Genomic DNA, 51,627 nt, shown 5'->3' with positions numbered 1-51,627 from the left:
AGCTGCACAGACCAGCAATATGCAGAGGTCACTGCCATGATTTGTGGCTTGCAAATCCGGATGAATATCGCCATGTTCTGATTATCCAAATATTCTTGTAGTATCGAATTATGAGAGACGAAGACGCAATCGGCAGGCTGGCAGCCCTTGCCCATCAGGATCGCCTGGCGACGTTCCGGCTCTTGGTCAAGGCCGGGCCGGAAGGGTTGCCGTCGGGGCGGATTGCGGAGAAGTTGACAATCCCGCCAACCCGCATGTCGTTTCACCTTGCCGCGCTGGAGCGGGCAGGTCTTTTGACGACGCGGCGCGACGGGCGGCGCATTGTCTATGCCGTGGCCTACGGCGAAATGCGGAACTTGCTGGAGTTTCTGACGGAGGACTGTTGCGGCGGTCACCCGGAGATTTGCTCCACACCGGGCCGGATGGTGCCCAGAAACAGGACGGAGCGAACATGAGCATCACAATCTATCACAATCCCAACTGCGGGACTTCCCGCAATACGCTGGCGATGATCCGGCAATCCGGCGAGGAGCCGGAGGTGATCGAATATCTGAAAACGCCTCCGAGCCGCGAAAGGCTGGTTGAACTGATCGGACACATGCAGATCCCGGTGCGCGATCTGCTACGCCGCAAGGGGACGCCCTATGACGATCTCGGTCTGGACGATCCGAAATGGAGTGATGACGAGCTGATCGATTTCATGATGTCCTATCCGATCCTGATCAACCGGCCGATCGTGGTGAGTGCAAAGGGCGTTCGCCTGTGCCGCCCGTCCGAACAGGTGCTCGATCTCCTCGATACCGGCATCGGCGCGTTCACCAAGGAAGATGGGGAAGTGGTCAATACCGGAGGCGGTCATGCCTGACATGATTACCCTCCCCGGCGACCTGCCGAACATCGATCCTGAAGCGTTGAAACCGATTGATCCGGAGAGGCTTGTCTTGTCGGGCGCGCCCACGCATGCGCCGAGGGTGCTCCTGCTGTACGGATCCTTGCGCGAGCGGTCCTACAGCCGGTTTTTGGCAGAAGAGGCGGAACGGCTGTTGCGCTGGTTCGGGGCGGAAACCCGGATCTTCAACCCGTCCGGCCTGCCCTTGCCCGACGATGCCGATCCGGATCATCCGAAGGTGCGTGAACTGAGGGAGCTGGCCGAGTGGTCCGAGGCACAGGTCTGGTCGTCTCCGGAACGCCATGGCGCCATGACTGGCGTCATGAAGGCGCAAATCGACTGGATCCCGCTCAGCATGGGGGCGGTGCGGCCGACGCAAGGCAAGACGCTTGCGCTGCTGCAGGTCTCCGGCGGTTCACAATCGTTCAACGCGCTGAACCAGATGCGGGTCCTCGGGCGCTGGATGCGGATGTTAACGATCCCGAATCAGTCATCGGTGCCCAAAGCGTTTCTGGAATTCGACGACAATGGCCGCATGAAACCGTCGGCACTCTATAACCGGGTTGTCGACGTGATGGAGGAGTTGTTGAAGATCACCTACCTTGTCCGTGGCCGCGAGGACTATCTGGTCGAACGCTATTCGGAGCGGGTGGAAACCGCCGAGCAGCTGTCGAAGCGCGTGAACCAGCACAAGATTGAAGAACCGGTGCTGCCTCAAGCCGGTAGTGGCTGCTGCGGTGGCCGCACCTCCTGACGGGTAGCTTGCTCCCGGCTGGCCGCTTGAACGTTTTTGGCGGCCTGGGCGTCATTTCCGGAAATACGCTTGGAAAGGCACGCACAATATTTTCAACACCCTGCCTTCATCTGCGGCCGGTTATCATTGCGGAGGGCGCATAGGTAGCGTAGTCCGCAAGGACACGGTAGACAGGGTGTCGTGCTTGCGGCGGGAAAAAGGTGGTCGGGGTAGGAAGTTGAGCGTTTGGAACAATCTTGGCGCGATTGTGAGTGCCATCGGGTCCAGTGGTGCGCAGGTTGTCGACCGGCTTGTCCAGCTGGTTCTGGCACGGCCGGAAGGTACCCGCAGTGTCGGTTTTACGGTTGCCATGATTGCCCTGTCCGCGAAAATGGCGAAGGCGGACGGGATCGTCACCAATGATGAGATCATCGCCTTCCGCGACCTGTTCGATGTCCCGCCCGGTGAGGAGCGCAATGTCGCGCGGCTGTTCAATCTGGCACAACAGGATGTCGCCGGCTTTGATGTCTATGCCAAGAAACTCGCCGACCTGTTTCCCTATGATCGGAAGACACTTCTCGACATTCTCGATGGCCTGTTCCACATCGCCAAGGCCGATGGCGTCGTGCATGAAAGCGAAGTGGCCTACCTGGCCAAGGTGGCCGAGGTGTTCGGCCTCGATCACCGCGAGTTCAATCGTGTCCTTGCCAGCCACACGCGTGAGCATGGTGATCCCTACATCGTTCTGGGGATCGGTGCGGATGCGAGCGATAGCGAACTGAAGGCCCAGTACCGGAAGGAAGTTCAGGAAACGCACCCGGACCGGATGATTGCCCGCGGTGTACCGGAAGAGTTTGTCCGCATTGCCAATGACCGCCTTGCGGCGTTGAACGCGGCCTGGGCGCAGATCGCTGCGGAGCGTGGCCTATGAGTGTCCGGACCGATACGGGTGTTGCCGCAAGGGTTCATCCATCACCGAACCACGGTGCGCGCGCGGCCGGTGTGCCAATCGATACGCTTGTGTTGCACTACACCGGCATGAAGAGTGCCGAAGACGCGCTCCGGCGCATGTGTGACCCTGCTTCGGAGGTCTCCGCCCATTATCTGGTCTACGAGGATGGCCGGATCGATCAGCTGGTCCCCGAAAGCCGAAGGGCCTGGCATGCCGGAAAGAGCTGCTGGAAGGGCGAACGGGACATAAACTCCCGCTCCATCGGCGTGGAGATCGTGAACCCCGGCCATGACGGGGGATGCCCCGATTATCCGGGGGCTCAGATCGAAGCGGTGATCGGCCTCTGCCTTGATATCTGCGCCCGCCATGCGATCTCGCCCTGGCGCGTGCTCGCCCATTCCGACATCGCGCCGGATCGTAAAGCGGATCCCGGTGAAAAATTTCCGTGGGACCGATTGGCTCAGGCCGGGGTCGGGCTCCACGTGACACCGGGAGATGCCGGCGGTGGCATACTCATGCAGGAAGGCGAGGCCGGGCAGCCCGTCGAAGCCGTTCAGTCGATGCTGGCGCTTTATGGTTATGACGTCGGCGTAACCGGGCAGTTCGATCGCCGCACCGTTTTGGCCGTAACCGCTTTCCAGCGTCATTTCCGGCCGGCCCGGGTCGATGGCATTGTCGATCAGCCGACCGTCGAAACGCTTTATGCGCTGTTGTCGAAGCTGCCGTCTCTCGAAACATAGACCAATGCTGCCACATGCCTGTCGGAGAAGCTATGGCGACGGGCGGTGGCTCTCTGCGGCAGCGTTGCCCGTTGCCCAAAACGTGGTGGTTGAAGCTCGTGCTTGAAGTGTTCGGAATCTATTCCCAGCCTTTTGACCATACATAATTCTTACAATATTAAATATGACGTAGCGTAGGGGTGTTGGAGCGTCCATTTCGGCGACACGGTTACGCCGCGTATCTGTCCAACTCTCTTTGCCTTGATCCAGAGACTATCAAGCTGCAGCCGCAATTTGTCATGACCCCGTCATGGTTTTGTCTATTTCTGCCGATTCCGTAGGGTTTGTGTGCCAATTCGAAGCATTTATTGACTCCAAATGAAATATTTCGTGACCGGGGCGGGCCGGAATTTTGTCTCAGTGTGCCGTCATTCCTCCCGCCGATTTTGAGTATACCAACAACAACAAACAAGGCTCACTGAATGCTTCAGTCCAGGAAGACCGTCAGCGGTGCAGTTTTTGCGCTGGCTTTCGCAATGACGTTTTCAGCGCAAGCGAGCGCAGCGACCGATGGATCGGATCGCGTGATGCCGGACCCGATCAAGATCAACCGGTCCGGGACGGAAACCTCTTCAGACAAGAACGCCAAGCAGGGTGGCTTGAAGATCCTGAATGCCCATCGCGGCCAAGGTGCGCCGCTGGTGATGGTCAACAGCGGGAAAACAAGCGACGAGAAGGCAACCGCCGAAAAGACCAAGAAGACACCAGCCAAAGCTGCAAGCAAGACTGCATCAAAAACAACCAAATCGTCTTCCTCGCCGAAGGCCAAGAAGGTCGCAAAGTCGTCCAAGAATTCCAAGAGTTCACGGGCTGCAGCCGGGGACAAACAGGGCCTCGAAGCCTTTGAGAAGATGATCAAGAAGGCTGCTGGCAAGCATGGCGTTCCGCTTCACATCGCCAAGGCCGTGGTTGAGGTGGAAAGCAACTTCAATCCGCGTGCACGCGGCAGTGCCGGTGAAGTCGGGCTTATGCAAATCAAGCCAGCCACCGCACGTGGTCTTGGATATAGCGGGTCTGTCAGCGCTCTTTATGATCCGGAAACCAATCTCGAATGGGGCATGAAGTATCTGGCCGGCGCACACGAACGGGCCGACGGAGATCTCTGCGGCACAATCCTGCGCTACAATGCGGGTCACTATGCCAAACGCATGAACCCGGTCAGCAGGCGGTACTGCCAAAAGGTCCAGCAGATTCTGGCAGCGCTTTAATCGGCACAAAACGAGATCGAGTACGGGGTACCGGGTTTCCTACCAACACCGCCCGTATTGATAAAAAGGCCTGAGCCGGTCTGGTGCAGGCCTTTTTCGTTGTTCGCGCGGTTGGTATTAGTTCAGGCGCATTTGCGGGACATCGCCATGGACAATCAGATTTGTCCCTGTCGCCGCAATCACGTCATCAACGGTGCAACCAGGACCATGCTCTTTCAGAACGAGGCCGTTTTCGGTCGGTTCGATAACCGCCATTTCGGTGACGATCAGGCTGACTCTGCGGGCAGCTGTGAGTGGCAGTGTGCATTCCGGGACGATCTTGTGCGCCCCCTTGGCGGTGTGCACCATGGAAACGATGACCTTCTTGGCACCCGATACCAGATCCATGGCGCCGCCCATGCCCGGGACCATCTTGCCCGGGATCATCCAGTTGGCCAGATAACCGCGCGCATCGACTTGCAAACCGCCCAAAACGGTCATGTCCAGATGCCCGCCACGGATCAGCCCGAAACTCATGGCGCTGTCGATTGAGGCAGCACCCGGCACTGCGGTCACGAAGCCGCCGCCTGCATCCGTCAGGTCCGGGTCTTCCATTCCCTCCGGCGGACGCGCGCCCAGACCAATGACGCCGTTTTCGGCCTGAAAGAAGACGTGGACTTTCTCGGGAAGATAGTTGGCCACCATGCTCGGCAAGCCGATGCCGAGATTGACCAGCATGCCTTCGCGGATTTCCTGCGCCACGCGCCGGGCGATGATTTCCTTGGCATCCATCACGCAGCCCTTTCCAAAAGATGGTCGACCAGAACACCGGGGGTCTTGACGGCATCGGGCGAGATCACGCCAACCGGCACGATTGTCTGGGGTTCGGCAATCACGGTTTCCGCCGCCAGCGCCATGATCGGATTGAAGTTGTGTGCGGTCAGCGAATATTCGAGGTTCCCGACATAGTCGGCCTGACGCGCGGCGATCAGGGCGAAGTCGCCGTGGACCGGTTTTTCGAGGAGATAGGCCTTGCCGTCGATCTCGATCTTGTCCTTGCCGTCTTCTACCGGTGTTCCGATCCCGGTGGCGGTCAAAATACCGCCGAGGCCGACGCCTGCCGCCCTGATCCGCTCGACAAGGGTGCCTTGAGGCACCAGTTCGACCTCGATCTCTCCGGCAATCATCTTTTTCTGGGTCTCGGGGTTAAGGCCGATATGTGACGCGATGACCCGGCTGACGGCATCTGCCGTAATCAGCTTGCCAATTCCCTTTCCGGGCAAGGCGGTATCATTGGCAACGACAGTCAAGTCTCTTGTGCCGCGCGCGACAATCGCATCGATTAGCCGGTGGGGCGTGCCAACGCCCATGAAGCCGCCAATCAGCAGAACCGATCCGTCCGGAATGAGTTCAGCAGCCTCTTCCGGCTTTACCGCGTGTTTCATCAATCATTTCTCCCGTGTGCGGGCCAAAAAGATGACCAAACATTAACGGGCGTCCGCTTGCGAAATAAAGTGAAGATTGTGCAACGCAGTAGTTCAACGGATGGGGAAGGGGGATTTCAAATCAAGCAACAGCTTTGCAACGAGACCGGAATAAGCTCCATTGAAAGGACACTGAATCGGTTGGTGAGGAGGGTGCTAGAATGAATGTAGCTGTGTGGCTGGAGCGTGCGGCGCGCCTGTTTCCGGAACGCCCGGCCCTGTTTCACGGTACAAGGCAAATTGCGAGCTACCGGACCTTTCACGAAAGGGTGTGCCGGCTGGCGGGAGGATTGAATGCCCTTCACGGGATCGGTCCGGGAGACCGGGTGGCCGTGTTCATGGCCAATGATACGGAATATCTCCCTCTTCTGTTTGCCATTTGGCAGCTTGGGGCCGTTGTTGTGCCAACAAATTACAAGCTGCATTCGCGCGAGGCCGGGTTCATTCTTGAGAATTCCGGCGCAAGGGTGGTGTTTTGCGATCAAGCACGCGCTGCGGACTTGAGGGGCGGGCCTCATTTGCCGGAGGCGTGCACGTGCATCGTTTCCTCTGATGGCGAGTTGGAGCAACTCCTTGCCCAGGGCGCAACGGAACATGTGTCGAGCCGTCTGCGGGACGACATTGCCTGGCTGTTCTATACGTCCGGTACAACAGGCCGTCCCAAAGGTGTCCAGATCACCCACGGGAATCTTCAGGCCATGACGCTGACCTATTTTGCCGATGTGGACGAAGTGTATGCCGAAGATGTTGCGCTTTATGCCGCGCCGATGTCGCACGGCGCAGGGATTTACAACTTCATGCATATTCTGCGCGGTGCCGGGCATTGCATACCGGAAAGCGGCAGCTTCGAACCGTCGGAAATTTTGAACTTGGCCAAGTCTTTCGGGAGTGTTCACCTGTTCGCGGCTCCGACCATGGTCCACCGTCTGGTTGCTCATGCAAAGGCGGCAGGTTCCACGGGCGAGGGGTTGCGCACCATCGTATATGCCGGGGGGCCGATGTATCTGGCTGACATTATCGAGGCTGTCGAGGTCATGGGACCACGCTTTGTCCAGGTCTACGGGCAGGGGGAGTGCCCGATGTCGATCACCGCGCTGCCACGATCAATGGTCGCAGACCGGTCACATCCCAGGTGGCGGGACAGGCTGGCATCGGTGGGTACAGCCGTTTCCTGTAGCGAGGTGATGGTGCTGGACACAGACCTCCAGCCCTGTGCGCCCGGAGAGACAGGCGAGATTGCCGTGCGGGGAGCAGCTGTCATGCGGGGCTACTGGGACAACCCGGAGGCCACCGCCAGGACCATTCGCGGCGGCTGGCTTCTGACCGGTGATGTCGGCCACATGGACACGGACGGTTTTGTGACGCTTACCGATCGTTCCCGGGATGTGATCATTTCCGGCGGCACCAACATTTATCCGCGCGAAGTCGAGGAGGTCCTGCTGGAGCTCGATGAAGTGGACGAGGTGTCAGTGATCGGGCGTGGCCATCCCGAATGGGGCGAGGAAGTGGTCGCTTGTATCGTTTTTCAGGCGGAGGCGTCGGTGAGCATTGAGGCGCTGGACAGCCATTGCCTGAATTCCATGGCACGCTTCAAGCGGCCGAAAGCCTATCATGTGTTGGAGGCCTTGCCGAAAAATGCCTATGGCAAGGTACTCAAAACGGAACTGCGGAAACGTTTCGGGGGCCGGAATGAAAAGGGGGCGTGAAGGCGTTGCAGCCGTGATCATCGCAGGCGTTCCCGGGACCCTTCATATTCTTGCGGGACGGTGGCGGCCGGACAGCGTATGGAGCTCGGTATCGGGTGCATCGAGCGCTCTTCCGTTCAGGGGGCGGAGCGCATGTTCCGAAATCCGGCCGGTGCTTGACCGGACACGCAAAGCCTCGTAAGTGACGCGCACCAGTCGGCCGGACAGCCGCTGCCGCAAGTGCCGAAAGGCCGCGGGGGAGGAAAGTCCGGGCTCCATGGAAACACGGTGCCGGGTAACGCCCGGCGAGGGTGACCTTAGGGAAAGTGCCACAGAAAGCAAACCGCCCCGGATCAGTCCGGGGTAAGGGTGAAAGGGTGGGGTAAGAGCCCACCGCGCGGACGGCAACGGACGCGGCATGGTAAACCCCACCGGGAGCAAGACCGAATAGGGACAGCGCGGGTCCGCATGCAAGTGCGGCTCAGGCCAGTTTCCGGGCCAGCTGTCCGGGTGGGTTGCGCGAGGCGTCTGGCAACAGGCGTCCCAGATGAATGGCTGTCACGTCTGTGGTTTCGGCCACAGGCCATACCGAACCCGGCTTACAGGCCGACTGGTTTTCAATCCTCACAATCCATCGCAACGCGGGGTGGACACCTCTCGGCCGGGAACAGCCGTTCGATTGTAGCAGCGGACACACTCCTTGGAGGGTCCGAGCCTTGGCCAGCCTCATGGGTTTGGGTGGGCCGAAATACGGTACGCCACATCGTGCAGCGGCCTTATTTTGGGTCGGGCGGAGACGAACCGCTCAGGTTCGGCAAAATGCGTGACCTCCGGCGGTATTTTTTGACCTTCCGGTTCAATTTTTCACAAGTTTAAGCATTTTGTTAACCATGGTCTTCCGCGCGCGGCCAATAGCCGGTTTGGGCAGCGGGCAGGGCGGATCCGGTCTCGAATTTCCGCATTTTCGAAACATCAAACGCTTGGTTTTGCGGCAATTGCCAGTGGTGATGTTGCCGAGCCCGTTTCTGTCTGCCTGTCAAGGAAAGATTAACGCTGGCCGGATCATCTTGCATGGGGGGCTGAAACGGGCCTCTAGTGGGGCGTGAAACCATGAATCTCCATGAGATTCCATTGACGCCCATGAAATTACCATGAATAATCCAGGCGAACCCAGAACGGGGATCGGTGGTCCATGTTTGTCCGGACCATGTGGGCTTGGGGAAGTCAGTTTTTTGTTTTTGGCCCGGTACGTGGCCGCTTTCTCGTTCTTTTAGTTATGGGCTGGGGTGGGCTAAGGCCTGCTTTGTGAGGATTGATGGCGGGCTTTGTTTCGCATTTTACCAACCGGCTGGATGCCAAGGGACGCGTGTCTGTCCCGGCGTCTTTCCGTTCGGTATTGGCGAAGGACGGCTACGAAGGGCTCTACTGCAGTCCGTCCGCTCACTGCCCGGCCATTGATGCAGGTGGAAACGCGTTGCTTGAAGAGCACGAAAAGCAGCTGGAAGCCTTTCGCCGCCTGTCGCCGGATCACGATGCCTTGGCCATGTCACTTTTCGGTGTCAGCGAGCACCTCAAGATCGACGGCGATGGCCGGATCAATCTGTCCGACATGATCCGCGAACACGCCGGATTGAGCGATCAGGTTACCTTTGCGGGCCTGGGCTACAAGTTCCAGATCTGGGAACCGGAAAAGTTTCGCGAGCATCGCGCAGAGGCCCAAAAGCGCGCGCTCGCAATGTTGTCGGGGCAGATCGCCCCGGCTTCCCTGCCAGGAGGCTCGGCATGATGGCGGTCGGCGACAACGGGGATCTCCCCGGCGCTGGCGGACCAGTCCGCCACGTGCCGGTCCTCCTCCGGCAGGTTCTTCAGCATCTCGCCCCTCAGCCCGGTGAAGTGTTTGTTGACGGCACCTTCGGAGCAGGCGGCTATTCACGCGCACTTCTGGAGCGCGGTGCCAAGGTGGTTGGTGTCGACCGGGATCCGGATGCGATTGCGGGCGGACAGGAGCTGGTGTGCGAGAGTGCCGGGAACCTGATCCTTGTGCCGGGACAGTTTGCAGATCTAGAAGCCCATGCCCGCCAGTCAGGTTTTGATGGCGTGGATGGTGTGGTGCTCGATCTGGGCGTGTCCTCCATGCAGCTCGACGAGGCCGAACGGGGGTTTTCCTTCCTGCGGGACGGTCCTCTGGACATGCGCATGGAGCAGGCGGGGCCGAGCGCGGCAGATGTCGTCAACCAGATGAAGGTGAACGACCTGATCCGGGTCATCGCGCTTCTGGGGGAAGAAAAACGGGCCACCACCGTTGCTCATGCGATCGACCGGGCGCGCCAGGAAAAGCCGTTTGCCCGGACGGCGGAACTGGCAGGCCTGATCGAAAAGGTGCTTGGCCGCTCGCCCAAAAAGGCGCAGATCCACCCGGCCACCCGGACGTTCCAGGCCCTGCGGATCTATGTGAACGGCGAACTGCATCAGGCGGCGCGGGCATTGGCAGGGGCCGAGCGGATCTTGAAGCCGGGCGGTCGTCTCGTGCTGGTCAGCTTTCACTCTCTGGAAGACCGGATCGTCAAGCGGTTTCTGGCAGACCGGACAAAAACCCGCGGTGGCGGGTCCCGCCACATGCCGGAAGAGGATGTTCCGCCGCCCACGTTCGAATCTCTTACCCGCAAGGCCGTAGAGGCGGATGAAGACGAGACCGGCCTCAATCCGCGCGCACGTTCCGCGCGCCTGCGCGCAGGCCGCAGGACAGACGCACCTGCGCGCGAACTCGACATTCATGCCGCAGGCGTTCCGCGTCTGGCGGAATTCCATGGGTTGGGAGGCTGACCATGGTGCGCTATCTCAACATCCTTTTCGTTGCAGCGGTCGTCATCGGAGCGGCAACGGTCTACGACATGAAGCTTGCAGCGAAAAAATCCGCTGCGCGGGTGGCCGAGCTTCAGCGCGAGATCAAGGCTGAAGAGGAATCGATCCAGCATCTGAAAGCCGAATGGAGCCTGCTGAACCAGCCGGACCGGCTGCAGCAGCTCGTCGGCCGCTACAACGACTATCTCCAGCTTCAACCGGTTGACGTTCGGCAGATCGTCACCGCGGAGGAATTGCCTGCCCGGCCGGTCATGCTTGAGCCGATCGGCAAGCCCGACACGATGGGCGGTTATGCAGGTTCCAACCAGGTGATCAGGTGAGGGCGGCATCATGGCACTGGCACACGAACCCACATCCTTCCTGCAGGTCCGAAAAGTGAGGCCGCGGCCGGTCCACAGTTCGGTATCTGCAAGCGCGGTCAAATCACGGGTTTATGTCGCGATGGCGGCCTTCGCCATGGTCTATATAGCGATTGCCGGACGTCTCGTTGTTCTGGCGGAAATGGAGGAGGCTCCTTCTTCTGCGCTGATGTCGGCGCAGGATTCGGTCAGCGCGGCCCGGCCTGATCTGATCGACCGCAATGGCGAAATCCTTGCAACCGACATCAAGACCGCCTCCATTTATGCCGAGCCGCGCCGGGTTCTGGACGTGGATGAGGCCGTGGACGGACTGATGCGGGTTCTGCCCGATCTTGATGAGGCCAAGGTCAGGCGGCGTCTGGAGAGCCGGGCGGGTTTCATCTGGCTAAAGCGGGAGGCATCACCTTTCGAGGCGGACCAGGTCCATAATCTCGGCCTTCCGGGCATCAGCTACCTTTATGAAACCCAGCGGTTTTATCCCGGCGGCCCGACCGCCGGGCACATCGTCGGATCGGTCAATGTCGACAACCAGGGCCTGACAGGGATTGAAAAATACATCGACAGGGCATGGCTGTCGGATCTGCAGCAACTCGGGTTCACCGCAGGCCGGACCATGGAGCCGGTCAGGCTGGCCATGGATCTGCGCGTGCAGCATGTTGTGCGGGACGAACTGGTCAAGGCGCTTGAGCGGTATCAGGCAATTGCTGCGGTCGGAATCGTGCTGGATGTGAGGACCGGCGAGGTTGTCGCCATGTCGTCCTTGCCGGACTACGATCCGAACGACCGAGCGCAGGCGCTTGAAAAGGACCGCATGAACCGGGCAACCGGCGGTGTTTATGAAATGGGCTCGGTCTTCAAGGCTTTCACCACGGCAATGGCGCTTGATTCGGGCAAAGTCTCCGTGCAGGACAGTTTCGATGCGACCCGTCCAATTCGTGCGGGCGGGCGGACTATTTCCGATTTCCACGGGAAAAACCGGATCCTTTCGGTCCCTGAAATTTTTATCTATTCCTCGAATATCGGTACCGCAAAAATGATGCTGTCGGCAGGGATCGACAAGCAGCAGGAGTTCCTCGGGCGTCTTGGCCTGACGTCGCGTCTTCAAACGGAACTGCCGGAAAATGCATCTCCGCTGTTGCCACCGAAATGGAATGAACTTGCGGCCATGACCATCTCCTTTGGGCACGGCCTTTCGGTGACGCCGATGCAGACTGCGGTTGCCGCTGCCGCTCTTGTGAACGGTGGGAGGCTGTTGCCGCCGACCTTCCTCCCGCGGACAGAGGATGAGGCTAACGCGCTCGGCAAACAGGTCATTTCGCCGGATGTCAGCAAGGTGATGCGGTATCTGTTCCGCTTGAATGTGCTGTCGGGGTCCGGGCGCCGTTCCAAGGTTTCTGGCTATACGGTCGGCGGTAAGACGGGCACGGCCGAGAAGATTGAAAACGGAAAATATGTTCGTAACAAGCGGCGCAATTCGTTCCTGTCTGCCTTCCCGATGGACGATCCGCGTTATGTGGTTCTGACCGTGATTGACGAACCGAAGCCGGTTCCGCCATCGCGCTCTGCAACTGCCGGACTTAACGCCGGGCCAGTGGCGGCATCCATTATCCGGCGCATTGCGCCGATGCTGGGCGTTATGCCGCGCTACGGAGAGGGCTCGGAACCGATCGAAATATCATATTAGACTGGCACAACGGGCCGGGCGGGGTCGCAGCCGTTTTCCCCGGTCCGAAGATGCCGAACGCAAGACGACGCACGAACCGGATGACCATATGACATGTTGCTTCACCATGTTGCTGGTGGGTTAAACCTGCCTGAGGGCGCAGACGCCCTTGATATTACCGGCATGACCGCTGATAGCCGCGCGGTGAAGCCGGGTTTTTTGTTTGCAGCCCTCAAGGGTGCCAAAGCGGATGGCGCGGCTTTTGCCGGCAAGGCGGTGGCTGCCGGAGCTGCGGCCGTGCTTGCCTCGGGCGAAACTGCGGCGCGGCTTCGCGCCGAGTTGCCCGGCGGAACGGTTGTTCTGGAGGCCGATGATCCGCGCCGGGCGCTGGCCTTGATGGCGGCCCGGTTTTACGGACGCCAGCCAAAGGTGATGGTCGCTGTGACCGGAACCAGCGGCAAGACCTCCGTTGCCGACTTTGTCCGTCAGATTTTCCAGGCAGCGGGCCATTCTTCCGCCAGCATCGGTACGCTTGGAACCGTTACTGCAGACGGGCAGAGCTATGGCGGTCTGACAACTCCGGACCCTGTCGCGCTACAGGCCGAGCTGGCACGTCTGGAAGAAGTCGGCATCACCCATGCCGCCATGGAAGCCTCCAGCCACGGTCTGGACCAGCATCGCCTGGACGGCGTGCGGCTGGTGGCTGCGGGATTTACCAATCTGGGCCGCGACCACATGGACTACCATCCGACCGTCGAGGATTACCTCGAGGCCAAGATGAAGCTGTTTCGCGGTCTTTTGCCCGAGGGGGGCGTTGCGGTCTACGACCCGGGTGAAAAATACACCGGCCGGATCGCAGATATCGCGAAAGAGCGCGGGTTGAGGACATTCACCGTTGGCGAAACCGGGCAGGACCTGCGGCTGGTCGGGTTGAAAACCGATGGGGCGAGCCAGATCCTCACGATTGCCGCGGCGCGCGGGGAATACACCGTTTCCTTGCCGCTTTTGGGCCGGTTTCAGGTGTCGAATGCGCTCGTTGCAGCCGGTCTGGCAATTGCGGCCGGTGTCAACACCGGAACGGCCTTGCGCGCATTGGAAAGCCTGAAAGGTGCGCCCGGGCGGCTGGAATTCGTTGGCCGGAAGGCAAACGGCGGACTGGCCGTGGTCGACTATGCCCACAAACCCGACGCGCTCGACAATGTCCTTGCAGCATTGCGTCCCTTTGCCAAGGGCAAATTGAGCGTCATCGTCGGTGCTGGCGGCGACCGGGACCCGGGCAAGCGGCTGCTGATGGGCGAGATTGCGGCAAAGCGGGCTGATCTGGTTATCGTGACCGATGACAACCCGCGTTCGGAAGACCCGGCCACAATCCGCAAGGCGGTTCTGGCCGGGGCGCCGGAGGCACTTGAGATAGGAGACCGCGCCGAGGCCATCCGGGAAGGGGTCCGGCGTCTCGGGCCTGATGATATTCTTTGTGTGGCAGGCAAGGGTCATGAAACCGGCCAGATTGTGAAAGACACGGTCCTTCCATTTTCCGATCATGAAGCGGTCGCACAGGCCCTGGCAGGGGAGGGACAAGAATGAGCGCGCCACTATGGACGCTAGAGGATCTGGCAAAGGCCGCCGAAGGCGAGATTTCCGGTGCGGCCAGCGCCAGGGTCACAGGAATTTCGATCGACAGCCGCACACTCGAACCCGGTGACGCCTTTGTCGCCATCCGGGGAGACCGGTTTGATGGCCACGACTTCGTCGAGGCCGCACTTGCACGGGACGCGGCGGTTTGCATCATTGCGCGCCACCGCCAGCCGGATTTGCCGGAAGACGGACGCTATCTGCTGGTGGACGATCCGCTCGAGGCGCTTCGGCGCATCGGGATTGCTGCCCGGGCCCGGACCAGCGCCCGGATCGTTGCCGTCACGGGCTCGGTCGGCAAGACAGGAACCAAGGAAGCGCTGAGGCTTTGCCTTGAGCGCTCGGGCAAGACCCATGCGTCGGTCGCGTCTTTCAACAATCACTGGGGTGTGCCGCTGACGCTTGCCCGGATGCCTGCCGATACCGAGTATGGTGTCTTTGAAATCGGCATGAACCACGCAGGCGAAATCACGCCGCTGGTCAAAATGGTGCGTCCGCATGTGGCGATCATCACGACCGTTCAGGCCGTGCATCTTGAGTTCTTCGAATCGGTTGAAAAGATCGCGCGGGCGAAGGCTGAAATCTTTGACGGGCTGGAGCCGGACGGCGTTGCAATTCTCAACCGGGACAACGAGCAATACGATCTCTTGATGTTCCTGGCGACCGCTGCCGGTGTCCGCAATGTCAAGATGTTCGGCGAAAGCAGTGCGGCGAATTCTTTTGTCGAGAAGGTGACCCGCCAGCCGGGCAATTCCAGTGTTCAGGCATCGATTTTGGGGCAGGAGATCACCTACAAGATTGGGGCGGCGGGGCAGCATCATGTGCGCAACAGTCTGGCGGTTCTGACGGCCGTGGTCGAACTTGGCGCCGATCTGGCTCTGGCCGGACTGGCACTGGCCGACATGCACCCGCCGAAGGGACGCGGCGAAGTCAGCCGGTTGCGGGTCCAAAGCGGCACGTTTTCGCTGATCGACGAGAGCTACAACGCCAATCCGGCCAGTATGCGCGCAGCCCTGGCGGTTCTCGGTGAAACACCTGTCACACGCCCGGGGCGCCGGGTAGCGGTGCTCGGCGACATGCGTGAGTTGGGCATCGAGTCCGATGACCTGCATGGCGGGTTGCTGGAACCGACCGAAGCGGCCGGTCTTGATGCGGTCTATTGCGTCGGCCAGCACATGCACCGCCTGTGGGAGCGGCTGCCGGGACATCTCCGGGGTGCTTATGCGGAAAGCTCGGACAAGCTCAAAGACAGATTGCTTGAAGACGTCCGCCCGGGCGACGTGATCATGATAAAGGGCTCGCTGGGCACGCGCATGGGGCCGCTCGTTGAGGCCCTGAAGAAGGAATATCCGCCGGTAGACGAAACCGAAGCGGCGTGAGGATTGTTGAATGTTTTATTTTCTAGGCGAATTTGCCGATCAAGTCTCTGCCCTGAACGTGTTTCGTTACATCACGTTCCGGACCGGCGGAGCGATCATGACGGCGCTGATATTCGTCTTCCTGTTCGGACCGAAGATCATTGCGAGCCTGAGGTTGCGGCAGGGGCATGGCCAGCCGATCCGGGCCGATGGCCCGGAAGGTCACCTGCTGACAAAAAAGGGCACGCCCACAATGGGGGGGCTGATGATCCTTTCCGGGGCGCTGGTCGCCGCGCTGCTTTGGGCGGATTTGTCGAACCCTTATGTCTGGATCGTGATCGGCGTGACGCTGGGCTTTGGCCTGATCGGCTTCTACGACGACTATCTCAAGGTCACAAAGTCCACGCACAAGGGATTTAGCGGCAAGGCGCGGCTTGCGCTGGAATTCCTGATCGCAGCTCTTGCTGCCTATGCGGTGACCGTGCTCGACAATCCGCCGTTTTCGACTTCGATCGCATTTCCGTTCCTGAAGGACCTGACCTTCAATCTCGGTATTTTCTTCATTCCCTTTGCGGCCTTTGTGATGGTTGGTGCCGGCAATGCGGTCAATCTGACCGACGGACTGGACGGTTTGGCCATTGTGCCCGTGATGATCGCTTGCGCATCCTTCGGCCTGATCGCCTATCTGTCCGGCAATGCGGTTTTCTCCGAATATCTCCAGATCCATCATGTCCGCGGCACCGGCGAACTGGCGGTCATTGCGGGCGCCGTGATCGGGGCAGGGCTCGGGTTCTTGTGGTTCAACGCGCCGCCGGCGGCGATCTTCATGGGGGACACCGGCTCGCTTGCCCTTGGCGGCATGATCGGCGCGATTGCCGTTGCGACCAAGCACGAGATCGTGCTGGCGATCATCGGCGGCCTGTTCGTGCTGGAAGCGGTCTCCGTGATCGTTCAGGTGCTCTCGTTCAAGCTGACCGGAAAGCGGGTTTTCCGCATGGCGCCTATCCATCATCATTTCGAGTATCAGGGCTGGACGGAATCCCAGGTCGTGATCCGCTTCTGGATCATTGCCGTGGTGCTTGCCCTGATCGGACTGGCAACCCTGAAGCTGAGGTAAGGCGCGATGATCCCGATTACCTCCTTCAAGGACCGGCATGTGGCGCTCTTCGGGCTCGGAGGCTCCGGGTTGTCGACCGCGCGTGCCCTCGTTGCCGGGGGCTGCCGTGTCACGTGCTGGGATGACAGCGCGGAGCGGGTTAAGGCGGCGGCTGCCGAGGGTCTGCAAACGGCTGACCTGGAGAGCGCGGATTGGAGCGCGTTTTCATCTCTTGTCCTCGCCCCTGGTGTGCCGTTGACGCATCCCGTACCACACTGGACGGTCGACAAGGCCCGTGAAGCGGCGATCGAGGTGATTGGTGATGTGGAGCTGTTTTGCCGGGAACGCCGCCATGTCTGCCCGGATGCTCCGCTGATTGCGATTACCGGCACAAACGGCAAGTCGACGACAACAGCCCTGATTGCCCATCTTCTGAAGGTGCTCGGATACGACACCCAGATGGGTGGCAATATAGGGGTGCCGGTTCTGGATCTGGAGCCGCCGGTCCTGTCGCGCTACTACGTGGTTGAATGTTCCTCCTATCAGATCGATCTCGCCCCGACACTGGATGCGACGGTCGGCATTCACATGAACCTGTCTCCGGATCATCTCGACCGGCACGGTTCGCTGGAAAACTACGCCTCCATCAAGGAACGCCTGGTGGCTGGTGCCAAGCTCGCGGTTGTCGGTGTCGATGACCGCCTGTCGGCGGTCATGGCCGACCGGCTGGAACTGTCGCGCAAACCGGTGGTGCGGATCGCTGGTGAACGGGAATTGCCCGAGGGTGTGTATGCCCGGCAAGGGGAGCTGTTCGAAGCCGCCGACGGAGCCCAGACGCCGGTCGTGTCTCTGGCCGGAATCAACAGCCTTCGCGGTGATCACAATGGCCAGAATGCAGCGGCTGCCTATTCGGCGCTGCGAGCCCTGAACATTCCCGCGGACCACATCGCGGAAGCATTCAAGAGCTTTCCGGGATTGCATCACCGGATGGAAGTGGTCGCCCGGCATGGCCGGGTCCTGTACATCAACGACTCGAAGGCGACCAACGCGGATGCGACCGCCCGGGCGCTGTCCAGTTTCGACCGGATTTACTGGATTGCCGGAGGCCGCGCCAAGGATGGCGGGATCCGGGATCTGGAACAGTATTTCCCGCAAGTTGCCCGGGCCTATCTGATCGGCGAGGCAGCAGAAGACTTTTCCAGGGTCGTGTCCAACCACCGAGTCCCCTTCACAATGTGCGGCACGATCGACAAGGCGGTCGAGGCCGCAAGCCGCGATGTTGCAACGGACGGGGCTGCGGAAATCGCGGTGTTGTTGTCACCGGCCTGCGCATCGTTTGACCAGTTTCCGAATTTTGAAGAGCGCGGCGACGCCTTTGTCAGGGCAGTCCGGGCGCTTGAGGACATCGAGCGAGCAAACGAGGAGGTTGCCTGATGGTCAGCCGCGCCGATCGAAGCCGATTTGCCGAATGGCTCTGGACAGTGGATCACTATCTGCTGGCCGCTTTTGTGCTTCTGATGGTTGGCGGCGTGGTCTTGTCCTTCGCAGCGAGCCCGCCGGTGGCGGAACGTATCGGCGTTGACACCTTTTTCTTCGTCAAGCGGCAGGCGGTTTTCCTGATCCCGGCAATTGCAATCATGCTGGCCGGATCCTTGATGACACCGCGGCTCGTGCGCCGGGTTGCACTGGTCATATTCGTTGTCTCCGTCCTGTTGATGATGGCGACACTGTTCGTGGGGTTCGAGGCCAAGGGCGCCCGGCGCTGGATCTACATTGCCGGATTTTCCCTGCAGCCCTCGGAGTTTCTCAAACCGGCATTCGTGGTTCTTATTGCCTTTCTTCTGTCGGAAAGCGGCCGCCGCAGGGAAGTGCCAGGCGCCATTCTGGCAGTGCTTCTGTTTGCGATCTGTGCGGCACTGTTGATCGCCCAGCCTGATTTCGGGCAGACGCTTTTGCTCGGTGCCGTTTGGGCAGGCCTGTTTTTCCTGAATGGTCTGTCCTGGTTCCTGATTGCCGGGCTGGGGGTTGTCGGGGTTGCCGGGTTGTTCTCGGCCTATCTGTTCCTTCCCCACGTGACCAATCGCGTGAACAGGTTTCTGGATCCGGGTTCCGGCGACACCTATCAGGTTGATACCGCGATGGAGTCGTTTCTGTCCGGCGGCTGGTTTGGCCGCGGACCGGGCGAGGGAACCGTCAAGCGCATCCTGCCTGACAGCCATACGGATTTTATCTTCGCGGTTGTCGGGGAGGAGTTCGGTGTCGTTGTCTGCCTGATTGTTGTGGCGGTGTTTGCGTTCATCGTCATTCGAGGGCTGAACCATGCCAGCAAGGATCAGGATGCCTTCAGCCGGTTGGCGACCGCCGGCCTCGTGGTGGTCTTCGGGCTTCAGGCAACCATCAATTTGAGCGTCAATCTCAATCTCATTCCGCCCAAGGGCATGACGCTGCCCTTCATTTCCTATGGCGGGTCCTCTCTTTTGTCCTCAGCCATGACCGCAGGCGCGCTTCTGGCGTTGACCCGTAAACGCCCCCGCCCGAAACGCGCCGATACGGTCACCGTCAGCCGGTTGTCGCCATCCAGCCTCATGTGAGGAGCAAACGGATTACTATGAAAAAGAAAGTTCTTCTGACCGCCGGTGGAACAGGTGGTCATCTGTTTCCGGCACAGGCGCTGGCCGGTGAACTGGTCAGGCGCGGCTGGGTCGTGGAGCTGGCAACGGACGAGCGGGCTGACAAATACGGGGCCAGCTTTCCCGCAAGCGCGACACATATCATTTCGTCGGCCACCATCCGGGGCAAAAACCCGGTTGCCCTTGCCCGGACAGCCCTGAAGCTCGCACGCGGTTATTTTCAGGCGCGCAAGGTCCTGAATGGGTTCCATCCCGATGTGGTCGTCGGCTTTGGCGGGTATCCGACCTTTCCGCCGATGTATGCCGCCAAGGCCGCCCGTATTCCGACTGTGTTGCATGAAGCCAATGGTGTCATGGGCCGGGCCAACAAGCTGCTTGCCAAGGGCGCGACTGCCATTGCGACCTCGATGTCCATGGAAAATATCGACAGAGACCTTCTGGACAAGATGGTTGAAACCGGCAATCCGGTGCGCGAGGCAGTGATTGCCGCCTCCGGTCGACCCTATGCGCCATCTGAGGATGGCGGGCCGTTGCACCTGCTTGTTTTCGGCGGCTCGCAAGGCGCGCGGGTGTTTTCCAACATCCTGCCGGATGCCCTTAAGATTTTGCCGGAGCCGGACCGGAAGCGCATCAGGCTTGTCCAGCAATGCCGGCCGGAAGATCTCGAGCGGGTCGAGCGCGCCTGCAAGGAGCTCGGGATCGCTGCCGAACTCGGCAGTTTTTTCGCCGACATGCCCGAACGGATTGCCGCGTCTCATCTGGTGATCTGCCGGTCCGGTGCGTCCTCGGTCTGTGAGCTGGCCGTGCTCGGCCGCCCGTCGATCCTGGTCCCCCTGCCGGGTGCAATCGACCAGGACCAGGCTGCCAATGCCCGTCTTCTGGAAAAGGCGGGAGGTGCCTGGCCGATCCGGGAGGTTGACCTGACACCGGAGCGTCTGGCGAAGGAACTGCAAAGGTTTTTGAATGCGCCGGAGATGCTCGCCACAGCCGCCGCGCGTGCCCTTGAAGCGGGCAAGCCGGATGCCGTTGTGCAGCTGGCAGATCTGGTTGAACGAATTGCCGGGAAAACGGCAAAAGATGAAGGAGATGGCGCATGAAGATGCCAGGGGATATCGGCCCGGTTCATTTTGTGGGGATCGGCGGCATAGGCATGAGCGGCATTGCCGAGGTGCTGAAAACCCTTGGCTATCAGGTGCAAGGGTCGGACATGGCGGAGAACGCCAATGTGAAGCGCCTGCGTGACAACGGCATTGCGGTATCGATCGGTCATGCTGCTGAAAATCTCGGCGATGCCGAAGTACTGGTGGTGTCTTCGGCAATCCGGAAGGACAATCCGGAACTCGTCGCGGCCCGTGAAAAGCTGATCCCGGTGGTACGCCGGGCGGAAATGCTGGCCGAGTTGATGCGCTTCAAGCAGGCGATTGCGATTGGCGGCACCCATGGCAAGACCACCACGACCTCGATGGTTGCAGCCCTGCTTGATGCCGGGCGGCAGGATCCGACCGTGATCAATGGCGGTATCATCAATGCCTATGGCACCAATGCCCGCATGGGCGGGGGCGACTGGATGGTGGTCGAGGCGGACGAGAGCGACGGTACCTTCGTCAAGCTGCCGGCCGATATTGCGGTGGTGACGAACATCGATCCCGAGCATCTGGATCACTATGGCGATTTTGCCGGGGTGCGCGCGGCCTTCCGCCAGTTTGTCGAGAATGTGCCATTCTACGGCTTTGCGGTCATGTGCCTCGATCATCCGGAAGTGCAGACCATGATCGGCAACATAGAGGACCGGCGCATCGTGACCTACGGCAGCAATCCGCAGTCGGATGTGCGTTTCATGAATGTATCGATGGATGCGGGCCGGTCGACATTCTCCGTTTCGATCCGTGACCGGCGCAGCGGATCGGCGATCGAGTTGCCGGATCTGGTCCTGCCGATGCCGGGCATCCACAACGTGTCCAACATGACGGCGGCAATTGCGGTCGCGCATGAATTGGGCGTGACCCCTGAGGACATCCGAAAGGGCGTCGAAAGTTTCGGCGGTGTGAAACGGCGCTTTACCCATACCGGGAGCGCCGGTGGCATCAACATCTTCGACGATTACGGCCACCACCCGGTCGAGATCAAGGCGGTGCTGAATGCCGCGCGCGAATCGACCAGAGGCAAGGTCATTGCCGTGGTGCAGCCCCATCGCTACAGCCGCCTCGCCAGCCTGTTCGATGATTTCTCGAACTGCTTCAACGATGCCGATCAGGTGATTGTCGTGCCGGTCTTTGCGGCCGGAGAACAGCCGATTGAAGGTGCCAGCCACGCGGATCTCGTGTCCGGCCTGAAACAGCGCGGACACCGTTCCGCGCTTGCCATCGAAACGCCCGGGGAGCTGGCAGCGCTTATCGCGTCAACCGCCCGCTCCGGCGACATGGTGATTTGTCTTGGAGCGGGCAACATCACGCAGTGGGCCTATGCGCTGCCGGATGAACTCGCCGCAGAGCTCGGAGACAAGGCGTGAGCTTTCCGGACCTTCTCGACCTCTATCCTGATCTGGCCGAAGGCGTTCGTGGCAAGCTGACGGCAAACCAGCCACTTTCCGCAGTGACCTGGTTCCGCACCGGCGGCCCTGCGCAACTGATGTTTCAGCCGGCCGACGAACAGGATCTGGCGCTGTTCCTGCAAAAATTGCCGGCAGACGTACCGGTCTTGCCCGTGGGGCTCGGGTCCAACCTTTTGATCCGCGATGGCGGGTTGCCCGGTGTGGTAATCCGTCTGAGCGCCAAAGGCTTTGGCCACATCGAACAGATCGGAGACAACCGCATTCGGGCCGGTGCGGCAGTCCCGGACAAGCGGCTCGCCGAGGCGGCTGCCAGGGATGGTCTGGGCGGTTTCGCGTTTTACACCGGTATCCCGGGTGCGCTTGGCGGGGCACTGCGCATGAATGCCGGTGCCCATGGCACCGAAACCCGCGAGCGCATGGTCGAACTGGTTGCGCTTGACCGGGCCGGGCAACGCCATGTCCTGACCAATGCCGAAATGGGGTATGCGTATCGCCAGTCTTCCGCATCCAGAGACCTGATCTTTACCGGGGCCGTCTTCGAAGGTGTTCCCGCCAGCCCGGAAGACATCCGCGAGGAAATGGCGGCGGTCGTTGCACATCGCGAAAAGGCGCAACCGATCCGGGAGAAGACGGGAGGCTCGACGTTCAAGAACCCGGAAGGAAACTCCGCCTGGAAGCTGGTGGACGCAGCCGGGTGCCGCGGCTTGACCATCGGCGGCGCGCAAATGTCCGAGCTGCATTGCAATTTCATGATCAATACCGGATCAGCCACCGGGCATGATCTCGAATTGCTTGGGGAAACCGTTCGCATGCGCGTGCTCCAGGCAACCGGGGTACCGCTTGAATGGGAGATCAAGCGTCTTGGGGCGTTTGGGCCGGAAGGGGCAATCGAGCCGTTTTTGGGACAGTACGGGGAAGCAGTTTGATGGCGCAGAAGAAGCACGTTGCCGTGCTCATGGGCGGATGGGTGAGCGAGCGGCCGGTGAGCCTGTCGAGCGGCCGGGAATGCGCAACAGCCCTGGAAGCGGCGGGCTACAAGGTCACCCGGATCGATGTCGACCGCAACATTACCGGAGAGCTGAAACGCCTTAAGCCCGATGTTGTCTTCAATGCGCTTCACGGGCCGTTTGGCGAGGACGGCTGTGTTCAGGGCATCCTTGAAGTGATGAATATCCCGTACACCCATTCTGGCGTGATGGGATCGGCGCTGGCCATGAACAAGGTGAAGGCCAAGGCGGTGATGGCGGCTGCCGGAATTCCGGTGACCGACCATGTGGTCGTTAACCGATTCGACATGACCCGCGAACACCCGATGAAGCCGCCATATGTAATCAAACCGATAAACGAGGGGTCCAGTTTCGGGGTTCTCATCGTTAACGAAGACAATACCTTTCCGCCTCAGGAGCTGACCCGCGAAGATTGGCCGTATCCCGACGTTTTGATGTGCGAAAAGTTCATTCGCGGGCGGGAGCTGACCTGCGCTGTCATGGGCGACAGGGTCTTTGGTGTCATCGACATTGTGCCAAAAGGGCACAGTTTTTACGATTACGACGCCAAATATCTGGAAGGGGGGTCAAAACACATCCTTCCTGCAAAAATTTCACCCTTTGTTTACCAAGAAATACAGACACTGTCGCTAAAGGCGCATCAGGCTCTTGGGTGCCGTGGGGTATCCCGGGCCGACTTCCGATTCGACGAGCGCGAAGACGGGACCGGCGAGCTGATCTGCCTTGAAGTCAACACCCAACCGGGGATGACGCCGACTTCTTTGGTGCCGGAAATGGCGGCGCACGAAGGGATCAGCTTTCAGGACCTGGTGAGCTGGATGGTAGAGGACGCGAGTTGCTGTCGTTAAGGCGCAAAAAGAGGTGGTCGGACCTGAACGCCGTGGAAGCCGGGCTGGCTCCACAGGGGCGCGGCGTCCCCCGTTTGCACCGGCAGCCGGTCTGGCGCGCGGCTGGCCGGCTTAACGATTTGCCGCGTTGGAGCGGCAGCGCTGCCGCACTCGGCTTTCTTGCCCTGACAATTTCCTACGGTATCGTTCTCGGCGGCTATGGCCGCGAAGTGTCCGACGCCCTGTTGAGCGCCTCCGGCTTCGGCGTGGAAACCGTCAAGATTTCCGGCCAGCGCGAAACCAACGACTTCCAGATCCTTGAAGCCCTTGAAATCCACCAGGGCGGCTCGCTCGCTCTTTTTGATGCGGAAGGGGCACGCAAACGGCTGACCGATCTCGCCTGGGTCGAATCGGCCTCGGTGATGAAGCTTTATCCGGGTACGCTCAAGGTGAACCTGGAAGAGCGGATGCCTTTTGCGCTGTGGCAGCGCGGTGATGTGGTGTCCATCATCAACGAGGACGGCGACGTCATTACGGATGATGTTGACGGACGCTACGCCAATCTTCTTCTTGTGGTGAACCACGGCGCACAAAGGCGCGCGGGTGAAATCATCAAGGCGCTTGACAAGTTTCCGGAGTTGCGGCCCCGGGTCCGCGCGGCCTTCCTGGTCAGTGGCCGCCGTTGGGATCTGATGCTGGAAAACGGCATCACCGTCCGATTGCCCGAAGACAAGGTGGTCACAGCACTTGCGGATCTAGTCGACATGGACGCGGAAAACGGGCTTCTCACCCGTGACATCGTTGCCGTCGACCTGAGGCTGGGCGACCGGGTCGTTGTGCGGCTTTCAGAGGATGCGGCCAAACAGCGCCACGATCCGAAAGGCCGCAGAGAACGCCTGGTCAAGCTGGAGCGCCGCACATGAAACGTTCCGGGTCCATTCTGTATTTGCCGCGCATGCGCCCGCTCCCCGGGCGCCGGGCCGTCGTCATGTCGGTCCTCGACGTCGGCTCGACCAAGATCTGCTGCCTGATTGCAAAGCTGACACCGCGCGATGACGGCGCTGTGATGCCGGGCCGGTCTCATGCCATCGAGGTTCTCGGATACGGTTACCAGCGCTCGCAGGGGATCAAGTCCGGTGTCGTGATTGACATGGATGCGGCCGAGCATGCCATTCGTCTGGCGGTGGATTCGGCTGAACGCATGGCAGGGTTGACGGTCGAGTCTCTGATCACGAATGTAAGTTGCGGGCGTCTCAAGAGCGAGATTTTCAGCGCCTCTGTCCCGCTTGCAGGCGATCATGTCAGCGAAGCCGATATTCAACGTGTTCTGGCTGCCGGCGGGTCTCATTCCCTGACCGACGGCCGTGCCGTCACCCATGCGCTTCCGATTTCCTACTCCCTTGACGGCAATCGCGGCATTCGCGACCCGCGCGGCATGATGGGTGTCAAACTTGGCGTCGACATGCAGGTGGTGACCGCCGAGGTGCCGCCGGTTCGCAATCTGGAACTCTGCATCAATCGTGGCCACCTGCATGTGGAAACGTTGGTGGCCACGCCTTTCGCCAGCGGGTTGTCGACGCTCGTGAGCGACGAAACCGAGCTCGGGGTGGCCTGTATCGACATGGGCGGCGGGACGACGACGCTGTCGGTTTTTGTCGAAGGGCACATGGTACATCTGGACGCCATTGCCGTTGGCGGCCACCATGTCACGATGGACATCGCCCGCGCCTTTGCCACCCGCATGCAGGACGCCGAGCGTCTGAAAACCCTTCATGGATCGCCCTTGGCCAGCAGCGCAGATGACCGTGACATCCTCACGGTGCCGCCGCTGGAAAGCGATAGCGATCTGCCGATTCAAATCCCCCGTTCGGCGCTGACACGTGTCATCCGCCCGAGGGTGGAGGAAATTCTCGAACTCGTACGCGACCGTTTGACGGCCTCCGGCTTTGCCGGGCGGGTTGGCAAGCAGATCGTGCTGACCGGCGGTGCCAGTCAGCTCACGGGCTTGAGTGAAGTTGCGCGCCGCGTCCTTGGCCGCAACGTCCGTCTTGGCCGGCCCTTAGGCGTCGCCGGTCTCCCGGAGGCAGCAAAGGGTCCGGCATTCGCTGCGGCCGTCGGTCTCCTCATCTACCCGCAGGTCGCCCAGATCGAGCAGTTCGAACACAAGAGCCGCAGATCCGGATGGGGTGGACAATCTGGCTATCTGGCCCGCGTGGGCCAATGGATCAGGGAGAGCTTTTGACCATGAGCGAAGGACAGGATCTGCCGGAAACGGTTGACGAGATTAGGGAAGAGAACGGGTCCCGGATATCCGGGGCTGAAGTGGGTCGCGAGGATACTATGACCATCAACCTGAAGATGCCCGATATTCAGGAGCTGAAGCCGCGTATTACGGTCTTCGGCGTCGGCGGCGCGGGCGGAAACGCCGTCAATAACATGATCACCGCGGGTCTCCAGGGCTGCGACTTTGTCGTGGCCAACACGGACGCCCAGGCTCTGGCCATGAACCATTCCGAACGCATCGTCCAGATGGGTGTTGCGGTCACGGAAGGGCTCGGGGCCGGGTCGCAGCCGGAGGTCGGCTGTGCGGCCGCCGAAGAGGTGATCGACGAAATCAACGACCATCTGTCCGGGTCGCACATGGTCTTCATCACCGCCGGTATGGGCGGGGGGACCGGGACCGGGGCAGCGCCCGTGATTGCGCGGGCCGCGCGCGAGCAGGGGATCCTGACGGTGGGTGTTGTCACCAAGCCGTTCCAGTTCGAAGGTGGCCGCCGGATGCGCATTGCGGATTCGGGCATCGAGGAGCTGCAGCGGTGCGTCGACACCCTGATCGTGATTCCGAACCAGAACCTGTTTCGGATTGCAAATGCCCAGACCACCTTTGCCGATGCTTTCGCAATGGCTGATCAGGTGCTTTATTCCGGCGTTGCCTGCATCACCGACCTGATGGTCAAGGAAGGCCTGATCAATCTGGATTTTGCCGATGTCCGCTCCGTCATGCGCGGCATGGGCAAGGCGATGATGGGAACCGGCGAAGCCAGCGGCGAAAAGCGCGCCCAGCAGGCCGCAGAAGCCGCAATTGCCAATCCGCTGCTCGACGAATCCTCCATGAAAGGCGCGCGAGGCCTTCTGATCTCGATCACGGGCGGCAACGACCTGACCCTGTTCGAGGTCGACGAAGCGGCAACCCGCATCCGCGAGGAAGTCGATCCGGATGCCAACATCATCCTCGGCGCGACGTTCGACGAGAGCCTTGACGGCATCATCCGTGTTTCCGTGGTGGCCACCGGCATTGACCGGGAAGCCGACATGGAAGGCTCCTATGAAGCATTGGCGGGAAACTCCGCAGCGGCACCGCAGGTTGAGACCGCCGTTCCGGTATCTCAGCCCCGGGTCCAGCAGGCCGCCGCTCAAGCTGTCGCCAATCTCGAACGTGAACTGTCCATCCCGGACGCTGCCCCTCAGCCGGTCGCAGCTTCCTCGGATCCGGAAGTGGAAATCAGCCGGTATACGCCTGCCCCGCAGACCCTGTCCGACAATCAGCCCGTGGTTGATTTCGAGGAAGAAGCACCGCAGGTCCAGGCTCATGCCGAGCCGGAGCCGGTGAACAAGCCTTATATTCCGCCGGTTGCGGAACAGCATACCCCGGCGCCGCGGATGCCGCGTGTCGAGGACTTCCCGCCGATTGCCCAGCGGGAGTTCATGGCACAGCAATCTCCAGCCGAACCGGCCCAGCAGGAAGTTGCCGACGCCGAACCCGCTGTTGCACAGCCTGTGCCGCCGCATCACGAGGCAGAGGAAGAACGCCGTCCGATGGGGCTGCTCCGCCGTCTTGCCAACGGCCTTGGCCGGCGCGAGGAGGAAGAGGTGCATGAGGAAGAGCCTCAGGCTCAGCGTGCGGCTCCGGTTCAGGCCCCGCGCCCGGCTGCGGTTCAGACACCGGCTGCGCCGCGCGTGCCGCAGCAGCGGCCGGTCAACCATGGCGCTGCCGGTCAACTCGACACCACCGGCCGGGTTTCCCCGAAGGCACAGGCGGATGACGAACAGCTGGAAATTCCGGCGTTCCTGAGGCGTCAGGCCAACTGATTCGCTTCCTGATGAGCGATTCGCTTTTCTTCCCTGAGCAGCCTGGACGAAACCGTCCGGGCTGTTTCCCTTGGGGAAGTAATTTCTCAGAAATTTCAGGTGTTTGCCATCCTGTGGACGGTTACAAACCGTAATAAAGCTTTATTTCATGGAAACGCGGTACATGAGTATTGTCGCACCCAAAAGCGGCAGGTAGCCACGGCAGGTGTGCCCTCGTGCATTCCGGACTGGCAGTCGGCACGCTCAGGAAAAGGCTGGGTTTTATGACTTATCACATCGACCGACAAACGACCCTTGCGGATCAGGTGACGTTGACCGGGATCGGTGTCCATTCCGGCAAGCCCGCTTCAATAACTCTTGTGCCCGCCGAATCCGGTGTCGGGATTGTTTTTCATCGAACCGACAGTGACAAGGCGCGGGCTTTTCCCGCACTTTGGAGCAAGGTGTCGGCGACCTCTCTGTGCACGGTGATTGGCGATCCGTCGAAAGACGGCGTGTCAACGGTCGAGCACCTGATGGCCGCCCTTTCCGGTCTCGGTGTCGACAATCTGGTTGTCGAGATTGATGGCCCGGAAATGCCGATCATGGACGGCAGCAGTGAAGTGTTTGTCGAGGCAATCGATCAGGTGGGACTGAAGCAGCTGGACAGACCGCGCCGCTACCTGAAGATCAAGAAGGCCGTTCGCGTCGACAATGGCAGCGCCTGGTGTGAATTGCAGCCGCATCACAAGACCCGTTTCGATGTGACGATTGATTTCGACACACCGCTGATCGGACGTCAGGCATTCGTTTCCGACATGACGCCGGATGTGTTTCGCCGCGAACTGAGCCGGGCCCGGACATTCGGCTACGTCAAGGATGTCGAGCAGCTGTGGAAGATGGGCTTTGCGCTCGGCTCCTCGCTGGAAAATTCCGTTGCGATTGCCGAGGACAAGGTTCTCAATCCGGAAGGTACCCGCTGGCCGGACGAATTTGCGCGTCACAAGGCGCTTGACGCGGTTGGCGACCTTGCGCTGGCAGGTTTGCCGATTTTGGGCCTCTACCGGTCCTACAAAGGCGGTCACAAGATGAATCACGCGATTCTGGTGAAGCTGTTTGACGACAAGGATGCCTACGAAATCGTCGAGGCTCCCGCGTCCTTCCGCGATCTTGCCCAGGGTAAAAATGCAGCGCTTGCAGCCGCAGCTTTCAAGCCGGATCACTCCTGATCCGGTTGGAAACCTCCTGAATGCCGGCGCTGCCGGTCCGTGCCACAAAAAAGCTCAAAAAAAACGGCAGACCTGATCACTCGGGGCGTGACGAGCGGTTGTATAATCCGCTAAACACTTCAGCATTGCGATTTGGAATATCTGTCCGGCTGCGCCAAGATCTTGCATCTGTTGCGCCGGCGAAGGAGTGAAAGCGTGAGATTCATGGGCACCGTGCCGGCAAATGTTCAGTCCAAAGGCCGTCCAGGCCTTATCAAGGTGGTCGCAGTCCTGGCGCCACTGGCCCTTGCCGCCTGCTCTTCCACCGGCGAAAGCGACGATCTGGCGCTGAACGACACTCCGGCCGAAGTGCTCTACAATGAAGGTCTTGCCCTTCGCGCTGAGGGCAAGCTCAAGGATGCGGACAAGAAGTTCTCCGAACTCGACCGGCTGTATCCGTATTCCGAATACGCCAAGAAATCCCTGATCAACATGGCGTATATCAATTTCAGCCGCGGCAAGTATGGCGACGCGATAAACGCAGCGCGCCGTTTCCTGCGGCTTTATCCGGGCAATCCGGACGCGGCTTATGCGCTCTACATCATTGGACAAAGCTATTTCCGCCAGATGCCGGATATCACGCGGGATCAGACGGTGACGGAGCGGGCCGCGCAGACCTTTGCCGAACTGTTGCAGCGTTATCCGGACAGTGAATATGCGCCGGATGCGGAAGAAAAGCTCCTGATTGCCCGTGACCAGCTGGCGGGCAAGGAAATGCAGATCGGCCGCTATTATCTGGAGAAGCGGAACTACATTGCGGCGATCAACCGGTTCAAGGTCGTGGTGCTGGATTACCAGACAACACGCCATGTCGAGGAAGCCCTGTTCCGCCTGACCGAAGCCTACTACGCGCTTGGCGTTGTCAGCGAAGCGCAGACGGCCGCCGCAGTGCTCGGTCACAATTTCCCCGACAGCCAGTGGTACAAGGATGCCTACGCGCTCCTGAACAAGGGTGGGTATGAGCCCTCCGAAGATTCAAGCAGCTGGATCAGCAAGGCATTCAAGGGTATCAACGTCTTCTGATCAGCCTCTGATTTTCGGAAGACCGGGAGCACGCCTTCATGCTTGTCACGCTGTCCATTCGTGACATCGTTCTGATTGACCGCCTTGATCTTGATTTCGCCCCCGGGATGTCGGTTCTGACCGGCGAAACCGGGGCCGGAAAGTCGATCCTGCTTGATTCGTTGTCTCTGGCCATTGGCGGGCGCGGTGATTCGGATCTCGTTCGCCATGGTGAAGCCCAAGGGCAGGTGAGCGCGGTCTTCGATGTACCTGCGGGGCACGCCGTTCGGAGCTTGCTGCGCGAGAATGGTGTGGACGATGATGGCGACGTGATCTTGCGCCGGATCCAGACCGCGGACGGGCGTACCCGGGCTTTCATCAATGATCAGCCGGTCAGTGTGGGCCTGATGCGTCAGGCGGGAACTCTCCTGGTCGAGATCCACGGACAGCATGACGACCGCGCACTGGTTGATCCCGACAGCCACCGCACGCTGGTCGATTCCTTTGCCGGACTTCAAGGTGATGTCGAAAAGACGGGAGCGGCCTTTTCCGCGTGGCGTACGGCCGAAAAGGCCGTGCGGGATCACGAAGCCCGCATCGAGACCGCCCGTCAGGAAGCGGACTATCTGACCGCAGCTGTCGACGAACTCGGCAAGCTTGCCCCGCAATCCGGCGAGGAAGACGAACTGGCCGCCCGGCGCACCGCCATGATGCAGGTCGAAAAGATCGCCGGGGACCTGAACGAGGCGTTCGAATCGCTGAACGGGTCTGCCTCTCCAATCCCGGAACTGTCGAGTTTGCTCCGGCGGATGGAGCGCAAGGCGGACCAGGTGCCGCATCTTCTGAACGGGCCGGTGTCAGCTTTGGCGTCGGCACTTGACCAGCTGGAAGAGGCACGCGGCGGTTTGGAAATGGCCTTGCGGGAAACCGACTTCGATCCGCGTGAACTGGAAAGTGTCGAGGAACGGCTGTTTGCCCTGCGGGCTGCCTCGCGGAAGTTCTCGGTCCCCGCCGACGATCTGGGGGCACTTTGCGAAAAGATGGCCGGTGATCTGGCCGATCTGGATGCCGGGGAAGGCAAGCTCTCGGCGCTCAAGGAACAGGCCGTGGCCTGCCGCGCGGCGTTTGACGCCAAGGCGCAAAAGCTCTCGGAAAAGCGCGTGAAATCCGCCCGGGCGCTCGAAAAGGCCGTGGCTGCGGAATTGCCTGCGCTCAAGCTGGAGCGCGCACGGTTCATTGTCGAGATGTCCAGTGATCCGGACAATCCGGGCCGGACCGGCATCGACCAGATGGAATTTCACGTTCAGACCAATCCGGGCACGCGGCCCGGGCCGATGATGAAAGTTGCCTCGGGTGGCGAGCTGTCCCGGTTTCTTCTGGCATTGAAGGTTTCGCTGGCCGACAAGGGCTCGGCTCCGACGCTGGTTTTTGACGAGATCGACACCGGGGTGGGTGGCGCTGTTGCGGAGGCCATCGGGTTGCGGCTTGCGCGGCTTGCGGCAACGGTTCAGGTGCTCACCGTCACCCATGCGCCGCAGGTCGCTGCCCGGGCCGAAGGTCATTTCCTGATTGCCAAGGAGGCCGCGGCAAAAGACCGGGTCGCGACCCGGGTCAAGCGGATAGACGAGGCGCATCGCCGGGAGGAAATTGCCCGGATGCTGGCCGGCAGTGTCATCACCGAAGAAGCGCGGGCTGCCGCCGGAAAATTGATCGCTCAGGCCGAAACGGATGCGGCATAGGCTCCGGCAGCCAATCGGGCGAAAGAAAAAGCCGGGCCGCATATGCGCCCGGCCATTTTCCCGAATACCTGCAAGCTTCGATCAGCCGTCTCCCTTGCCGGGCAGCGGAACATTCAATTCCTTCTGGTCTCCGCCCGGAGTGGTGAACTCAATCGACAGTCCTTCGCTTGCTTCCTGGCGTTCGGTGTAGATCCACGCGCCGGCAGCCGCAGCCACAATCATTGCCCCCAGAAGGAACCATAGCCCGCGTGATTCCAGAATGGCGGCCGATTTATTGTTGTTGGACTGTATCGTCATATCCCTCTCCGGTGTGGTTTGATCTATAAGCGGCTTAATGTGCAAACGCGCCGGACCCGGACTGGTTCCCCGTCCTGTTCGTTACGTCCCCATTTTTCCTGGTGCTTCCATGTCCGAAAACCTCGACCAAAACGCCGATATCGATACCCTGACGCTTGAACAGGCCCGGGGGGAGCTGGAACGGCTGGCCTCGGAAATCGCAGAGCATGACAGGCGGTACCACCAGGAAGATGCGCCAACGATTTCGGATGCGGACTATGATGCGCTTCGGCTGCGAAATGCGGCCCTGGAAGCGCGCTTTCCGGAACTGGTGCGTGAAGACAGCCCCTCTGCCCGCGTCGGGGCCGCGCCGTCGGAAGCCTTTTCCAAGATCACCCACAAGGTGGCGATGCTGTCGCTGGACAATGCGTTCAAGGATGACGATGTCCGTGACTTTGTCGGCCGGGTGCGCCGGTTTCTGAAATATGATCCGTTGATGGGGGCGCTTGCGGTCACAGCCGAACCCAAGATCGACGGCCTGTCACTGTCCTTGCGCTATGAACGTGGCAAGCTCATCTATGCGGCCACGCGCGGTGACGGCACGACCGGTGAAAATGTGACCGCCAACGCCCGAACCATTTCGGACATCCCGCAGGTTCTGACAGGCGCGGTGCCGGAGGTTGTCGAGGTTCGCGGCGAAGTCTATATGGCGCATGCCGACTTTCAGGCGCTCAACACTCGCATGGCGGCCAATGGCGGCAAGGTGTTTGCCAACCCGCGCAATGCGGCGGCCGGGTCCCTGCGCCAGCTCAACTCCGATATCACCGCCTCCCGGCCCTTGAAGTTCTTTGCCTATGCCTGGGGCGACATGAGTGAGATCCCGGCAAAGACCCAGCTGGACATGGTGCGGATTTTCGAAAGCTGGGGCTTTGTCATCAACCCGCTGATGAAGCGTTGCGAGAGCGTCGAGGAGCTGCTAGAGGTTTACCACCGCATCGAGGAGGAGCGCGCAACGCTCGGCTACGATATTGACGGCGTGGTCTACAAGGTCGACAGGCTTGACCTGCAACAGCGGCTCGGCTTTGTGTCCCGCTCGCCCCGCTGGGCGATTGCCCACAAGTTCCCGGCGGAAAAGGCCTTCACCATCCTGAACGATATCGAGATCCAGGTTGGCCGCACAGGCGCCTTGACGCCGGTTGCCAAACTCGAACCGGTCACGGTCGGTGGTGTGGTGGTCTCCAACGCAACGCTGCACAATGAGGACTACATCAAGGGCATTGGTCAGGACGGCGAACCGATCCGGGGCGGCAAGGATCTTCGGGTTGGCGATACGGTGCAGATCCAGCGTGCCGGTGACGTGATCCCGCAAATCGTCGATGTGGACCTCGCAAAACGGTCCGAAGGGGCGGAAGCCTTTGTGTTCCCGACCCTATGTCCGGCCTGCGGAAGCCATGCGGTTCGGGAGGAAAACGCCAAGTCCGGGCGCATGGATGCCATTCGCCGCTGCACCGGAGGGTTGATCTGTCCGGCACAGGCGACAGAGAAGCTGAAACATTTCGTGTCCCGCAATGCCTTCGATATCGAGGGCCTCGGCGACAAGCAGGTCGATGCCTTCTATCAGGACGGTCTGGTGATGGCACCTGCCGACATTTTCACGCTGGAAGACCGCGACAAGCAGGCCTTGACCAAACTCCGCAATCGCGAAGGCTGGGGCGCGGTCTCGGCCCGCAACCTGTTTGAGGCGATCAACGCACGCCGGAACATCGACCTGAACCGCTTCATCTTCGCGCTCGGCATCCGGCACGTCGGCGAGGGCAACGCCAAGCTTCTGGCCCGGGCCTACGGGTCCTGGGGCGTGTTTTCCGATGCGATGATCGCCGCCCATGACAAGGGCGGAGATGCCTGGACGGATCTCAACAACATTGACGGTATCGGGACCATCGTTGCAGATGCCTTGACGGAATTCTTTGCCGAGGAACACAACCGCGCGCAGCTCGACGCGCTCGTGAAGGAAGTCAGCCCCCGCGACGTGGAAAAGATCGATGCGTCAGGGTCGCCGGTTGCGGGCAAGACCGTGGTGTTTACCGGTTCCCTTGAACGCATGACCCGCGATGAAGCCAAGGCCATGGCCGAACGCTATGGTGCCAAGGTGTCCGGGTCTGTCTCCAAGAAGACAGATCTCGTGGTTGCCGGTCCGAAAGCGGGCTCGAAACTGAAAAAGGCCGAGGAGCTCGGCATCGAGGTGATTTCAGAGGATGCGTGGTTCGAGCGGGTCGAGGGAAGCTGATCGGGTATTCGCACTCTTTGGACCGGGATCGCCGGTGCTCGTCTGACACGCGGATGAGCACCGGCTTCCCCCGGGGGGTGATCGGTTCACTCGAGGCAGCACTTCTTGTACTTCTTGCCCGATCCGCAGGGGCAGGGATCGTTGCGGCCGACATCGCGGTTACGATTCACGATCGGGTCGTTGCCGGAGCTTAAGCTTTCAAAAAGATCAGCCAAAAAACCGTAGTGAGGCTTCGGCGTTTCCCGCTCCCGACGAAAACCCATTTCAATTTCGACATCTTCCAGATCGCCGCAGATCCTCAAGTTGACGGCGTTTGCATTGTAGGCAGCGCGAATTGTTTCAATTGCTTCCACCGCTTTGAGGTCAAGCAAGGACGAAACGATCCAGCCGTTAAGGTCATTGCCGTTTTTTAAGAACTCGAGGAGCTGTTTTTCAAGGACTTCGAGGCATCGGTTCCGAATATCCGGATTTCTTATGCCGATGGTACTAAGGCAATGAGTGGCGGTACACCGATCAATTTCGTTGATACGCCGGTTGCCGAGGTGGGTTGTCAGCGCGTCTATTCCCTCGGTTCCGAATTGGGAAAAGACCAATCGCAACTCTTCATGCAGCCAATCATCATCTGACTGTACAGTACTGTATTTCAGAAGCGCTTCAGCCGTCTCCGCCGCTTTCAACTGCCCGAGCGTGCGCCAGGCATGCAAGGGCGCCCAAACCTCTTTTGTATCCGGGGCTGCGGAATTGAGGGATGGGTCCGTCACCAAACTCAAGAGATCTGGAACGTGTTCCTTGCCAAAGCCGAGCTCAAGGTAATCGGGCCATTGGTCTGCATCGCCGCCAAAATGATCAGGTTCGCCGATTGTCAGGAGTTCACTCAAGGGAGCGGGATAGGAATGTGTCAAGGGAACGGGATCCTTGCTGATATGGTTTGGCTCGGTTTTGGAGGTGTGGAGGGTTTCGGTGATCCTGGGGTTGCCATGAGCCAGGGTGATCGAAACCAAGTTTGGCGAAGACTTATAATGCCATCGGCAATCAAACTGAAACCGATAATGGCCGGGCCGGCCTTGTTGAATTTTGACGGCTCTGGAAGCTGTCGCGAGAGCCCGAAAACGTTCCAGGGAAGCTCTGGTTGCACTTTGAAATTGAATTCGCCCACGGCCTGATCGCGTCAGTCAGCCGGAGCGACACTCGCATCTCTTACTTCATAGACCCCCTTGTTGAGCGTCACGGTAAACGTGGTTGTGTGGTTTTGATTGACGCGAAACGTATAGGTCATTTCATCAAGACTGCGCGAAACGTCATCCATCAGACGGCACAAGGGGGCCTGGTTGGCTTTCAGGAATGCGTAGGACTGCGACTCACAATAGATCAGCGCATAGGCGTCCATGGATTCGTAGTATTTCGCCCTGATCAGCAGGGCCGCGTAAACGGCGAGTATGGCGATGATCGCCGCGACCAGAGCGAATAGTTTCAGACGCATGTGACTGGCTGGTTCCCCGGGACTCGATCCTGAAAGACTGGCATTGATTCGGTCCAAGGGCAATGCGCGGCCTTGTCCCCATTAAATCCTTGGATCATGCCTCGCTCACGGCCAATTCGTTGCTATATTGTTCTCCAACTGTAGCAACCAGAATCGTGACCGCGTTGATGACCATGCCTTCCGGCTTTTCAGATGATTGGGACCCGATGGACCGCGCTTTTGAGCCAGCACCCGCTGCATCGCGCACAGGCGGTATCGCGGCACGCGCGATGGCGGCCCGTCAGGCACCCGACTATCTGACCGGTCTCAACCCGGAACAGCGGCTGGCGGTTGAAACCATCGAGGGCCCGGTGCTGGTGCTCGCCGGAGCCGGAACCGGCAAGACCCGGGTGCTGACGACGCGGATTGCACATATTCTGGCGACTGGTGCGGCGCGTCCCTCGCAAATCCTTGCCGTCACTTTCACCAACAAGGCCGCGCGGGAAATGAAGGAGCGCATTTCCGGCTTTATCGGCGGTTCCATCGAGGGAATGGGCTGGCTTGGAACGTTTCACTCGATTTGCGTGAAGATCCTGCGCCGTCATGCAGAACTGGTCGGGCTCAAGTCGAGCTTTTCGATCCTCGATACCGATGACCAGATCCGGCTGATCAAGCAGGTGATCCAGGCTGAAGGGCTCGATGACAAGCGTTGGACGGCCAAGGCCTTTGCGGCAATGATGGATGGCTGGAAGAACCGCGCGCTTGGGCCCAAGGATGTGCCTGAAGGCGAGGCGGCGGCTTTCGGCAATGGCCGGGGGCGGAAGATCTATGCCGAGTATCAGGACCGCCTGTCGGTTCTGAATGCGGCTGATTTCGGCGACCTGCTGCTGCATGTCATCACCCTGTTCAGGACCAACCCGGATGTTCTCAAGGACTATCAGCACCGGTTCCGCTACATGCTGGTGGACGAGTATCAGGACACCAACATTGCCCAGTATTTGTGGTTACGGCTGCTCGCACAGGGCAATCCGAATGTCTGTTGCGTGGGCGACGATGATCAGTCGATCTACGGTTGGCGCGGGGCGGAAGTCGACAATATCCTGCGCTTCGACCACGACTTCAAGGGCGCGACGGTCATCCGGCTGGAGCGCAATTACCGCTCGACCAGCCATATCCTGGCGGCCGCCTCGCATCTGATCTCGCACAATGAGGGGCGGCTCGGGAAGACGCTGTTCACGGACTTTCACGAGGAAGACCATGATCTCGTTTGTGTCGCCTCGGCGTGGGATTCGGAAGAAGAGGCCCGGTCGATTGGCGACGAGATCGAGTCGCTTCAGCAAAAGGGCCACAAGCTCAATGACATGGCGATCCTGGTGCGGGCGTCCTTCCAGATGCGTGAGTTCGAGGACCGTTTCATAACGCTCGGCCTGAATTACCGTGTGATCGGCGGCCCGAGGTTCTATGAGCGCATGGAAATCCGCGATGCGCTCGCCTATTTCCGCTGCACGGTTCAGCCCGCCGACGATCTGGCCTTTGAGCGGATCGTCAACACACCGAAGCGCGGGCTCGGTGAAGCCACCTTGAAAATGGTGCATGAACTGGCCCGGGCCGAGCGCATTCCTCTGCTGCAGGCAGCCCAACAGCTCTGCGATACGGAAGAGCTGAAACCCAAGCCGCGCAATTCGCTCCGTCAGGTGCTTGGAAATTTCGAACGCTGGCGGGGTCAGGTCGAGACCCTGTCGCACACGGAACTGGCCGAAATCATCCTTGATGAGAGTGGCTACACGGAAATGTGGCGCAAGGACCGCTCTGCCGAGGCTCCCGGCCGGCTCGACAACCTGAAGGAACTCATCCGCTCCATGGAAGAGTTCGAATCAATGGCGGGCTTTCTGGAGCATATCGCCCTCGTCATGGACCGCGATTCCAACGACGACAATGATGCCGTCTCGATCATGACGCTGCATTCGGCGAAGGGGCTGGAATTCGACACGGTGTTTCTGCCCGGCTGGGAGGAGGGGCTGTTTCCGCACCAGAGATCGCTGGACGATAGCGGTCGTGCCGGGCTGGAGGAGGAGCGGCGGCTCGCCTATGTCGGCATTACGCGGGCGAAGAAGCGTGCCAAGATCTGGTTCACGTCCAACAGGCGTATTCACGGAACCTGGCAATCGAGCATTCCGTCCCGGTTTCTCGACGAGCTGCCGCCCGAACACGTCGAGATTGCCGAGCCGTCCACGCGCTATGGCGGGTATGGCGGCGGAGGCTATTCGTCCCGTTTCGACAAGTCTGACCCCTTCGAGGCGGGCAGCTATTCAACTCCCGGCTGGCAACGGGCCCAAAAGGCGCGCAAGTCTCAAAGCGACGACATCTTTGGCAAGTATGATGTCCGCTCCAAACGGACAAAACAGCAGGGCCCTTTGACGATTGAGGGTGAACTGGTTGCCAAGTCGGTCAGCGATACGCCCTCGGCCTATTCCGTCGGCGAGCGGGTGTTTCACATCAAGTTCGGCTACGGCGCGATTGCCTCGATCGAGGGCAACAAGCTGACCATCGAATTCGAAAAGGCGGGCCGCAAGAAGGTGATCGACAGCTTTGTCGAGCGGCACTGATTTCTTGCGCGCAGTCGAACTGAAATGCGCTCAGTGAACACATCTCCCGAACGCTGTCGAATGGCTGAGGTTGAAACCTCTGCGCGTAACGGTAAGGCGCGGTAGCGTGCAGAGAACTGCCGCCACAGTCCGTTCCGCCTGCCCATGCCGCAGCCGTTCAAAAAGTGACGCTGAGCTCAAAGCCAAGGACCCCGGCATTTTCAATATCCGGGTCTCCGTCCGGGTGAATGATGTATTGCGCCATGGGTTGAATATAGAGCCAGGGCGTGGCCTGGAACCGGTGGTTGATTTCCATGGCCAGCTCGAAATCCTGATCCTCCAGATCTTCGCTGAAAGACGCATAGAACAGACCGAACGCGGTCGTGTCGTTATCCCGGTTGGGAAACAGCCCCTGATAAAGCAGACCGGCAAAGAGGCCGAGAGGAACCGGGTTGATGGTCTGGTCCGGGTTCACTGTGAGGGCGGCCCATGCGGTGAGCCCCTGACCCCTGTCAGAGGTTTCGCGCGTCAGCTGTTGTTGGCCGATGGCGTAGAAGCCGTAATTGCCGAAGATCTCATCGTCTTCGTCTTCGTCTTCGTCATCGACCTTGGCATACTTGCTGCTGTCTCCATAACCGCCGGCAAGGACTTTGCCCGGCAGGCCTCCGGTGCTGTTTTGATCATTCCAGCTGTAACTCAGCTGAGCCATGGTCAGGACGCCACGGTCGAGCCGCAGTGAAAAGTCGGTGCCGCCGTTGCTATCCTCCAGGGGTGAAAGGTCAGCGTTGTAGGCTCCCAGGGTAACCTCCCAACCATCCGCAATATCGGCGTTTCCCCGGATCCCCCATTGGGCCCTCGGATACGCAGTGAAGGCGGGAAGGTTGTCTCCGATGCTGCCCGGGTTCCCGTTTATTCCTGCGCTGACGTAGTCACCAAACAGGTCGAGCGCGGCAAAGTCCGCGCCGCTGGACAGGCGGCCAAGCGCAATGTTGTAACGGTCATTTGCAAGAGATTGCTCCAGGTACAGGTCAACAAGCCGCGCCTGCCGGCCTGCGAAAACCTGTTGGATCTGAAAAAGGTTGCCGACGGCCTCTGTGGTCAGATCCGTTCCGCCAGCCCAGTTGCCACCCGCATAGAAGGAAAGCCCTTTTGTGCCAAACAGCTTTTCGAAATCGAATGACATGGAGCCGCCTAGCTGGGCAGCATAGCTGAGGTCTTGCCGTTTCCCTCCAAACGGATTGCCGGCCACATCCGTCGTGTAGGTCAAGGCCGGAGTAATGCCCGCTTGTTCCAGACGATCCCGTTGCCCGCCCCAATTTCCGGTGAGATAGTCCCGGTGCAGAACGTCCTCGGCATGCGCCGTTGTGAAGAGGCTTTGGATCGAAAGAATGATGAGACCAAGGCCCGCAGCTTTCATGAGTTTCCTGTTTGCAAGATATGAAGACAAGAAGGGCCGGGCATTTGAATGGGGGTCAAAAACAAAAATCTTTTGATTGCCCATGTATTTGGTCCCTGCAGATCAGGCTGCATTGCATGCGGCCCGCCTAGAAATCGATGCTGAGTTCGAAGCCGATCACGCCCGCATCGTGTATGTCCGATTGGCCATTCGGGTTGATGATGTATTGCGCCGAAGGCATGACATAAAGCCAGGGTGCGATCTGGAAGCGGTGGTTGAGTTCCATCGCAATCTCGAAATTCTGATCTTCAAGATCCTCGCTGAAAGCAGTGTAGAAGAGCCCGAACGCCGTGCTGTCTTCATCTCTGCCGGGAAACAGGCCCTGATAGATCAAACCGCCAAACAGACCGATCGGAACCTCGTTTATGGTTTGATCCGGCGTCACAGTCACGGCGGCCCAGCCCGTCAGGCCTTGATTTACGGAGGCAGCCTCGCGGGTTAGCTGCTGGTGCCCGAAGGCATAAAAGCCATAGTTGCCATAGGTCTCGTCGCTTGAATCAGCCAACGCGGCGTATTTGCTGCTGTCACCAAAGCCCCCCAGAATGATCTCTCCAGGCAGAGCGTTCCCGGAAGGTGTCCGGTTCCAGCTGTAGCTTGCTTGCGCGAAGGTGAGAACGCCGAGGCCCGGGCGGAACGAAAAATCCAGACCGCCATTGCTGGCATCCTTGACAGACGGATCGGCATTGTATGTCCCGACGGTTAACTGGAAGCCATTTTGCAGATCAAGGTGTCCACGAGCGCCCCACTGCGTATCCGGGAGCGTGGTCCATCCGGGAACGTTTTCGATGATCGTCAGGGCGTGGTGCCCGACCCCTGCGTTCATATAGTAGGTAAAAGGCTTCATGGTTCCGAAATCGTCGCCAATCGCAATGCGTCCTGCCGCAATGTCCAGTTTTTTATCGAAGAGTGACTTTTCCACGTACAACTCGGAAAGCCGGAACGTGCGGCCCGAGAAGACTTCCTGGACAATGAAGAAGTTGCCGATCGTGTCGGAGGACAGGTCCCGTCCATGCGCCCAGGATGCACTCACCAATGCGGACCAGCCACGGGCCCCAAACAGTTTTTCGAAATCGAAGCGCGTCGATCCGTAGAGAACCCCGGCATAGTCTGCACCTTGACGTTCGCCTCCAACCGGATTTGCGGCGGGGTCTGCTGTATAATTCAGGGCCGGTGTTATTCCGGCATTTTCCAGTCTGGTGCGTTCACCGCCCCAATCGCCGGTCAGTTCTTCCCGTTCGAACAGATCATCCTGTTGTGCCAGGGTTGGGGTGGTTCCAATCACTGCAAGGAAAGCCGTTGCGGCGGTCAGAACACTGAGAACGCTGCGAGACAGGGTTGCTCTTCGCCAGTGTTTTCGCGGCAGGAGTGTCTGGAAATCACGCTTTATTGGCACGCTCATGACTAATTGCTGCCGCTGGTTTTGATGGGAAACCTCACAAAAAAGCACTAGAAGTCGACACTGAAGGCAAGCCCGATGACGCCAGCGTCATCAATGTCGGTTCTTCCGTCCGGGTTGATGATGTATTGCAGTTGCGGGGTGAGCTGGAGCCACTGAGCCACCTGGAAGTGATGATTGAGCTCAATGGTCAGTTCGAAGTCCTGATCATCCAGATCCTCACTGAAGGAGGCGAAGTACAGGCCCAGGGCGGTCACATCCTCATCCCGGCCCGGAAACAGACCCTGATATGTCAGGCCGCCGAATATGTTGAGCGGTGCAATATTGATGGTTTGGTCCGGGCTGAAAGAAAGTGCGCCCCAAGCCGTCAGGCCTTGGGTGCGATCCTCGCCTTCCTGCGTGAGTTGCTGCTGTACGATCCCGTAAAACCCGTAGTTTCCATAGCTGCTCTTGTCCGGGTCAGTAAGGTGATCGTATTTGCTGCTGTCGCCAAAACCGCCAAACCAGATTGAACCCGGCAAACCCGGAGCGTTCGGCTGTCCGTTCCAGCTGTAGCTGGCTTGCGCGAAGGAAAGAACCCCCTCTGCGGGGCGAAACGAAAAATCGACCCCGCCATTGTCTGGATCCAGGACTTCAGTATCCGCATCGTAAGCACCGACGGAAAATTCGAAACCGTTGGGGAGGGTCAGGTCGGCCTTGGCGCCCCAGGTTGCATAGGGCGGATACACATATGCAGGCAGGTAGGTAACGTAGTTGATCAGGCCGCCATTTACATAATTGCCGAATATTGGAACGTCGGCGAAATCCGCCCCCGGCGTTCGGCGGCCCGCCGACAGCGTGATCATGCCCTGGGCAAAGGATTGCTCAACGTAGAGTCTGCCCAAACGCACGGTCGGGGCGGAAAAGACGCCCTGGACCTCGAAAATGTTCCCGATCGACGTTTCCGAAAGGCTGGTTCCATGCAGCCAGCCAACGCTTGCGAAGAGGGACAAGCCCTGGGCGCCGAACAATTTTTCAAAATCAAACTTGGACGATGCGGTGAGGTTCCCTGCATATGCTGCGCCCTCGCTCTCGCCACCAATCGGATTGGCTGCAAACTCTCCCAGATAATGGAGGGACGGTGTGATCCCTGCGGCTTCCAGCTCGCTTCTTTTGCCGCCCCAGTCACCGGTCAAGTGTTTCCGGGTCAAGAGATCCGATGATTGCGCAATAGCTGTGTTCCCCGCACTAAGGCAAACCGCCGACAAAAACGCCGCGAGTGATGCTGTCCTGATCAAAAGGGATTGCCGTTTGTCTCCGCGCGCCTGTACTGCGCGTTTCTGAAGCGCTGCAATACCCTGTTCGTTGCCCATGTGGTCACCACCATGAAGGGAAAATGTTCTTTCCTTCCGTCAGGTTATCTTGTCCGGAGCCAAGATAGAATTCAGCTTTGACACTTCGAGGGGCAAAAGTATGGAGTGTTGCAATTTTGCACGGCTGTTGCTGATAGAGCAGAATGAAATTTGAATATACGCTGTGTTTCTCCGGACACTGCTCAAGTTGGGTGCAAAAAAGCCGGTCACTTGGAGGTGACCGGCTGGCTGCCATCGCAAATACTACTGTTGGATGGGGGTAAATAGCCTTTGGTCAAGGCAGCCGGGCCTGAGTGTTCCGGAAATCTGGGGATTAGATTAAGAAACTATGGTGTGCGTGCTGCTGCTGGCCGTGATGTGTTTGTCGATATCTTCCGTTTTTTGTGAACCACCAATTGAGGTGTTTTACCGATCTTGTCGAAATCCCCAGCCTCATTTTTAATGAAGCCATGGTTCAAACGCAGGCCATTATTCTTACGTTTTCATTTTCAGTTGTTTTGAGTAGATGGTGTCCCATATTAATAAATATTAAATGGTCTGCGTTTTTAGTTTTCTTGTATTTTCTATATTTCATATCAGAAAATAAATGAAACAAAACTGTACAATTTGAGACGTGATTTTTGTATCTGTTTGGGCATACTGTAATCATGACAAAGTCAACACATATTCTGATCGTTGAAGACGACCCTGAAATCGGTGCCTTGATGCAGCGGCACCTTTCGGAAAACGAGTGGCGTGTGAGTCTTGCGGCCAACGCCGCCGAGATGGACCGAAAGTTGGCGGGCGCACGGATCGACCTGCTGATTCTGGACGTCATGCTTCCGGGCGAAGATGGTATCAGCATCTGCCGGCGGGTCAGGGCGTCCAGCCCTGTGCCGATCATCATCGTCTCCGCCAAGGGAGATGATATTGACAAGGTTGTCGGTCTCGAAATCGGAGCCGACGACTATCTTCCGAAGCCTTTCAATCCGCGTGAGCTGACAGCCCGCGTCCGGGCCATGTTACGCCGCATGGAAATGGGGTCCGTTGCACCCACAACAAATGCTCAATCCATTGGCTTTGAGGGGTGGGAATTGAATTGCACCTTGCGGCAGTTGAAAAACCCGGAAGGGGCCGAGATCTCGTTGACGGGTGGCGAATTCGATCTGCTGCAGGTCTTGTGCGAGCGCGCGGGACGTGTCCTGAGCCGGGAGCAATTGATCGACTTGACGCAGGGCCGGATCGGCGCGTCGAACGGGCGTAACATTGACATTCTGATCAGCCGCGTCCGTTCGAAACTCGAGGCGGGAGGTGCCCCTTACCGCTTCATCCGGACAGTCCGCTCGGGCGGTTACGAGTTTATTGCCAAGGTCAGTCCGGTTTGAAGAACGTTTTGGTTCAGGTCTGCCCGCGGCGAATTGCGGGCCAGATCATGCTGCTGTTGCTGTTTGCGCTCGTGAGCGTGGCAGCATTGTTCCTCATCTACATGACCTTCGCGCAGCGCGATGACGGCGAAAACGAATCGGCCACGATCGCCGTAAAAAACAGCATTGCGATAGCGGAACTCAACCATACCCCGCCAGACAAGCGCGGCGCGTTTATCCGCGCGCTTCAGGCAACGGAACCGGAAGTCAATCTCGCAATCATTGAGCACTACACTCCGCCGTCCGGGCCCAGGCACTTGCCTCCGTTTTGGCCGTTTCGTGAAGGGTCGGTGGGATTTGGAATTACCTTGCTGGATGCCGAGCCGGGCGGCGGGCCAGTGGAAGGTCCGGGGCCGCCCATCCTGTATTTTTCCTTGGCTGACGGCACCGTGGTACGCGCAATCCTAGCCCCTGCGGGCGTGCCTGGGCCGCCACCGGGGCCGGGCGGCGGGCTTCTCAATCGCCTTTACATCTCGCTCGCGTTGTTTTCGCTTCTGCTCTTCGTGCTGCTTGTCTGGGCGACCAGAACGCTGATCCGTCCCTTGTCACAGCTGTCGCGGGCGGCATCGTCCTTCGGACACCAGTCAATGGATCCGGTGCCGCTGGCCGAGCGTGGGCCCCTTGAGGTTCGTGAAGCCGCCAGGGCCTTTAACCGGATGCAGACCCGGATCAACCAGTTTGTCGACCGGCGCACCCGTATGCTGGCTGCGATCAGTCACGACTTGCGTACGCCCTTGACGCGGTTGCGCTTGCGGATCCACTTCATGGAAGATGAAGATCAAAAGCAGCGTAATCTGGCTGATCTCGACCTGATGGAAAACCAGCTGAACAGCGCGCTGCATTTCCTGAAACAGGGCCAAAGCGACGAACCCTTTGCCAAGATTGCACTTGGCAGTTTCGTGCAGTCCCTAACGGATCAGTTTTCCGATCTCGGCTTTGAAGTCTCGCTGGAAATGGAGACAGGTCTGACCGTGAATGCGCGCAGGAACGATTTGATCCGGGCCTTGTCCAATCTGATCGATAATGCGCGTAAATATGCCGGGGAAGTCACCGTAGCCGTCAAGCGGCACAACAACCAGGCGGAGATCCGGGTGATCGACCATGGGCCGGGGATTGCGGAAGAGGATTTCGAGAGGATGCTGGAACCTTTCGAGCGCGGCGACCTTGCCCGGCAGGTTCAGCCCGGGACGGGCTTCGGGCTGGGGCTTGCGACATCCAGGGGAATTGCCGAGGCCCATGGCGGCAGCTTGTGCCTCATGGAAACGCCCGGCGGGGGATTGACCGTCAGTTTGCGCCTGCCGCTGGTTCAATCTGAAGCTTGAACGCCATTAGCTCTGGCAGCCGGAAGCTTCAGCCGGTATATCGCGGCATCTTGACTTGAACGAGGCGCGAATTGGGCGATGAAGACCATCAGGGTACGCATCACGGCGGAAGAACTGGAAGCAAAACGGATTGCGGAAATCCTTGAGCGGGCTTTTGAGGACGACGGCAATCCGGTAACGATCTATGAGGCTTCTGCCGACGGCAGGATCTGGGCCGCAGAGGTGCTTCTGTTCGATATCGAGGCCGAAGATGCGGCCGGTGCTGTTCGGGACCGGGTCGGAGCCGATGCATTTGCAGCGCCATTGGAAGCCGAGGAACTTCCCGATATCAACTGGGTGGAAAAGAGCCTCGAGGGCTTGGCGCCGGTGCGTGCCGGGCGGTTCATGGTGCACGGCAGCCACGATCGGGACAAAGTTCCAGGTGGGGCCGTCGGCCTTGAAATCGAGGCAGCCCTTGCCTTTGGAACCGGCCATCACGGCACGACCGCCGGCTGTCTTGAGGAAATTGACCGGCTTTTGTGCATGCGTAGCTATGATGCCATTCTGGATCTGGGGACCGGAACCGGTGTCCTGGCGATCGCGGCTGCAAGCCTCGCCCGGCAGCCGGTTCTCGCAACCGATATTGATCCCGTCGCCACCCAGACGGCTGCCGAAAATGCGCGGCTGAACGAGGTCGGGCATTTGGTCCACACCTTTACCGCCAACGGCATGGCCGATCACAGGTTCGGCTATTATGGCCCGTTTGATCTGGTGATCGCGAATATTCTAGCCCGCCCGCTCATGCAGATGGCCAAGTCGATTTCGGCGCAGATGACGGCTACGGCGACGCTGGTCTTGTCGGGCTTGCGGATTGAGGACGGCCCGAGAATTCTGTTCGCCTACCGGACGCAAGGGTTCCATCTGGTGCGCCGGCGCGAGAAGGATGGATGGTTGACCCTGACCCTTGTCCGCGGCCGTCAGGACGCGTAACCGGCAGAGCCCGGCTCCATCCTGCCAAATGGCAAAAAAAGAGCGCGAAGGTCGGACCTTCGCGCTTCTTTTGTTTTCCGGGGGGCGGAAATGGTCAAAAGACCATGGAGCTCGCACCTTCGCGCTCCAGCTCCGCGCGGTCATAGCCATGGGCGGCCAGCGTTGCGTCGTCCAGCGACAGCAGATAGCCGTTCACATAGCGCTGTGCTTGTGCGGCACGGGCATCGATCATGCGTGAGAAGGCGCGGCGGACAAAGCTGCCGCGGGTCGAGTTTCTTGTTTCCATTACCATCTTGTTCTCCGTGCAATGAGGTCCGGCGGTGATGTCCGGAAGGAGCACGTCCTGATTTTCTTGTGCCGGATATGAGCAATTTCAACGCGATAAGCTAGCCACCGCGATGCATGACAGGCTTGCGTTTTTCGCATGTGCGAAATGTAATGTTGCGTTGCGAGCTTGCTATGCTGGATTGCCGGGGCAAAAGATGTTCTCCCCGGACGGTTGGCGCCTTTTCGGTTTTCATCTTGATCCGGTCCGATGGTTGGTATTAGCGTCCCGAACCATGTTCCAGACATTCGACGATCTTTCCGATCCATCCTGCGGAGCGCCGCATGCAGCGCTTCTCAGGTCCGAACTGAAGCGCCTCGCGCTTGACGGTTTTCTGATTCCGCGCGCCGATGCGCATCAGGGCGAATATGTCCCGGCAGCTGATTGCCGCCTGGAATGGTTGACGGGTTTTTCGGGCTCGGCCGGGATGGCGGCCGTGCTCGGCGAAGAAGCGGCCGTTTTTGTGGATGGACGCTACACGATCCAGGTTCGCGAGCAGGTCGACATGGCTGTTTTTCCAGCCCGGCACCTGATCAATGAACCGGTTACGGACTGGTTGGCTGCGCGTCTGAAATCCGGACAGCGTCTTGGCATTGATGCCATGCTTCACACCGTGCGCGAGGTGCGGCGCTTGCGCAAGGTATGTGAGGACGCGGGAGCCGAACTGGTGCTTCTGGATGACAATCCGGTTGACGCGGTCTGGGTAGACCGGCCCGAGCCGCCTCTGGGGGCCGTCACATTGCATCCCCTCGACAAGGCCGGTCTTGCGTCAAAGAGCAAACTTGCGGATATCCGGAAGGCTATTTCAGACAAGAAGGCGGATGCATGCGTCTTGACCCAGCCGGATTCGATAGCCTGGCTGTTCAATATCCGTGGCTCGGATGTTCCCCATGCACCGCTTCCCCTGTCCTTTGCGATTGTCCCGGCAGAGGACAAGCCGTCCCTTTTCATTGATGGCCGCAAGCTGTCCAATTCGGTGCGGGACGGCTTGTCCGGTCTGACCGGCCTTGCCGATCCCTCGGAGCTCAAACCGGCCCTGAATGCTCTTGGCGCGGCTGGCAAGACCGTCCTGATTGATCCGGCTTTGGCCGGTGAAGGCATTGCGGCGGCAATCCGAGACGCGGGGGGCACGCTCGTGGAAGGCAGCGACCCGGTTCTGTTGCCGAAGGCGGTCAAGAACAGCGTGGAAATTCAAGGTGCGCGCGCGGCCCAATTGCGCGATGCCGTCGCCTATGCGAAGTTTCTGTGCTGGTTTGACGAAGTGGCCCCGTCTGGTGACCTCGACGAGATCGGGGCTGCCGAAAAACTGGAACAGTTCCGGCTTGAGACCGGCGTCCTGAAAGACATTTCCTTTGATACGATTTCGGGCGCAGGCCCGAATGGAGCAATCTGCCACTACAGGGTCACCCGGTCGAGCAATCTCAAGATCCCGGCAGGCAAACCCTATCTGATCGATTCAGGCGCTCAATACGAAGACGGTACCACCGACATCACGCGCACGCTGGCCGTTGGCGAAATGACCGCCGGCATGAAGCGGCACTATACGCTGGTGCTGAAAGGGCATATCGCGATTTCCACGGCACGGTTTCCGGAAGGCACGACAGGTGCGCAACTGGATACGCTCGCGCGCATCGATCTGTGGAAGGCGGGGCTGGATTTCGACCATGGCACGGGTCACGGCGTGGGCTCCTATCTGTCTGTCCATGAAGGACCGCAGCGGATCGCCAAGACCGGCGCCACGCCGCTCAAGCCCGGGATGATCCTTTCCAATGAGCCTGGTTACTATCCGGCCGGCGAATACGGTATCCGGCTGGAAAACCTGGAACTTGTCACGCAAGCGCAGGCAGTCGAGGGCGGCGAACGGCCGATGCTCGGGTTTGAAACCCTGACCCTTGCGCCGTTCGATCTGCGGCTTGTCGACACCACCTTGTTGACCGAAGCGGAGCGGTGCTGGTTGAATGACTATCACAAGCGCGTTGCCGAAACGGTCGGACCGCTGCTGGACGACAAGACCTGGAAGTGGCTGGAGAACGCGACCGCCGCAGTTTAGGCGGGCGCATATCGCAACTTGACCTTGTCAGGCGCCATGGTGTTTATGGCGCCTGATTGTTTTTTCGAGCCAAGCATATGAAACCCGTCGATATTTTGAAATCACCCTTGTGGGCGGCAGAGCTTGCGACCGGCGCCAAGTCCTTCTGCGACAATCCGATCATCGGAAGCCGGAGACTGAATGCGCGGGGCCTGCATGTCGGGCGCGTCCGGCTTGCGCAGCAGATGAGCGACTGGCGCCGCAGGAGGCTGGCTTCCTTTGTTCCGGAGGACATGCGGGCAAACTACGACCGGGACGGGTATCTGCGGTATGACAACGTCTTGAGCGAGACCGATCTGGCGGGTCTGCGGGCGGAAGTCGAGCAAAACCGGTTCCACGCCTGGGACATGAAGCAAGGCAATGCGGTGACCCGGTTTATCCCGCTGCCGCCGTCCGTTCTACGCGACAAGCCGTGTCTGAACGCGTTTGTGAACAGCAGCCTGTTTCGCAAGAGCCTGCAATATGTGGCCAGCACCAACGCGGATCCGATCGTTTACCTGCACATCGTCCTGACCAATCCGCAAAAGGGACGTCCAGACCCGCAGACACACTTTCATTCCGATACGTTTCAACCGACCTCCAAGTCGTGGTTCTTTCTTTATGATGTGCCCGCAGAAGAAGGCCCTTTCACCTATGTGCCGGGATCGCACAAGCTGACGGCGGAGCGGGCACGATGGGAGCAGCTGCAAAGCGAGGAGGCGGCCACGAACAAGAACCGTCTGCATGCCCGTGGCTCGTTCCGGGCAACCGCGGACGAGATCCGGCAAATGGGGTTTGGCGATCCGGTGCCGTTTGCCGTTCCCGGCAACACCTATGTGGTGGCCGACACGCATGGATTTCATGCAAGAGGGCCCAGCGTGCGCCCGTCCGTCCGGGTCGGGATCTACGGATCCTTGCGCCGGAACCCGTTCCTGCCGTTCACTGGGCTGGCGCCGTTTACCTGGCCGGGCCTGTATGGCCGTCAGGCGCTTTTGCACATGAAAACAAAAGACCTCCGGAAACGGTATTTCAACACGCACAATTCGCATCAGTATGTCGGTGCCGTTTTGCCCACGGACCCGTCTCCGCGCTGATCATTCCCGGTGAGGGGTTAGCGATGTTCTTCCTCGCTGACCTGGATCAGGGCCTTGTTGAAATAGCTCAGTGCCTTGACATGCCGGGCAATGCCGATGATCCGTCCGGCGTCGCCGCTTGCGACAACCGGCAGTTCTTCATGTCCGCCGGCATCAAACGTCTTCAGCGCGCTTTCCAGCGTGTCGGTGGCGTGTAGATAGGGACGGCCGCCGCCGGGAGAAAAGTGACGGTCTTCTTCCTTTTCCGGTGGCGGATCCATGAAGTCGCGCACTTTCACGGTTTCACGCAAATACTGGTGCGCACCCTCGTGCAGGCAGACCCCACGGGTTTCAAGCTGCCAGTGGAAGAAGGATTTGCCGTGGACCAGATGCGTCAGTCCGGTCGAGATCGATACGGTCAAGAGCAGCGAGATCGACAAGGCATAGCCGCCGGTAAGCTCGAACACGATCATGGTGGTTGAAATCGGGGCGCCGAGCATGGCCGCGGCAACGGCCCCCATGCCGAGAATGGAATAAAAGGTCTGGCTCGACGCAGATTCGGGAAAGATGGCCGCGGCAACGATCCCGAATGCCCCTCCTGCCATGGCACCGAGATAAAGGGACGGCGAAAAGATTCCGCCCCCGAAACGCGATGCCAAAGTGATTGCGGTGGCCGCGGTCTTTGCCACCACAAGGCCGATCAACATCAGGAACGGCAATTCCTCCTTGAGTGCCAGGTCGGTCGCGCCGTAGCCGACCCCAAGTACGCCCGGGAAGGCGATGGCAATGGCACCTACCGCAAAACCGCCCACAACCGGCCGCAGCCACAAGGGCATCCTGATGTTCCGTGCGAACCAGTCCGTTCCAATGAGCGAGAACTGGAAGACAATTGCGACAATGGCACAGACGACCCCCAGCAGCGCAAAGGCCGGGATCTCTGAGTAATGCGGAAACGCAAAGGCCGGGATTTCGAAGGCAGCCGCATTGCCGAAATACTGGATTGCCAGCACCGTTCCGACCGTTGCCGACAGGACAATCGGAACGAATGCCGAGAGCGCATAGTGGCCGAGAACGACTTCATGGGCAAACAGGACGCCTGCAATCGGGGCGTTGAAGGACGCGGAGATCGCGCTGGCAACGCCGCAGGCAAGCAGGATGCGCCGGGCCGAATCGGGCAGGCTGAAGACCCGGCAAAGTGCGGTGCCGAGCGTCGCTCCCAGATGGACCACGGGCCCTTCGCGGCCCGCACTTGCTCCGAAACCCAGGGAGATGACCGTAATGAGAGCGGACATCAGCCCGTCGCGCAAGGGCAAGCCGCGCCCTCCCAGAGCCCGTGCCTCGATGACATCTGCAACCCCGCCGGTCCGCTGCTTCTTGGTCAGGAATTGCAGGAGCAATCCGACGATCAGCCCGCCTGCTGCCGGTGCACTCAAGATGAGCCACCAGGGTTGATGAATGGCCGATTGCATGACCTTCTCGGACGTGGTTCCAAGCCATGTCCACTGGATCAGCCCAATCCCCATGCGGAACAGGATTGCGGCCACGGCCACCAAAACGCCGATCACGAGGGAAAGCACCCAGACAGTCGGCATCCGGCTGTCCAGAAACATGCGCAGGTTCGGCGAGATCCATGTTTTCAGGATTTGGGGAAGCCGGCGGAGAGGATCTGGAATGATTTGCATGGGCCGTTTGATCTCGAACGCCGGCGCCGGCATCCCGCAGGGGTGGACAAGGCTCGTGTTTCCGTTCTTCCGCCAAAAACGAAGTGTCTGCAAGGTTTGTCGCGTCCGGTTGGCCTCTTTTTTGTGGCTCGCTCGACAGAATTGCGTATTCATGGCTCACTTGAAGAGACCTTTGCATATTGCTGGTCTGTGCAGCTGAACGC

General features: G+C 59.7%; 43 protein-coding genes and 1 other RNA gene. 34 read left to right on the top strand and 10 right to left on the bottom strand.

What is annotated here, in order from left to right:
* Nucleotides 1-110 precede the first annotated feature (110 nt).
* From E1297_RS18280 to E1297_RS49850, 6 genes are all read left to right on the top strand, one after another.
* Nucleotides 111-455: a helix-turn-helix transcriptional regulator gene (locus E1297_RS18280; RefSeq protein ID WP_155140837.1), complete on the top strand. Its 345-nt coding sequence runs from the start codon at nucleotides 111-113 to the stop codon at nucleotides 453-455.
* Nucleotides 452-865, top strand: a complete 414-nt coding sequence (arsC, locus tag E1297_RS18275) for an arsenate reductase (glutaredoxin) (RefSeq protein ID WP_155140835.1) — start codon at nucleotides 452-454, stop codon at nucleotides 863-865. Before E1297_RS18280 ends, arsC begins: the two co-directional genes overlap by 4 nt.
* Nucleotides 858-1,643, top strand: coding sequence for an arsenical resistance protein ArsH (gene arsH, locus E1297_RS18270; protein WP_244327802.1), 786 nt, complete (start codon nucleotides 858-860; stop codon nucleotides 1,641-1,643). The genes arsC and arsH overlap by 8 nt, the downstream gene beginning before the upstream one ends.
* Before the next feature lie 217 nt (nucleotides 1,644-1,860).
* Nucleotides 1,861-2,553, top strand: a complete 693-nt coding sequence (locus E1297_RS18265; RefSeq protein ID WP_155140831.1) for a molecular chaperone DjiA — start codon at nucleotides 1,861-1,863, stop codon at nucleotides 2,551-2,553.
* Nucleotides 2,550-3,314 carry an N-acetylmuramoyl-L-alanine amidase gene (locus E1297_RS18260; RefSeq protein WP_155140829.1) on the top strand — a complete coding sequence of 255 codons (765 nt, stop codon included), beginning with the start codon at nucleotides 2,550-2,552 and terminating at the stop codon, nucleotides 3,312-3,314. Before E1297_RS18265 ends, E1297_RS18260 begins: the two co-directional genes overlap by 4 nt.
* A gap of 683 nt (nucleotides 3,315-3,997) precedes the next feature.
* Nucleotides 3,998-4,561 carry a lytic transglycosylase domain-containing protein gene (locus E1297_RS49850; RefSeq protein ID WP_209015839.1) on the top strand — a complete coding sequence of 188 codons (564 nt, stop codon included), beginning with the start codon at nucleotides 3,998-4,000 and terminating at the stop codon, nucleotides 4,559-4,561.
* A 117-nt stretch (nucleotides 4,562-4,678) separates the two neighbouring features.
* Here the strand turns inward: E1297_RS49850 and E1297_RS18250 are convergent, their stop codons facing one another.
* Both E1297_RS18250 and E1297_RS18245 read right to left on the bottom strand, forming a co-directional pair.
* A complete protein-coding gene (locus tag E1297_RS18250) occupies nucleotides 4,679-5,332 on the bottom strand; it encodes a 3-oxoacid CoA-transferase subunit B (protein WP_155140847.1) in 654 nt (217 codons plus the stop codon).
* Nucleotides 5,332-5,985 carry a CoA transferase subunit A gene (locus E1297_RS18245; protein ID WP_155140827.1) on the bottom strand — a complete coding sequence of 218 codons (654 nt, stop codon included), beginning with the start codon at nucleotides 5,983-5,985 and terminating at the stop codon, nucleotides 5,332-5,334. Before E1297_RS18245 ends, E1297_RS18250 begins: the two co-directional genes overlap by 1 nt.
* A 200-nt stretch (nucleotides 5,986-6,185) precedes the next feature.
* Here E1297_RS18245 and E1297_RS18240 point away from each other — a divergent pair, with 200 nt between their 5' ends.
* From E1297_RS18240 to recN, 21 genes are all read left to right on the top strand, one after another.
* Complete coding sequence (locus E1297_RS18240; RefSeq protein WP_155140825.1) at nucleotides 6,186-7,730, top strand: class I adenylate-forming enzyme family protein; 1,545 nt, start codon at nucleotides 6,186-6,188, stop codon at nucleotides 7,728-7,730.
* 191 nt (nucleotides 7,731-7,921) lie between these two features.
* Nucleotides 7,922-8,327: RNase P RNA component class A (rnpB, locus tag E1297_RS18235), an RNA gene on the top strand.
* Between the two features lie 697 nt (nucleotides 8,328-9,024).
* Nucleotides 9,025-9,495: a division/cell wall cluster transcriptional repressor MraZ gene (gene mraZ, locus E1297_RS18230; protein ID WP_155140824.1), complete on the top strand. Its 471-nt coding sequence runs from the start codon at nucleotides 9,025-9,027 to the stop codon at nucleotides 9,493-9,495.
* Nucleotides 9,492-10,532 (top strand): 16S rRNA (cytosine(1402)-N(4))-methyltransferase RsmH, encoded by a 1,041-nt coding sequence (gene rsmH / locus E1297_RS18225; RefSeq protein WP_155140821.1) that lies wholly within the window; start codon nucleotides 9,492-9,494, stop codon nucleotides 10,530-10,532. The genes mraZ and rsmH overlap by 4 nt, the downstream gene beginning before the upstream one ends.
* Before the next feature lie 2 nt (nucleotides 10,533-10,534).
* The gene (locus E1297_RS18220) at nucleotides 10,535-10,891 is read left to right on the top strand and encodes a hypothetical protein (protein ID WP_155140819.1); all 357 of its coding nucleotides are present in this window, start codon (nucleotides 10,535-10,537) and stop codon (nucleotides 10,889-10,891) included.
* Nucleotides 10,892-10,901: 10 nt separating this feature from the next.
* Nucleotides 10,902-12,614: a penicillin-binding protein 2 gene (locus E1297_RS18215; RefSeq protein ID WP_155140817.1), complete on the top strand. Its 1,713-nt coding sequence runs from the start codon at nucleotides 10,902-10,904 to the stop codon at nucleotides 12,612-12,614.
* Between the two features lie 93 nt (nucleotides 12,615-12,707).
* A complete protein-coding gene (locus tag E1297_RS18210) occupies nucleotides 12,708-14,177 on the top strand; it encodes a UDP-N-acetylmuramoyl-L-alanyl-D-glutamate--2,6-diaminopimelate ligase (RefSeq protein ID WP_155140815.1) in 1,470 nt (489 codons plus the stop codon).
* Nucleotides 14,174-15,604: a UDP-N-acetylmuramoylalanyl-D-glutamyl-2,6-diaminopimelate--D-alanyl-D-alanine ligase gene (locus E1297_RS18205; RefSeq protein WP_155140814.1), complete on the top strand. Its 1,431-nt coding sequence runs from the start codon at nucleotides 14,174-14,176 to the stop codon at nucleotides 15,602-15,604. The genes E1297_RS18210 and E1297_RS18205 overlap by 4 nt, the downstream gene beginning before the upstream one ends.
* Nucleotides 15,605-15,614: 10 nt before the next feature.
* Entirely contained in the window at nucleotides 15,615-16,700 is a 1,086-nt protein-coding gene (gene mraY / locus E1297_RS18200; protein ID WP_155140812.1) for a phospho-N-acetylmuramoyl-pentapeptide-transferase, read from the top strand.
* Between the two features lie 6 nt (nucleotides 16,701-16,706).
* Nucleotides 16,707-18,113, top strand: a complete 1,407-nt coding sequence (murD, locus tag E1297_RS18195) for a UDP-N-acetylmuramoyl-L-alanine--D-glutamate ligase (RefSeq protein WP_155140810.1) — start codon at nucleotides 16,707-16,709, stop codon at nucleotides 18,111-18,113.
* Nucleotides 18,113-19,270 carry a putative lipid II flippase FtsW gene (ftsW, locus tag E1297_RS18190; protein ID WP_155140808.1) on the top strand — a complete coding sequence of 386 codons (1,158 nt, stop codon included), beginning with the start codon at nucleotides 18,113-18,115 and terminating at the stop codon, nucleotides 19,268-19,270. Before murD ends, ftsW begins: the two co-directional genes overlap by 1 nt.
* Nucleotides 19,271-19,287: 17 nt before the next feature.
* Nucleotides 19,288-20,406, top strand: a complete 1,119-nt coding sequence (murG, locus tag E1297_RS18185; RefSeq protein ID WP_155140805.1) for an undecaprenyldiphospho-muramoylpentapeptide beta-N-acetylglucosaminyltransferase — start codon at nucleotides 19,288-19,290, stop codon at nucleotides 20,404-20,406.
* The gene (murC, locus tag E1297_RS18180) at nucleotides 20,403-21,818 is read left to right on the top strand and encodes a UDP-N-acetylmuramate--L-alanine ligase (protein WP_155140803.1); all 1,416 of its coding nucleotides are present in this window, start codon (nucleotides 20,403-20,405) and stop codon (nucleotides 21,816-21,818) included. Before murG ends, murC begins: the two co-directional genes overlap by 4 nt.
* Nucleotides 21,815-22,786 carry a UDP-N-acetylmuramate dehydrogenase gene (murB, locus tag E1297_RS18175; RefSeq protein WP_368669607.1) on the top strand — a complete coding sequence of 324 codons (972 nt, stop codon included), beginning with the start codon at nucleotides 21,815-21,817 and terminating at the stop codon, nucleotides 22,784-22,786. Before murC ends, murB begins: the two co-directional genes overlap by 4 nt.
* Nucleotides 22,786-23,715 (top strand): D-alanine--D-alanine ligase, encoded by a 930-nt coding sequence (locus tag E1297_RS18170; protein WP_155140802.1) that lies wholly within the window; start codon nucleotides 22,786-22,788, stop codon nucleotides 23,713-23,715. Before murB ends, E1297_RS18170 begins: the two co-directional genes overlap by 1 nt.
* Nucleotides 23,703-24,617 carry a cell division protein FtsQ/DivIB gene (locus E1297_RS18165; RefSeq protein ID WP_155140800.1) on the top strand — a complete coding sequence of 305 codons (915 nt, stop codon included), beginning with the start codon at nucleotides 23,703-23,705 and terminating at the stop codon, nucleotides 24,615-24,617. Before E1297_RS18170 ends, E1297_RS18165 begins: the two co-directional genes overlap by 13 nt.
* Entirely contained in the window at nucleotides 24,614-25,936 is a 1,323-nt protein-coding gene (gene ftsA / locus E1297_RS18160; RefSeq protein WP_155140798.1) for a cell division protein FtsA, read from the top strand. The genes E1297_RS18165 and ftsA overlap by 4 nt, the downstream gene beginning before the upstream one ends.
* Nucleotides 25,937-26,034: 98 nt before the next feature.
* Nucleotides 26,035-27,783 carry a cell division protein FtsZ gene (gene ftsZ, locus E1297_RS18155; protein ID WP_155140843.1) on the top strand — a complete coding sequence of 583 codons (1,749 nt, stop codon included), beginning with the start codon at nucleotides 26,035-26,037 and terminating at the stop codon, nucleotides 27,781-27,783.
* A 263-nt stretch (nucleotides 27,784-28,046) separates the two neighbouring features.
* A complete protein-coding gene (gene lpxC, locus E1297_RS18150) occupies nucleotides 28,047-28,991 on the top strand; it encodes a UDP-3-O-acyl-N-acetylglucosamine deacetylase (protein WP_155140796.1) in 945 nt (314 codons plus the stop codon).
* Between the two features lie 204 nt (nucleotides 28,992-29,195).
* Nucleotides 29,196-30,053, top strand: a complete 858-nt coding sequence (locus E1297_RS18145) for an outer membrane protein assembly factor BamD (protein ID WP_155140841.1) — start codon at nucleotides 29,196-29,198, stop codon at nucleotides 30,051-30,053.
* Nucleotides 30,054-30,091: 38 nt separating this feature from the next.
* Complete coding sequence (gene recN / locus E1297_RS18140) at nucleotides 30,092-31,771, top strand: DNA repair protein RecN (protein WP_155140794.1); 1,680 nt, start codon at nucleotides 30,092-30,094, stop codon at nucleotides 31,769-31,771.
* Nucleotides 31,772-31,852: 81 nt separating this feature from the next.
* Here recN and E1297_RS18135 read toward each other — a convergent pair whose 3' ends face one another.
* Nucleotides 31,853-32,068 (bottom strand): hypothetical protein, encoded by a 216-nt coding sequence (locus E1297_RS18135; protein ID WP_155140792.1) that lies wholly within the window; start codon nucleotides 32,066-32,068, stop codon nucleotides 31,853-31,855.
* Nucleotides 32,069-32,177: 109 nt separating this feature from the next.
* Between E1297_RS18135 and ligA the strand changes: the two genes are divergently transcribed.
* Complete coding sequence (gene ligA, locus E1297_RS18130) at nucleotides 32,178-34,334, top strand: NAD-dependent DNA ligase LigA (protein WP_155140790.1); 2,157 nt, start codon at nucleotides 32,178-32,180, stop codon at nucleotides 34,332-34,334.
* 86 nt (nucleotides 34,335-34,420) lie between these two features.
* Here the strand turns inward: ligA and E1297_RS50335 are convergent, their stop codons facing one another.
* Both E1297_RS50335 and E1297_RS18120 read right to left on the bottom strand, forming a co-directional pair.
* On the bottom strand, nucleotides 34,421-35,236 hold the full coding sequence (locus E1297_RS50335; protein WP_244327801.1) for an SEC-C metal-binding domain-containing protein: 816 nt from the start codon (nucleotides 35,234-35,236) through the stop codon (nucleotides 34,421-34,423).
* 266 nt (nucleotides 35,237-35,502) lie between these two features.
* Complete coding sequence (locus E1297_RS18120; protein ID WP_155140788.1) at nucleotides 35,503-35,814, bottom strand: hypothetical protein; 312 nt, start codon at nucleotides 35,812-35,814, stop codon at nucleotides 35,503-35,505.
* A 206-nt stretch (nucleotides 35,815-36,020) separates the two neighbouring features.
* Here E1297_RS18120 and E1297_RS18115 point away from each other — a divergent pair, with 206 nt between their 5' ends.
* Nucleotides 36,021-38,399 (top strand): ATP-dependent helicase, encoded by a 2,379-nt coding sequence (locus E1297_RS18115; protein ID WP_244327803.1) that lies wholly within the window; start codon nucleotides 36,021-36,023, stop codon nucleotides 38,397-38,399.
* A gap of 157 nt (nucleotides 38,400-38,556) precedes the next feature.
* Here E1297_RS18115 and E1297_RS18110 read toward each other — a convergent pair whose 3' ends face one another.
* The 3 genes from E1297_RS18110 to E1297_RS18100 form a co-directional block, all read right to left on the bottom strand.
* The gene (locus E1297_RS18110) at nucleotides 38,557-39,795 is read right to left on the bottom strand and encodes a carbohydrate porin (protein WP_196223351.1); all 1,239 of its coding nucleotides are present in this window, start codon (nucleotides 39,793-39,795) and stop codon (nucleotides 38,557-38,559) included.
* A gap of 127 nt (nucleotides 39,796-39,922) precedes the next feature.
* Nucleotides 39,923-41,233, bottom strand: coding sequence for a carbohydrate porin (locus E1297_RS18105; protein ID WP_155140782.1), 1,311 nt, complete (start codon nucleotides 41,231-41,233; stop codon nucleotides 39,923-39,925).
* A 47-nt stretch (nucleotides 41,234-41,280) separates the two neighbouring features.
* On the bottom strand, nucleotides 41,281-42,582 hold the full coding sequence (locus E1297_RS18100; RefSeq protein WP_155140779.1) for a carbohydrate porin: 1,302 nt from the start codon (nucleotides 42,580-42,582) through the stop codon (nucleotides 41,281-41,283).
* Nucleotides 42,583-43,229: 647 nt separating this feature from the next.
* Here E1297_RS18100 and E1297_RS18095 point away from each other — a divergent pair.
* From E1297_RS18095 to E1297_RS18085, 3 genes are all read left to right on the top strand, one after another.
* On the top strand, nucleotides 43,230-43,946 hold the full coding sequence (locus E1297_RS18095; RefSeq protein WP_155140777.1) for a response regulator: 717 nt from the start codon (nucleotides 43,230-43,232) through the stop codon (nucleotides 43,944-43,946).
* Nucleotides 43,943-45,307, top strand: coding sequence for an ATP-binding protein (locus E1297_RS18090; RefSeq protein WP_155140775.1), 1,365 nt, complete (start codon nucleotides 43,943-43,945; stop codon nucleotides 45,305-45,307). Before E1297_RS18095 ends, E1297_RS18090 begins: the two co-directional genes overlap by 4 nt.
* Nucleotides 45,308-45,385: 78 nt before the next feature.
* Nucleotides 45,386-46,276 (top strand): 50S ribosomal protein L11 methyltransferase, encoded by an 891-nt coding sequence (locus tag E1297_RS18085; RefSeq protein ID WP_155140773.1) that lies wholly within the window; start codon nucleotides 45,386-45,388, stop codon nucleotides 46,274-46,276.
* 94 nt (nucleotides 46,277-46,370) lie between these two features.
* Here E1297_RS18085 and E1297_RS18080 read toward each other — a convergent pair whose 3' ends face one another.
* On the bottom strand, nucleotides 46,371-46,568 hold the full coding sequence (locus tag E1297_RS18080; protein ID WP_155140771.1) for a hypothetical protein: 198 nt from the start codon (nucleotides 46,566-46,568) through the stop codon (nucleotides 46,371-46,373).
* Between the two features lie 268 nt (nucleotides 46,569-46,836).
* Between E1297_RS18080 and E1297_RS18075 the strand changes: the two genes are divergently transcribed.
* Together E1297_RS18075 and E1297_RS18070 are read left to right on the top strand one after the other, a co-directional pair.
* Nucleotides 46,837-48,651 (top strand): aminopeptidase P family protein, encoded by a 1,815-nt coding sequence (locus E1297_RS18075; protein ID WP_155140839.1) that lies wholly within the window; start codon nucleotides 46,837-46,839, stop codon nucleotides 48,649-48,651.
* Between the two features lie 77 nt (nucleotides 48,652-48,728).
* Entirely contained in the window at nucleotides 48,729-49,763 is a 1,035-nt protein-coding gene (locus E1297_RS18070) for a phytanoyl-CoA dioxygenase family protein (RefSeq protein ID WP_155140769.1), read from the top strand.
* Between the two features lie 17 nt (nucleotides 49,764-49,780).
* Here the strand turns inward: E1297_RS18070 and E1297_RS18065 are convergent, their stop codons facing one another.
* On the bottom strand, nucleotides 49,781-51,424 hold the full coding sequence (locus E1297_RS18065; protein WP_155140767.1) for a chloride channel protein: 1,644 nt from the start codon (nucleotides 51,422-51,424) through the stop codon (nucleotides 49,781-49,783).
* Between the last annotated feature and the right edge of the window lie 203 nt (nucleotides 51,425-51,627).

Source organism: Roseibium sp. RKSG952 (assembly GCF_009711355.1).
The sequence above is the reverse complement of the archived record's forward strand: the minus strand, read 5'-3'. Positions and strand labels throughout refer to the sequence as shown.

Bases quoted from the DNA above. Each gene is read 5' to 3' on its own strand.
- rsmH (WP_155140821.1), top strand. From the start codon at position 9,492: ATGATGGCGGTCGGCGACAACGGGGATCTCCCCGGCGCTGGCGGACCA.
- E1297_RS18240 (WP_155140825.1), top strand. From the start codon at position 6,186: ATGAATGTAGCTGTGTGGCTGGAGCGTGCGGCGCGCCTGTTTCCGGAA.
- E1297_RS18170 (WP_155140802.1), top strand. From the start codon at position 22,786: ATGGCGCAGAAGAAGCACGTTGCCGTGCTCATGGGCGGATGGGTGAGC.
- arsH (WP_244327802.1), top strand. From the start codon at position 858: ATGCCTGACATGATTACCCTCCCCGGCGACCTGCCGAACATCGATCCT.
- E1297_RS18245 (WP_155140827.1), bottom strand. From the start codon at position 5,985: ATGAAACACGCGGTAAAGCCGGAAGAGGCTGCTGAACTCATTCCGGAC.
- murG (WP_155140805.1), top strand. From the start codon at position 19,288: ATGAAAAAGAAAGTTCTTCTGACCGCCGGTGGAACAGGTGGTCATCTG.
- E1297_RS18085 (WP_155140773.1), top strand. From the start codon at position 45,386: ATGAAGACCATCAGGGTACGCATCACGGCGGAAGAACTGGAAGCAAAA.
- E1297_RS18095 (WP_155140777.1), top strand. From the start codon at position 43,230: ATGACAAAGTCAACACATATTCTGATCGTTGAAGACGACCCTGAAATC.
- E1297_RS18145 (WP_155140841.1), top strand. From the start codon at position 29,196: ATGGGCACCGTGCCGGCAAATGTTCAGTCCAAAGGCCGTCCAGGCCTT.
- E1297_RS18105 (WP_155140782.1), bottom strand. From the start codon at position 41,233: ATGAGCGTGCCAATAAAGCGTGATTTCCAGACACTCCTGCCGCGAAAA.
- mraY (WP_155140812.1), top strand. From the start codon at position 15,615: ATGTTTTATTTTCTAGGCGAATTTGCCGATCAAGTCTCTGCCCTGAAC.
- murC (WP_155140803.1), top strand. From the start codon at position 20,403: ATGAAGATGCCAGGGGATATCGGCCCGGTTCATTTTGTGGGGATCGGC.
- lpxC (WP_155140796.1), top strand. From the start codon at position 28,047: ATGACTTATCACATCGACCGACAAACGACCCTTGCGGATCAGGTGACG.
- ligA (WP_155140790.1), top strand. From the start codon at position 32,178: ATGTCCGAAAACCTCGACCAAAACGCCGATATCGATACCCTGACGCTT.
- ftsZ (WP_155140843.1), top strand. From the start codon at position 26,035: ATGACCATCAACCTGAAGATGCCCGATATTCAGGAGCTGAAGCCGCGT.
- E1297_RS18075 (WP_155140839.1), top strand. From the start codon at position 46,837: ATGTTCCAGACATTCGACGATCTTTCCGATCCATCCTGCGGAGCGCCG.
- recN (WP_155140794.1), top strand. From the start codon at position 30,092: ATGCTTGTCACGCTGTCCATTCGTGACATCGTTCTGATTGACCGCCTT.
- E1297_RS18135 (WP_155140792.1), bottom strand. From the start codon at position 32,068: ATGACGATACAGTCCAACAACAATAAATCGGCCGCCATTCTGGAATCA.
- ftsA (WP_155140798.1), top strand. From the start codon at position 24,614: ATGAAACGTTCCGGGTCCATTCTGTATTTGCCGCGCATGCGCCCGCTC.
- E1297_RS49850 (WP_209015839.1), top strand. From the start codon at position 3,998: ATGGTCAACAGCGGGAAAACAAGCGACGAGAAGGCAACCGCCGAAAAG.
- murD (WP_155140810.1), top strand. From the start codon at position 16,707: ATGATCCCGATTACCTCCTTCAAGGACCGGCATGTGGCGCTCTTCGGG.
- E1297_RS18120 (WP_155140788.1), bottom strand. From the start codon at position 35,814: ATGCGTCTGAAACTATTCGCTCTGGTCGCGGCGATCATCGCCATACTC.
- E1297_RS18100 (WP_155140779.1), bottom strand. From the start codon at position 42,582: ATGGGCAACGAACAGGGTATTGCAGCGCTTCAGAAACGCGCAGTACAG.
- arsC (WP_155140835.1), top strand. From the start codon at position 452: ATGAGCATCACAATCTATCACAATCCCAACTGCGGGACTTCCCGCAAT.
- E1297_RS18260 (WP_155140829.1), top strand. From the start codon at position 2,550: ATGAGTGTCCGGACCGATACGGGTGTTGCCGCAAGGGTTCATCCATCA.
- E1297_RS18220 (WP_155140819.1), top strand. From the start codon at position 10,535: ATGGTGCGCTATCTCAACATCCTTTTCGTTGCAGCGGTCGTCATCGGA.
- E1297_RS18065 (WP_155140767.1), bottom strand. From the start codon at position 51,424: ATGCAAATCATTCCAGATCCTCTCCGCCGGCTTCCCCAAATCCTGAAA.
- E1297_RS18280 (WP_155140837.1), top strand. From the start codon at position 111: ATGAGAGACGAAGACGCAATCGGCAGGCTGGCAGCCCTTGCCCATCAG.
- E1297_RS18110 (WP_196223351.1), bottom strand. From the start codon at position 39,795: ATGAAAGCTGCGGGCCTTGGTCTCATCATTCTTTCGATCCAAAGCCTC.
- E1297_RS18080 (WP_155140771.1), bottom strand. From the start codon at position 46,568: ATGGTAATGGAAACAAGAAACTCGACCCGCGGCAGCTTTGTCCGCCGC.
- E1297_RS18070 (WP_155140769.1), top strand. From the start codon at position 48,729: ATGAAACCCGTCGATATTTTGAAATCACCCTTGTGGGCGGCAGAGCTT.
- E1297_RS18210 (WP_155140815.1), top strand. From the start codon at position 12,708: ATGTTGCTTCACCATGTTGCTGGTGGGTTAAACCTGCCTGAGGGCGCA.
- mraZ (WP_155140824.1), top strand. From the start codon at position 9,025: ATGGCGGGCTTTGTTTCGCATTTTACCAACCGGCTGGATGCCAAGGGA.
- E1297_RS18205 (WP_155140814.1), top strand. From the start codon at position 14,174: ATGAGCGCGCCACTATGGACGCTAGAGGATCTGGCAAAGGCCGCCGAA.
- E1297_RS18250 (WP_155140847.1), bottom strand. From the start codon at position 5,332: ATGGATGCCAAGGAAATCATCGCCCGGCGCGTGGCGCAGGAAATCCGC.
- E1297_RS18215 (WP_155140817.1), top strand. From the start codon at position 10,902: ATGGCACTGGCACACGAACCCACATCCTTCCTGCAGGTCCGAAAAGTG.
- ftsW (WP_155140808.1), top strand. From the start codon at position 18,113: ATGGTCAGCCGCGCCGATCGAAGCCGATTTGCCGAATGGCTCTGGACA.
- E1297_RS18115 (WP_244327803.1), top strand. From the start codon at position 36,021: ATGGACCGCGCTTTTGAGCCAGCACCCGCTGCATCGCGCACAGGCGGT.